The organism is Sutcliffiella horikoshii, assembly GCF_020524325.1.
Taxonomy (GTDB): Bacteria; Bacillota; Bacilli; order Bacillales; family Bacillaceae_I; genus Sutcliffiella_A; species Sutcliffiella_A horikoshii_D.
On the sequence record NZ_JAIVKY010000007.1, the window covers coordinates 692056 to 749311 of the forward strand.

Consider the following 57256-nt stretch of genomic DNA (forward strand, 5'->3'; position numbering starts at 1 on the left):
GGGCTGTCACAACTTGTGTTAACGGTAATAGAGTTATTGCGTCAACTCATCGAGAGACATGCTCTAAGAAGAGTGGATAGTGGCAATTTGACTGATGAGGAAATTGAAAAGCTTGGAACAGCATTGATGAACCTGGAATTAAAAATGGAAGACCTTAAAGAGATTTTCGACTTAGATGATGAGGATTTGAACATTAATTTGGGACCGCTAGGGAATCTTCTATAATTTTTTTAGCGTGTGAAGGAGCTGTTATATATGTCAATGCAAACACCGTCAAACTCCAGTAACCTAGTGGAGGTACTTGAAAAAATACTCGATAAAGGTGTAGTAATTGCTGGAGATATCAAGATTGGGCTTGCTGATGTAGAATTATTGACTATCAAAATTCGATTGCTTGTGGCGTCGGTTGATAAGGCTAAGGAGATTGGGATGGATTGGTGGGAAACAGATCCTTATTTTTCTTCTAGAGGGGTTAATCAAGAATTGCAAGAGCAAAATCAAAAGCTACTAGAGCGTATTGACCAGTTGGAACAACGGTTAGAAGCACCGAAGGAATAATGATTTAGCAATTATACTTTTATACATTAGGTTGGACAGTGTTTTGGTGAGCACTGTTTTTTCTTTGAAAAGAAAAACACCTCATCTAATTAAAGATGAGATGTTTTTACTAGTTAAACATAAATTTCTTCGTTCTGAATTTGACACTCATGACAATTCCCATGGCTATCATATTTGTTAACAAAGCACTTCCTCCGTAACTCATAAACGGAAGGGCAAGGCCGGTAATCGGCATCAAACCGATGGTCATGGCAATGTTTTGGAATATCTGAAATGATAATAGACCGATGACACCGGTCACCAAGTAGGTACCGAACGGATTATCACAGCTAATGGCAATGATAATTAAGCGATAGATCATGATAAAGTAAATGGAGATTACAAGAGTTGCTCCGATAAATCCGAATTCCTCTCCAATAAGGGCGAATATGAAATCCGTCTGAACCTCTGGTATCCGGCCGCTTTGAGATTGAACACCTTCCAATAAGCCTCGACCGGATACTTGCCCCGAACCTATTCCTTTTAAAGCTTCCGTAAGCTGAAACCCATAGGAGGAGGCATATTCTTCTCGACTTAACCATCCATAAATTCGTTCAAGCTGGTGAGGCTTGATGAATTTTGAGAACAACTCCATATGGCTGTTATGCAAATAAACAAGTGTCGTCAAGCCTGCGATGATGGTTCCTGCTAGTAAAGTAAGTATTCTCCAAGAAGTCCCGCTTATAAATATCATGGTTACCATGATGGCTCCAATAACAAGTGCCGTTCCTAAATCAGGCTGTAAAAGTATCAAGCCAAATGGAGGAAGAGAATAGATCATAATTTTGATTACGACACTGATAGGAGTCTTAGTATCTAATTCATGCTTTTCTTTCACCCATTTGTAGATGACGCCTGCAAGCACAATTAGCAGGAATATCTTCATAAACTCGGAAGGTTGTAACATAAATCCACCAAGATTAATCCAACGTTGTGATCCATTTCTGACAGTACCGAATAAATGTACGGCAACTAAAAGACTCAGACCGAGAAAATAAAAGGGTAAGGCTAGGTTTTCCAATAGTTCATAGTCAAAGAACATGATGGAAAACATAATTCCTACCCCAATTATGTACCAAATAATCTGCCGTTTTACAAAATAATACGGGTCATTGACGAAGTATTGACCCGATGCACTATAAACAGCTACTAAACTGATAATGAATAGCAAAAACAGCAGAAATAACAAAGTATAATCTATTCGATTATACTCTAGCTTGTTATTTTCTGTCCCCATGTAGTTTCTGTCTCCTCTCTAGCTTCTCTCGCGATGGTTGCATGTTTCGATAGGTGAACTAGAATGCCTGCTGCAAAAATAGTGATAAGCAGGGAAGACCCTCCATAACTGATGAAAGGAAGTGTGATACCTGTAATTGGAACTAACCCACTTACAGCACCGGCATTAATGAACACCTGGCTGCTTATTTGAAAAGTAATACCGAAAGCAAGAAGTTTTCCAAAAGGATCCTTTAGGGAAACCCCGACCCTAACTCCTCTTACAAGCACAATTCCGTAAAGTAAGAACAAAGTCAATATTCCAAAGATCCCAAGCTCCTCCGAAATAACTGCGAGAATAAAATCTGTGTGGGCTTCTGGCAAATAGCCAAGTTTATGTACTCCTTGCGCCAAGCCTCTTCCTAAAAGCCCGCCATTTCCAATGGCAATGAACGATTCAACAAGCTGAAAGCCTGAACCAGAGGCATCTCCGAAAGGGTCAACGAATGATGTAATCCTTGCCCAACGATAACTGGCAGTTTTGGCAAGAATGAAAATTCCTAAAGCTGCAACAGAGCCAAGTAATAGGATATGCTTCCATCTAGCTCCAGAACAAATAAGGATAGCTCCGCAGGCAATGGTAATCATGGAGCCTGTTCCAACATCAGGCTGAAGTATTATTAAAAATAATATTAAAATAAGTACAGCTAGTGGAGGAGCAACTCCTTTACTAAATTGATGGATATACGGCTGTTTTCTTGCATAGACCCTTGCAAAATATATAATCATGACCAATTTTGCAATTTCAGCGGGTTGTACACTGATACTCCCTATTTGAAACCAACTCCGTGCTCCATTCACTTCATTTCCAATAAACGGTACTAATACAAGTATTAATGAGAGAACTGATAATCCTACCAATAGAGGAGTCAACCTGTCGTATAGCTTATAAGGAGTGATGATAGCAGCTATAAAAACGGGTATTCCTAAATAAAGCCAAGTTTTCTGGCGATTAAAGAAATAAGCGTAGTCCTCATGAAGTTCATAGCCTAGCAACATCCCGGCACTGTAAATCATTATTAAACCGTATATACATAACAACACGATAGCTGTTAACAGTAACCAATCAAGTTTTTTGAAAAAATTTATCATTCTTTAATACTCCTTTAAAAAGGCTGGTTTCACGAAGAAAATAATTCCCCAATATTATTATACAATACCACACTGTTACAAAGATATTGGGAATATGTGAAACTTGTGTAACAGCGTTTATCAGTGCTTAAAGAAAAAAGAAGCTATTTTTCCCTAGCTTCTTTTGTGTATTTTCTAATAAAGAAAGCATCTTCCATGGTTGGTTGTGCTTCTACAAAACCTAATATAGGTTTAACGTTGCTAGCACATCTGACGGCCAGCTGATCTTTAACTCTACCTGCATAAACGATAAGGTGTTGGGATGAAAAGTTTTCGTATAAGCTATCTTGCAGTTCACCGGTCCAAACTTTTAAGGGAAGTTGCTGTGTCCACATTAATTTGCTCCCAGAATAGACAACTCTACCTTGATACATCCATAAAACACTATTGCACACCGGCCCCCATTCATTCAATTCATGTGTGGCTACAAGTATGACACAATGTGGAGCGAGTTTCGCTACATAGTTTAATAAACTTTTCCTCTCATGGATATCGAGAAAGTTTAGAGGTTCATCCAAAAAAATGTAGCTGGGTTTTCCGAGAAATGCCTGTGCAAGCGCCAATCTTTGCTGCATACCTTGTGATAGTCTTTTGATTTTCTTTTTTTTAACGTCTTGGAGATGAAACACACTGATTAGTTCCTCAATTTGGCGCATGGAATAGTCTTTGCTAAGACCTTTAAGCTGGGCCATATACATTAATAATTTCACAGGAGTGAAATCCGGATATAGTTCCACTCCTGTCGGCACAAATCCAATTTTACTTCTAACTAAAGGAAGGTCTGTATCCATCGTATCATCCTGGTAATAAATTGTCCCCCGTGGTGCGCGAGTAGCGGTTGCCAAGAGGTGCAGAAGTGTAGACTTTCCAGACCCGTTATTACCTACTAGGATCGTTATTCCAGGATGAAGGGTTAATTCATCGATTTCTAAGGAAAAGTGTTTGTATTTCCAAAAAATATGATTTAGTCTTATCATTTAATATCGCCTCAATTAACGAAACATCGTTTGCAGTTTCAAGCTTTTTTTGTAAGCTAGAAATAGAAGGAACAGGCCAAGAGTGACAAAAAGGGTTTGTATACCTGCTACCTGACTGTGTGAAAACTGGATTATTGCATAGCCATGTGTCTGATAAATAGCGCCAGCAACCATAAGAACAATCCATGCTATGATACCAAATGCAAGACCAAACTTTACTCCTTTTCGCATCATCAAATATGCAATCATTCCATAAATCAACATAGCGGGGGCGATCCAATCTAACAAAAAGGGAAGTAGTTCGAAATGTTGAACTTTAAAGCTTAGGTAAAAGGAGCCTATTACACCTAGAATGATGTTCATTGCTAAGATTATTACCATACGACTTAGCAATAATAAAGCTGGTGGAAAAGGTGTAATGCTCTCAATGGTGCGCATTTGTTTATTCCATGTTTGGTACGTATAGAACACACCAACCAGCATCGATAATGGAATCGCAAATTGATAAAATTGTGTTGCTTCTCTCACATAAACGTTTGAAGAGAATAAGGTCAGCATAACGAAAATGAGCGTACTCATCACCCAGAAGTGCCATTGATAAAATGAGATTTGTGCTTTTAATTGAGAGAAAAAGCTTGGTGGTTGAATTGTTTCTTGCCCAAGTTCTTCTGCAGATGCAGTGCCTATTTCATTGAATGTTGGTTGCAAGGCTGCCAATAATGCTTTTGTATCCTGACTGGATGGCGATTTGACGACATATGAAGAAAGCATCTCTTTCATTTCATCTTCTAGTTGATACAGCTCTTGGTCTTGATTGTGTTGTTCCTTCATTATTCTCCGCCTCCTTTTCCGCTTCTTTTGATAATACCCCTTTAAGTTTCTTTAAAGCATGAAACAAATTGGATTTAACCGTTCCTAATGGTAAATCTAGAATGTCTGCAATTTCTTTCAATTTCATATCCTGATAAAATCTCAAGGTAACAATTTGTTGTTGTGACTCTGACAAACTCTTTAAGGAAGCTAACATCTCTTTTCTAGTTTCCTGCCGTTCGTAGATTTCTATAACAGAAGCTTGTTGGTCAACAGTGACCGGCATTTCTTCTTTTGCCGTATCCTCTGAACGATATTGAGCACTGCGCCAGTAGTCCTTGCAGATGTTAGAAGCCACCCGGTAGAGCCAGGCTTTCGGATATGTTGGGATTTGTTTCGACTTCAGCTGTTTTAATAAGCGGATGAATGTTTCTTGAACAACATCCTCTGCTTTTTTAGAATCTTTTAACAGCCTTTCCGTATATTGATGTATTGGTACATGATACCTATGAACAAAGGCTTCAAATGCCGCCTGGTCACCTTCAGCCATCTGTTCAAGGAGCCTTTCATCGCTTATCATCGCATTCCCCCACTTTCAAACGTACGATTCCAATAAGTCATCCATTCTTCATAGGAGAAGGAATCTTTATTATTGGTCTTTAAATCTTGATAGATGTCCTTAAGTAATTGTTTTACTTTTTCGTTATTGCCTTTCTCCAATTCTTTAGCTATCATCAAAACAACCTGATTATTATATTGTAGCTTGTATGATTTCATTAGCTCATCGAACTTTTCTAAAGTAGTCATCTCAGCAGATGAACTCATCCAGTTTATATGAGAGACAGTAGAAAGGTAGTAGAAATCTGTGCCATTAAATTGCTCAAAATCATTCCAATCAAAGTCATAATAATCTTTATATAAGACAAGCAGGTATGTGTCCATAAGCCCCTTTAACACGGAATCCGCTGAAACCTCGTAATACTGGTTTAGATAATCGTGTCCGAATAGCCCAAACGATATTAATCTGGATTTTAAATCTATCATCGTATTATTTATGACTTTACCATCATCAACCTGTACGTATGTTTGAACATTATCATCAAAGAAAAGTGCTTCGTCAAAATGGTTGATATTATATGTTTCAGTCCCGACATAGTTAAGAGAAGGGACATAGACAAGTTTCATGTCTTGTTGAAATTCTTCATCTAGCCAATTCTCAAAAAAATCTTCTATAGAAGCCATATCGCCAAGTTTCTGTTGTATTAACTGATAGTTTTCCTTATGAGCAATAACGGAAAAAGGTAAATTCCCCTTATATTTGACTAGTCCCTTATTTGAAAAAAGTGTTAAACCTTTAGCATCCTCACTGGTGAAAATTAGCGCTCCATCAGCAGATTTTTCACTAAAATGGGCAGTACTGAAAACGTGATGATTAAAGTTAGTCAATTCTACCTGAAAATCAGACGCGGGAAGTGCCTGGTTCAATTCTAAGTGGCGATTAAATCCTATCGTATGAATGTAATCCTCCGTATCTGCATGAAAAAGAGTATAAATAGAATAATCTCCCGGTAAAGGGTACCACCCTATATAGGAAGGGATGTACATATCTTCCCCTTTAAAGAAAGCAAAATTTCTTTCACTTCCGTAAAGATGTCCCCATTCATTTAGGTTGCCGGTATACTCTACCTCTAACCGGTTTAGTTCTTGTTGATCTATGTTGGATAACGTTACAAGATGCTGCTTCTTATTAAAGTCAGTTTTCACCCCGTTCCAAGATACCGATTCCACTTCAAAAGAGGGATACAAGCTAAAATTTAATGTGGTGTTTTTCTGTAAATTAGGAATAAGCAACTCTGCCTTAATGTGAAAGGAATTTTTTCTGGTCCGCTCCATTTTAATGGAGTAACTATCAACATTATAAAACTCTCCTACTGTGTCTAAAACAGTCCCATCGTCAGAATCATACTGCTTAACAGCGCCTGCTTTTAAATAGTTAAAATGCTCTAAGCGGTCTGACCATAAATAACTGTATGGAAAAATGGAAGCAACGGTAAGGGCCGTTACTATTCCAAACAAAGTCCATTTTCTCTTTTCAAAGGATGAAATTCGATTAGTGGAAGATTTCATGATTGTAATAGCCAATAAAAAAAGACTGAAAAACGTGACAAAAAGCTGCGAATATAAGGTTTCTTTTCTAGATAAACGAAATCCCCAATCTTCAGAGTGAGAGATATCCATGAAAAACTGATTTAAATGAAATGTTTTCAAAAAATGCAATTGATATCGTTGTATAATATAACCTTCCATAAAGAAAGTGCCAAACATCCACGCGCAAAACACAATGATATATACAATCCTGTTAGTGATAAGAACGGCAAGTACCATTCCTAATGAAATAGTGACAGCGTAAGACAATTGGCTTTGAACAGAGAATGACAAGCCGTGTTCTAGCAAATAGGAGAGGTCTTTGCCGAAGGAAGAACCTTGCCATACAAAGATCAGGAAATAAACTAAAGTAAAGAGACTGCTATAAATAAAAAGCGATAGAAACTTTGCTAGAATAATGGTTAAAAAGGAATTCGGTAAGGAATTCGTCCAATCTAATAACACGGTCTGTTTTTCTCTACGAATGGATAGCACACTTGCTAAAAATAACACGCCAAGGGAAAGGGTGTGGCCGATAGCAAGAAACTCATTATTGGCTTTAAAAAAGCCGGATGAATATTGTCCGATAATGTTTGCAACGTCTTGGTTATGATTGGACAACCATAAACTCATACTGACTCCATACACTAGTGGAGCCAAAAGGAAGAACCAATTCTTAAGAAGGAAACGGTTCTCTAGTTGTAATTGTTTTAAAAATCTCATGAGGAAGTCCCCTCTAACAAGGCGAGATAACCGTCCTCTAAATTCGGCTCAAGCATCTTTGCTCCGTAAAATGGCTTCTCATCTGCAAGGACCCGTGCATGAACAGTGCTGCCACGGTGTTCTGAACAAAGAATGGTGTCTTCTGCCATATTTTCTAAATAACCTGATGGAACCGTTCCTTCCCACACTTTTCCGCAAGCTAACTCTTTCAGCTCTTCAACCGTTGCATCTAATAAAAGCTCGCCTTTCTTCAATACCGCTATCTCATAGCAACTGCTTTCAATATCTGTGACAACATGTGTAGAGAGAAGGATGCTTTTGTTAAGGCCTTCTTTGGATAAAAGGTTTCGAAAACGGAGCTTCTCTTCTGGATCTAATCCTACTGTAGGCTCATCTAAAATAACTAGTTTCGGGTTTCCCATAAATGCTTGCGCGATGCCTACACGTTGCTTCATTCCATGGGAAAATGTTTTGATTTTTTCATTGGCTTTGGAAGTGAGGTTCACCTCGTGCAGCCAGTGTTCTATTTGTTCCCTGCGTTCTTTCTTGTTCGGAACGCCTTTCATGACTCCTACAAAATCTAAAATTTCCATTGGTGTCATTTGTGGGTAGACATGGAAGTGCTGAGGCAGATATCCAATCAGTCTCCGGACTTTTTCTGGATGTGACAGGATCGAAATGGAGTCAATGTGAATGTCTCCTGCTGATGGTTTCATTAAAGTGGCCATGATTCGCATCAGAGTTGATTTACCTGCGCCGTTTGGGCCTAACAGACCGAATATTCCTGTTGAAATTCGTAGGTTTATGGAAGAGAGCACTTTTTGTTGTTTATATGATTTTGATAGATTGCGAATTTCGATCATGGTGAATCCTTCTTTCTGTTTGACTGCATGAAAAGTTTGTTAAACATCTTGAGATTTACGTTCCAGGTGTTCGCTTATCCAGAGGACGGTGCTTGAGCCTCCTCGGATTCGTCCGTGGGGTCTCAACCTACCATTACTCCCCCGCTGGACCAGGAAGGCTTCGGCAGCGATTCATCGCACGAAGAAAATGCTTTAGCATTTTCGAGGAGTCTCACACCTTGCACTCCAATCTCAAGGTGGACTACATTAATTATTGAACCCTTCAATAATTATAACGAAATAGATGGGAAAAGGTTTAAGATAGAGGAGGAAATTTGGAGAAGGGGAAATTTACCTGCAACATTCTGCAATATTTCTGAAATTTCTTTGTAAAAAGCCATTGACGACGTTTACATTCTATTTTATAATTACTTTCGAAAGCGCTTTCGGTTCGAGAGAGGGAAGACAATGACAACCATTTATGATATTGCGAAAAAGACCGGTTTTTCCATTACAACTGTATCAAAAGTATTAAACAATTATACAGATGTAAGTGAAAAGACCAAAAAGAAAATACTAGAAGCTGTAGAAGAAATGGGGTACTACCCCAATTCCCATGCTCGCTCATTGATGACCAAGAAATCTTGGACAATTGGTGTAGTTTTCATGGAAAACTTAGGTGTTGGTATTAAACATCCCTTTTTCAATGCCGTGATTGAAAGTTTTAAGCAAAGAGCAGAGCAGTTTGGCTATGATATGCTTTTTGTATCAAGAAACATCATCAATGAGAAAAAAAGCTATTTGGACCACTTTCGACATAGAGGGGTGGACGGAGTAGTGGTGGTTTGCTCCATATCAGATGATCCTGAAGTAAAAAAACTGATGGAGTCTCCTTTACCTACCGTAATCATTGATATGCATAGCTCCAAGTCAAGTGTAGTTTATAGTGATAATAGTTATGGAAGTGTACTGGCTGTTGACTATCTTTACTCACTTGGGCATAGAAAGATTGCACACATATACGGACATCAGGAGACATACGCAGGAACAGAAAGATTAAAGGGTTTTATTAAAGCGCTTAAAAAGCATAACTTGGATATTCCCAAATCTTACATTGTAAATGGTGGATTCTTCTCCATGGAAAGTGGAGAGCAAGCGATGCAAGAATTGCTATCACTAGAAGATCCTCCAACAGCTGTTTATGCTGCAGGAGATAATATGGCATTTGGAGCAATCAAAGCAATCAAGAAAAAAGGATTATCTGTACCAGATGATATTTCTGTTATAGGTTATGATGATATAGATATTGCCCAGCATATAGCACCGCCATTAACCACTGTCAAACAGAATATGAATCAACTTGGTTCCACAGCAGCCGATCTGTTATTAGATCAGATCAATGACAAAACAAAGCTCAACAAAGCCGTTACCATTCCAGTAGAACTTATCATCAGGGAATCGTGTAAGGCAATTAAAATTGATGAGTGAAGAGGGGACTAATAAGTTCTCTTTTTATCCATAAAACGAAAGCGCTTTAGTTAAAAATAAGCATTTTCGAAAGCGCTTTAGTATTTTTTACAACAAAACAGGGGGGTATTTTTGTGAAAAAGAAGCTTTTAATTCTTATTACTGCAGTAATGACGCTAAGTTTATTATCTGCTTGCAGTAACTCGTCTTCTTCTAAGAAGGCAGATTTAACTGTATGGTCCTTCACGGATGAACTACAAGAACCAATCAATGTATTTAAAGAGGAAAACGGAGTAACGGTTGATTTGACAATCATTCCGATTGAAGATTATCCAACTCGTTTACGTCCAGTATTAGAAAGTGGTCAAGGAGCTCCTGACGTATTTACTGGCGAACTTGCATTCATAAAAGATTGGGTAGAGCAAGATTATTGGGAAGACCTTTCTCAAGAGCCTTACAATGTACAAGAATGGGAAGATGACTATATCCCTTATGTATTTGATCTAGGAAAAGATTCAGAAGGTAAAATCAAAGCTGTATCTTGGCAAACAACTCCAGGTGGTATCTTCTATAGAAGAAGTATCGCTAAAGAAGTATTAGGTACGGATGACCCTACTGAGATCGGCGAAAGAATGAGCACTATGGACGGTTTGTTTGAAGTTGGAGAAGAATTAAAATCCGCTGGTTACCGTCTATTCCCTGATGAAGGAGCTGTTCGTTGGTTTGCACAAGGTCAAGATCCACAACCTTGGGTTAACGAAAATAACGAGCTAGTTATGACAGAAGGAAGAACCAACTATTTCGACTATGCCAAAGAATTACGTGATAAAGATTTAACAGCATTTGCACCAGAATGGTCTCCTGCATGGTTTGCAGCAATGGATGAGCCAATCAACTACAATGCAGGTTGGGAAGAAGTAAACGAGAACAGTTCTGATCAAACAGAAGTGTTTGCATATGCATTACCAACTTGGGGTCTTCACAGTGTTCTAAAAACAAACACAGAAGAAACTGTTGGAGACTGGGCAGTAACAAATGGTCCGAACCCATACTTCTGGGGCGGAACTTGGTTAGGAATCTACAAAGGTTCTGAAAATAAAGATCTTGCATGGAAATTCGTTCAAATGATGACACATGATGAAGAGTTCTTAACTGATTGGGCAAAAGAAACAGGAGATGTTCTTTCCTACTTACCGGTTACAGAAAAAATCAAAGGTGATATTCAAGAGCCATTCTTAGGCGGGCAAAATAACTATACGTTCTTCTTAGAAGAAGCTGCAAACATCAACCCAGGAACTGTAACAAAATATGACCAACAGATTGATGGATTCTTTGGATCTATGGTTGGGGAGTATGTAGAAGGAACTAAGACGAAAGAAGAAGCAATTGAAGAGTTCTATCGTTTAGTGAAAAATGCATACCCGGATATTAAGACACCTGAATAATGCAACAAAGGATGTGGTGGGAGCTGAAACTTGGCTCCCACCCATCATTTAAAGAGTAAGCTCTGTTAACTGCCGCTGTGGATTTACGCACTTGGCTTCGCTTATCCAAAGGGCGTGTGCTTGAGCCTCCTCACAACGCTTCAGGGGTCTCAACCTACCGCTATCTCCCGCCGGAGTCTACGCCATGTGCTCCAATCCACAGCTAGGTTATTTATTTAATACATTATCAATTTTATTAACAGAGTTACAAGAAAGAAGGCGATTGATTTGAAGAAAAAAGATCATTATGGCTATCTGTTCATCCTACCATTTTTCATCGTCTTTGGGATATTTAGCATCTATCCAATACTATTAACCTTCTATTATAGTTTTACAAACTACTCCGGTATGGGAGTTCCTGAAGTTATTGGATTGGCTAACTATACAAGACTACTTACTGACAGCTACTTTTTACAAGCATTCTTTAACACTTGGTACATTTGGGGAGTTAACTTCTTTTTCCAAATGCTTATAGCATTGGGGCTTGCGATATTGTTCTCTGATATTCGCCTAAAAATGAAAGGGCTTGGTTTCTTCCGGGCTGTACTTTATCTTCCAAACTTAATAACTATCGCTTCTGTAGCGTTATTGTTTGGTATTTTACTAGGATGGCACCATGGAACATTGAATCATTTATTAATGGATTTAGGCATCATCTCTCAGCCAATCAACTGGCTTAACGACCCTACTACAGCAAAATGGTCTGTTGCTCTTATCGGAGCATGGATGTGGTTTGGTCATACATTTATCGTATTGATGGCAGGTATTTCAGGTATTTCAAAGGATTATTATGAAGCGGCACTTATTGATGGAGCGAACCGTTGGAAAACATTGTTCCACATTACATTGCCATTATTAAAACCAATTATGTTATATATCATGATCACTTCTTTAATTGGCGGATTGCAGATTTTCGAATTGCCGATGTTATTAACAGACGGTATGGGTGCACCGCAAGGATCTCTAAACACAATGGTTTTATATATGTACAATCAGGCATTTAAATTTAACAACTATGGATACGCCGCAGCGGTCGCATACGGATTATTCTTGATTACGTTAATATTCTCGTTTGTAACATTTAAAGCTATGTACCGCAAAAGCATGGATTAGGAGTGAGTTAGTGTGAATAAAAGTACTTTTGTAAAGAGCATCCTCTACGGGCTTTTAATATTGCTTGCGATTATTAGCTTTATCCCATTTTATATGATGATTATCAATGCTACGAGATCCAATTCAGAAATTCTGCAAAAAGGGTTCACCCTTTTACCAGGTAGCGCAATCGCGGAAAACTATGAAAGATTGATAAGTTTCGTTAATATTTGGCAAGGATTTGGAAACAGTGTATTTATAGCAATTTGTGTAACTGTATTAAGCTCATACTTCTCCGCACTGACGGCATATGGGTTTGCGATTTATAACTTTAAAGGTAAAAATTTTCTATTCGTTTCCGTATTAATTTTGATGATGGTCCCGGGCCAATTAGGTCTAATTGGATTCTATGACTTAAATAAGACATTAGGTACATTGGACAGTTATATCCCATTAATCATTCCGGCTATAGCAAGTCCATTCGTTGTTTTCTTCCTACGACAATTTCTTGTCTCCACCCTGCATCCAACATTATTGGAAGCTGCCAGAATGGATGGAGCAAGTGAAATAAGAATTTTCCATACGATAGGCTTACCTATCATGATGCCGGCAGTAGCTACAATGGGTATCTTCACCTTTATTGGATCTTGGAATAACTACATTGTTCCACTTGTAGTTCTTTTCAGTCCGGAAAAGTACACGTTACCTGTCATGATGGGCTTCTTGAGAGGATCAAAGGTAGCAGAAAATCTAGGTTCTATGTATTTAGGTATCGCGATATCTGTTGTACCAATCATGATTACCTTCTTGTTCCTATCCAAATACATCATTAGCAGTATTTCCGCAGGTGGAGTAAAAGAATAAATAAAAAGCAACTAGATTAATAGAAGAGGTGAACGGCATGTTAAATTTTTCAAAGGATTTCATTTTTGGAACAGCAACATCCTCCTACCAAATAGAAGGAGCACACGATGAAGGAGGTCGTACTCCATCCATCTGGGATACTTTTTCAAGAACACCAGGTAAGGTGTGGAATGGAGACACAGGAGATGTTGCTTGTGACCACTACCACCGTTATGAAGAAGACATCAACATTATCAAAAGCCTTGGTGTAGATTCTTATCGCCTATCTATCGCTTGGCCAAGGATTTTCCCACAACAAGGTGTTTATAACCAAGAAGGTATGGACTTTTATAAAAAGTTAATTAACGGCTTATTGGAAGCTGGTATCAAGCCAATGGTTACGTTATACCACTGGGATCTTCCAATGTGGGCACATGAACAAGGCGGATGGGTAAATCGCGAGTCCGTTTCATGGTTCTTGGAGTTTGCAGACAAGTGCTATGAAGAGTTAGACGAATTGGTTTATTCATGGATTACGCACAATGAACCATGGTGTGCAAGTTTCTTGAGCTATCACCTTGGCCATCATGCACCTGGACATACAAATCTTGAGGAAGGCGTAAAAGCAGCACATCATATTCTACTTTCTCATGGTGAAGCGGTTAAATTGTTAAAAGGTAAATTCGGATCTTCTACACCGATTGGAATTACACTTAACCTGGCACCTTCTTATGCTCCAACAGATTCAATCAATGACCAAATTGCAAGAAACAATTCTGATGGCTATGCAAACAGATGGTTCCTAGATCCTATTTTCAAAGGTTCTTATCCAATGGACATGATTAACCTGTTTTCCAAGTTGATTCATAACTTTGATTTCATTCAAGAAGGAGACTTGGAATCGATTTCAACTCCATGTGATTTCTTCGGAATCAACTATTACGCAAGATCATTGGTGGAATTTGATCCAAGTTCCCCAATGCTAAATAAAGGTGCTTACTCTGATTATCCGAAAACGGGTATGGGCTGGGATATCTCTCCACAGGAGTTCAAGGAATTGATTAGAGGACTTCGTGAGAACTATACTGATCTACCAATCTACATTACCGAAAATGGTGCGGCTTATGACGATGTAGTGGTAGATGGTTGTGTACATGACAATGAGCGTAAAGATTATGTGGAAAAGCATATTACAGCTGTTGCTGAATTGAATGAAGAAGGCATGAATATCGCAGGTTACTTCTTGTGGTCTTTATTTGATAACTTTGAATGGGCGTTTGGTTATGACAAGCGATTCGGCATGGTATATGTAGACTTTGAAACGCAAGAAAGAATTTTGAAAGATAGTGCGAAGCGATTTAAAGAGATTATTAGTTCAAGAAGTATATAACCACTCAGGATTGAGTGGTTTTTTTTGAAAAGGGAAATTGGTTTTGGCACGAACTCAGGGGATTTTGGCATCAACTCGTGTGGTTTTGGCACGAACTCGGGCTGATTTGGCATCAACTTCCCCCATTTTGGCACGAACTCAATAAATGGAGGTCATTTTATGAAGAATATTACGGTTATTCAAACAAAAAAAGAGACAGGAAGACCTTGGGAACAAGTAAAAAACATCGAATGGAAACAAAAGAGTGACAAAGCGGTCTCTTTAAAGCTTTTTCCTGAAAAACAACATCAAGAGTGGCTAGGTTTCGGCGGAGCTTTTACGGAAGCGGCTGCCTATAACTGGTCTCAGCTATCAGAAGGTAACAAAGATGCCATTATTAACGCCTATTTTAATAAAGAAACAGGTCTCGGATATAACCTAGGTCGCACGGCAATTCACAGTAGTGATTTTGCGCTTGGGAACTATACCTACGTGGAAGAAGGAGATGTGAGCCTCGAGTCCTTTAACATAGAGCGGGAGCAAAAGTACGTACTTCCATTTATTAAGGCAGCAGAGTCGGAAGCGGCTGAAACATTGACTATACTAGCTTCGCCTTGGAGTCCGCCTGCATGGATGAAAACAAATGGTGAAATGAATCACGGTGGCAAGTTAATAGAAAAGTACAGAGAAGCATGGGCTAATTACTATGTAAAATATATCAAAGCAATGGAAGCGGAAGGTGTACCGATTTGGGGGATTTCGATTCAAAACGAGCCGGAAGCGACACAGGTGTGGGATTCTTGCATTTATACAGCAGAAGAAGAAAGAGATTTTGTGAAGAACTTCTTAGGGCCAATCATGGAAAAAAACGGACTTGGCGATAAAAAAATCATCATTTGGGATCACAACCGTGATGTAATCGTGGAGCGGGCGACTACCGTGTTATCCGATCCGGAAGCAGCTAAATATGTATGGGGAACAGGGAACCACTGGTATGTATCAGAGGAGTTTGAGAATCTATCAAAAGTACATGAGGCATTCCCAGACAAACATTTATTGTTCACTGAAGGCTGTATTGAAGGTGGAGTGAAACTTGGTGCATGGCATACAGGAGAACGCTATGCAAGAAACATCATCGGAGATATGAATAACTGGTTAGAAGGATTCATTGATTGGAACTTGTTACTTGATATGCAAGGTGGACCGAATCATGTAGGAAATTATTGCGATGCGCCAATCATAGCAGACACAGAAAAAGACGAGGTGCATTTCAATAGTTCTTACTATTATATTGGTCATTTTAGTAAGTTTATCAAGCCGGGTGCGAAAAGAATCGCTCATGAAACAGCGCTTGAAGATGTTTCACTTGTTGCGTTCAAAAATGAAAATGAGAGCATTGTTGTCGTTCTATTAAATGAAACAGATGCCAATAAAGAAACGTCGATAGAGCTTGAAGGGGAAGTAATGGACCTGGCTATTCCTGCAAGATCTATTACAACGGTGGTATTCAACAACTAAAGGAGAGAGCATTAAAACAATGACAGATAGAAAAAAAGACTGGCAGTTAGTTTGGGAAGACAACTTTGATGGGCGTGAATTGGATCAATCCAAATGGTCTTATGATACAGGAAATGGTTTTATGAAGCCTGATGGCAACTATGAACCCGGTTGGGGCAATGAAGAGCTTCAATATTACTCCAAAAACAATGTGACAGTAGAAGATGGAAAGCTTGTCATAACTGGAAAAATGGAAACAGCTTCAGATGACCATGGTAAGTATGAATATACTTCAGGGAAAGTCCATACGAAAGGGAAATTCAGCCAGCTGTATGGGAGATTTGAAGCAAAAATTAAATTACCAGGTGGACAAGGTTACTGGCCCGCATTTTGGATGATGCCAGAGGAAGACAAGTATGGCGGATGGGCAGCATCTGGAGAAATTGACATCATGGAAGCTAAAGGAGCAAGAGTGAATACAGTCGGTGGTGCCATTCATTATGGTAGCCAATGGCCAAATAATACGTATACTGCAAAAGATCATCTCTTAGGTGAAAACTCAAGCATCACCGATTATAATGTCTATGCAGTTGAGTGGGAACCTGGAGAAATTAGATGGTCTGTAAATGGGGAAGTATTCCAAACTTTGAATAAGTGGTCAAGTATGGATTCAGATAATGAGAAAAAGCATGCTTATCCTGCTCCATTTGATCAGAAATTCTATATAATCCTTAACCTAGCCATTGGCGGCTGGTATGGAGGTGCCCCTGACGAATCCACTAAGTTTCCAGGAAAAATGGAAGTGGATTATGTGAGGGTATATAGCGCACAAAAATAAAGTAGTAATCATAAATCAAAAAGGATTACAGGCCACCCTGTAATCCTTTTTGTCATCCCCATCTCAAACTGATGGTAAGATGGCAGCAATCTTTTCCTTCAATTTCCGATGTCATATTTAAATTAATGCCATCCGGATTAAAATCTACTTTCACACCGGAATGCATACCAGTTGAAAGTAATAACTGAGACACTTTCTCTTTATTGCCTTCCTGTGCTGCCGCCATTACTTCCGAAGCGAACGCTTTAGAATCAGATAGTTTCTGCAAAATGATGCTGGCCTCTTTCATCAATTGTTGCATGGATTCTGCGGATTCAGTAAAGACGGTCGGATCCACTTCGGGATAAACTCGGAAATATGTTCTTGGCAGTGGAAGCGCATAAACCGGAAAATAGACATTTCGTGGATAATAAACAGTGCGGTGGAAATGGGGTTGATAAAAATACATGACAAACCCTCCATTTTTCATCAGTACAGTACTATATGTAATTTAAATAGGAATGGAGAGTTGTCACCCTTCTATTTAGTCTTTATTCCTTAATTGGCTTAACACAATTTTTTCCCATACTCTCCAAGGCAATAGACGTTTGGCAAGTAGAGAGAGCCTTACACCCTTTCCGACGGTATACCGGAGGGTGGGAGTTTTCTTCATCTCGGCTATCATCAACACCAGGTTAGCAACATCAACTGGATCTCCATACGACTCTCGATCTTTTTGAAGTCTTTTATTCATCCCCGTAAACAACTCAAGGTAAGGAGAATCGGCGTTGCCAGCTTTTGATGACATATGGGTGCCGGAGGACCATATATTCGTTTGAAACGAACCTGGTTCAACAAGGACTACGTCTATGCCGAACTTCTTTACTTCCAGCCTGAGACTCTCACTGTACCCTTCTAAGGCGTATTTTGATGACACATAAGGGGAAAGGCCGGGGAAGCCAATTAAGCCGCTGATGGAGCTTATATTGATAATTCTGCCGTTTCCCTGTTTTCGCATTTTTGGAAGCACTTGATTCGATACCCTCATTACTCCCAAAAGGTTGGTTTCCAACTGGAACTGATATTCCTCCATGCTCAATTCTTCTGCAAAACCAGCCACAGCAAATCCAGCGTTATTGATGAGCACATCCACACGATCTAATCCTTGAACAATGCTACCGAAATTATTCACGGATTCTTCATCTGTTACATCTAATAATGCAAAAGTCAGATTTCCCGCATCCTTTGGAGTCAATCCTTCCAATACGACGGACTTCTTTGTTTCATCCCTGATCGTTGCAACAACATGATATCCCCCTTCTAGAAAAACTTTGGTAAATGTTCTTCCGAAACCTCCCGAAGCGCCTGTAATGATGACAGTCTTTTTTTTCATGGAAATAGTCCCCTTTTCATATGCATTTATTGGTAAAGAGTTTGCTAGTTTATTTAATAAATATAAAAGGAATAAATATATACAGCGAGAAGGTAATGAACGTGTTTGTTTGACCAATAGAAGCAATAACAAATTCTTGCTTCGTGCAGAGAGAAGGGATCACTTGGATCTGACCTTTATCATAGAAATTATTAAGGACTATGGATATATAGGATTATTTTTATGGCTTTGGTTAGGTATGTTCGGTATCCCGGTGCCTAATGAAGTGTTTGTGAGCTCTATAGGGATTGTCGCACAACGGGGAGTCCTTGAGACAACGCCTGCATTATTCACAGTTTATATTGGAGTGATTGCTAGTCTTACCACCTGTTACCTTTTAGGACGTTGCTTGGGGAAAGGTGTATATTCAAAGCTTGAGAAACACGATAGGATCGAAGCTTCCTTTGCAAAAGGAGAAGAACTTTTGAATAAGTACCATGTATTTGCATTATGTATTTCGTATTTCCTGCCTGGATTGAGAAATGTCGTTCCTTTTTTGGCTGGATTTATGAGACTGCCATACTATCAGTTTGCCATAGCTGCCTATAGCTCTGCAATTGTATGGGTAACGACATTCTTTTTTATGGGAAGACTTGTGTGGAGTCATGCACAGCTATTCGTGGTGTATAGATTGGAACTGATGATTGCCGCTTCTGTCTTTATCGTCCTCTATTTTGTTTATGACTGGTACAAAAAACAGAGTGATCCCACTTTCATCTTCCAGAAGTATCGTTAAAGTATATATGTGCACGTCCCCTCATAGAATAGGAGTAAAAGAGTAGGGGATGGTGGTCATTTTGCAACGAACGATGCTTGTTCAGGGAAACGCGAAAAAGGAAGTGCAACCGGATATAGCGTATCTTCAATTGGGAGTGCTAACCACCAATTCTGATGTACAGCGTGCACAAGAAGAAAATAGATTGATAGCAAACCGAATGATTCGGGGCCTAATTGCAGCAGGCATTCCTCAGGAAGACATTGAAACATCTTCTTATACTTCCTTTCCTCGATATGAAACAGATTCGTCAGGTAAGTCTGTCCTTTCTACGTATGAGGTACGCCATATTTTCCGTATAAAAGTGAGAGATATTACAAAAACAGGTACCGTTGTAGATGTAGCTTTTGAGAATGGAGCGAATATTTCGGAGAGTGTATCCTTTGAAGTCTCCAATTATAAAGAAATCTATCGTCATGTCCTGCAGCTGGCAGTTGTGGATGGGGCGAAAAAAGCACAGGCAATGGCTATAACTCTACAAGTTTGCCTTTCTCCAGTTCCAATCAAGGTGGAAGAAGTTACTCAGCAGGTCTTTGCTGGGCCGCGTTATGCCTCTTTTGCAGTTCAGGAAAAGGAGAGCACACCAATTGAACCACAAGAAATCACCATAAGTGCGTCCGTTAATCTAGAATATATATATTAAAAAACAGACCGTTTCATCCTCCATTTTGGAGGGTGGCGGTCTGTTTTTAACACCTTAGCGGAAAATGCAACATAATTCCTCGGACAGCAAATTGTCTACTTCCTTTTGGTTCAATGAGTAGTAACTCCACGTTCCCCTTGTTTCTTTAACGATGATTTCCGCATCCAACAAAATCTTCAAATGGTAGGAAAGTTTGGATTGGGGCATTCCGATCAGCGGGACCATATCGCATACACACATAGCTCCATGTTGACATAGGATGTTCATAATGTGCAGTCGCTTTTTATCAGCAACGGCTTTGTACTTTGCTTCATATTTTTCAAACATTTTTTCCAAGGACACATCTTGTAGAGGGATTTCTTTTTTCAACTAATTTCACCTCTAGTACTCTCAAATTTTAAGTTTATTATATGCGATAGATAGCTAGGACTCAACATAACTGCAGTCAAGGTTTTATAAAAGGAGGGGAGACACATGTTGGATTGGTCGGCACTTATTCCTATTTTTGTATTATTCTCTGTGTATTTTCTTTTTGCAGTAGTATTATTAAGAGATAAGCGGTAACAAAAGGAGGAAACAGGAGTGGAACTAGAAAATACACTAATAGACTTACTAGGAATTGAAATTGTGGAACTGTCAGAAGAAAGAGCAGTGGCAACCATGCCTGTAGACAGTCGCACACACCAACCATTCGGACTGTTGCATGGTGGGGCGTCCGTGGCCTTGGCTGAGACGATTGCAAGCATCGGGACATTTAATCTTATCGACAAGGAAACAGAAATCTGTGTAGGGCTGGAGATAAACGCCAACCACCTGAAAGGGAAAAAGGATGGGGTGGTTACGGCAATCGGAACTCCGTTGCACAGAGGGAAAACCACGATGGTATGGGATATAAAAATTGTAGACGAAAACGACGCGTTGATTTGCATTTCACGTTGTACAATGGCCATTTTGAAGAAAAGGTAATGAAAGACCAAGGGACTGGAGGTTTTTTCAAACCGCCAGTCCCCTTCTCGCTAAATGTTTCAAGCCCTCACGCCTACTAAGCGGTGCCAAATCCGTAGACTTAATAAACGTCAATACCTCATCCGGGGCAGTCTTGGAATATTCTCTTAACGCCCAGCCGATAGCCTTCTGAATAAAAAACTCCTTAGCCCCTTTGGTGGCCTCTATATAAGAAAACAACTTCTGAGAATCTGTCTTTTCCTTATACTTCAACTGAAAAAGAATGGCTGATCTTTGCAGCCAGAAATTATCCGATTCAATCCACCTATCTGGAAAGTCAACAATACTGGACTTCTCCCTTAACAAAATTGCCCCAACATGATGCGGTGCAATATGATCCACTGTATCCCACCAAGAATTTGTAGTAACCAATTTTTCCAAAAAGGAGAGCCACTCCGCATCAAGCTTTTTAATATGAACATCAATCACCGCAAGGGCGGCATAATGGAATTCCCGCTCAGGTTGCGCATATAAAAACGTAACAAGCGGTTTGACCCACTCCCGTTCTGGTTTCCCATGTTCCACGAAAAATCCTTTTACTAACTCTTTTCGTTCAGGTGACTTTATCCCCAAAAATGAAAAGTGGTTGCGCATATAATCTTCCATCGGCTTTCTGTTCGATTCATTTGCGTTTGACCGAAACAAATCGATTAACCCATTCTGATATATTTCCAAAGTAGTGGCTTCCATAAAAAAACCTCCCATATCCATGACTTCTACTTGTAGAATACAGGAAAAAGGGAGGCAATGAAACAAAGCCTTATTAGGATTCTGCTGTTTTCTTCGCACTTTCAGAATGAAGAATGCTATAGAGTAACATTACTCCTGAGCATAAAAAGATAAAGCTTGTGATGTAAAATACGGTAGAAATCTCGTAAAAACCGGCAATCATCCCACCCATCACCGGCCCAATCACATTCCCTAAGAAACGGAAACTGACGTTGTATCCAAGCACTTCTCCCTGCATGGACAAAGGGGCTACATTGCGGATATATGCAGTCATACATGGAATCAAGCCACCAACTACCATACCAAATAAGAAGCGGAATAGGACAAGCTGCCAAAGCGACGTGGCAAGCGCTTGAGGAATAAAGAGTATCGAACTTGCGAGCATAAGAATGACGATGACTTTGTCATGCCCGATGTTATCCCCAAGTTTTCCCCAATTCCGTGACGCTAACAAATTGCCGAAACCTGTAGCAGAGAATGCAAACCCTGCAAGTAAGGCGATATTTGTTGCGGTCCCACCTGTCAACTCATTCACATAAAGTGCAAGTAAGGGCTGAATGCTGAAATTAGCCGCTTGGATGAACATGGATAAGAACATAATCTTAAGCAACAGCGGTTTTTGTATGATGTATTGCAGTACTTCTTTCCGTGAATATTTCTTTTCTTTCTGATTTGCAGAACTTTTTTTCTTTTCCTTAATGCCGAACGCCACTAGAATAACAGCCAAATAGATTAGAGCTGATGTAAGGAAAAACGTGTAGGCAAAGCCGAAGGAATCCGCAAGCATACCGCCAATCAATGGACCGAGGAGTCCCCCGGAAACCGTACCTGTCTGCAGGGTACCGAGTGTTTTTCCTGCAATCTCTTTTGGTGCTTGAGAGGAGATTAAAGCCATGGAAGTCGGAATGAATCCAGTTGCCAATCCCATGAACATCCTAAGAATGAATAGTCCATGTACCGAATCCACTACACTCATCAACAGGATGCTTGTAGCAATACCTGTACCTGTTAACAACAAGATCGGCTTAAAGCCATATTTATCCCCAATTCGCCCCCAAATCGGTGAAACGAAAAACGCTGTGAGAAAGGTAATGCCAAAAATAAATCCTGACCAGCGCTGTACATAGGAATCAGAGTAATTCCCAAACGTTTCAATGAATAAGGATAAGAAAGGGAGAATCATAGTAGCACTAGCAGCAACGAAAAAGTTCGCAATCCACATAATGAACAAGTTTCGTCCTGATATGGAAATGATTGTCACCTTCTTCTAAAGTTTCGGATTATAAATATTTCGTATAACTAAATAATAACGCATCCACAGAAAAAATCAACAAAACGAACTTTATTTTTGGAAAAATGAGTGAATTACGTGCTAAAAATGTTATTCACCATGATATAATATAGTAATAAAATTCTGAAAATTAAAGAGGGAGGGGAACCATGAAGTCAACACCGATACATCTATTCATTGATTTTGAATTTACCATGCCGGAAAATAGAAATTATCCAAAAAATTTTTTCCCCGAAATCATTGAAGCTGGAATTGTAGCAGTAGAGAAAGATAAAATAATCCAACAATACTCGAAACATATTCGTCCATCCGCATTTCCAACCTTAACAAACAGATGCAAATCATTCTTGAATATTTCTCAAAGGGATGTTCATAACGGTGCGAGTTTTGAGGAATTGATCGATGTTTTGAACTCCTACAACGTCCAAGAGAGGGGAACGGTCGTAACATGGGGGAATATGGACATGAAGGTTTTAAGAAACAACTGTGAGTATCACGGAGTAACATTTCCATTGACGTGCAAGCATGTTGATCTTTCCATGGAATACAAAAAGTTCTTTGGTGACCAAAATCAAACAGGATTATGGAAGGCAGTGCAAGAATACGGAAAAGAAGGTACGGGAAAACACCACCGGGCCCTTGATGATGCACTGACGACATTTAATATCTTTCGACTCGTTGAAAAGGACAAAAGTTATCTTGCAAAACCGGAACCTACTACTATTGGAGATCGAATCGACCTTTCCAAGCTAATAAACAAATATGCCTTATAAAAAGCCAAATCCCTTATATAGGTGATTTGGCTTTTAATTAGTTAAGTTAGTTTATAATCCTTTTTTAGTATTGAAAAATTCTCAACGCTTCTTTTCGCCCAAAGGCTGTCGTCATTTTCTAGTGCTTGAGTGGCTGCAAGAAGCGCTATTTTCAAAGACTCTTTGTATTCAAGGACTTCTCCGTCGTAAAGCTTGACCATGTTTTTTGGAATGTTGGTTTGTTCATGGAAGGCCAGTGCCCGGCGCTCATGGAAGAGTGGAACGTCTGTTTCCTTAGGTGCATGCAAATCTCCCTGCTGTGGATGCTTCAATACGGCTTTTACTTTAACTAAATAGTGCATGGGGCGAATTTCCGTAACTTCCCCAATATATTTTCCAGTTTTATAAATCCCGGTTACGATGTTGCCAACCTCTATTTTCTCCATCATAAGTCCCCTTTCGTATTCAAATGATGATTTTTTTTGTTATATTTAGTAATATCTTGTTAAGTAAATAAAATATGGGGTGTGAAACACGTGAAAAAATGGATGATGATAACGGTGCTTGCTCTAGTTCTTATTGTATCAGGTTGTGGGACAAGTACAAATGAAGAAAATGCAACTAGCAATAAATCAACAAACGAACAGCAATCTGAAGAAAACGCAGGGCAAGAGACGCAAGATGAAGGAGCCGGAGAGGAAGTGGAAGTCGGTGAATTTCAACAGTTTACAAATACTAGTGAAACAATTCGTACTGTAGAAATAGAAACAACAAAAGGTAAAATGGTCGTAAATCTTTATCCGGATGCAGCACCAAAAGCGGTAGAAAACTTTGTTACACATGCAGAAAACGGCTATTACGATGGATTGACTTTTCATCGTGTCATTGAAGATTTCATGATTCAAGGTGGAGATCCACAAGGCACAGGCATGGGGGGAGAAAGCATCTGGGGAGAACCGTTTGAAGATGAGTTCAGCCGTGAAATGCTGCACTTCAGAGGAGCTCTTTCTATGGCGAACTCTGGACCGAGTACTAATGGAAGTCAGTTCTTCATTGTGCATGCAAAAGAGGTGGATGAGGCAACATTGGAGTCCATGATAAAAGCAGAATACCCTCAAGAAGTAGTTAATCTTTATGAAGAAAAAGGTGGAACACCTGGACTTGACTTTAGACATACCGTATTTGGACAAGTAGTGGAAGGCATGGAAGTGCTGGATGCTATCGCAACAGTAGAAACTGGAGAAGGGGATAAACCTGTGGAAGATGTCGTTATTGAAAAAATGACCGTAGTAAAATAAGGAAGTGTGTGTCAAGATTGTTTCCTTGCAGTAACTTTTGGTATAATGAGTAGGTTCATAACCTGTGAAAGGTCGTGTGGTAACGGTGTTTAATTCCTTTATGTTACAACTATTCTTATATTTTCCAGAAGATAAATCAGAATACATTCCTGCAGGGATAACCTTTACGGTTTTCTTTATTGCTGCTATTTTCGTTTTTCGCTATATCATTAAAGTATCTAAAAGAGAAAGTCAGAAGGCGGAAGCATTAGAGGAACAGTTACGAAGGGAAAAAGTGATTAAAGATTAATCATACCTACCAAAAGGCTCATTCACCGTTATAGGTGAGTGAGCCTTTTTTTGTTATAGAAAACATATTCCCCCACATTTTCGGGGAAACTTTGGTAAACGACTGATTGGAGGTCAGCTAGTTTATGCGAGTAAAAATATTTACCCTGACTACTCTAGTATGCTTAATACTGACAGGTTGCATGGAGAACAAGATAACGGCGCTTGATGTAGAGATATTTAATGGTACTGGAGACTCTCTTGGGGTTGCAAAGGTATCGGAAGATCCAAATGGCGTCAAGATTGAATTGAATCTAGAGGGGCTTCCTCCTGGAGAGCATGCCGTACATATTCATGAGAAAGGCTTATGTGATGCACCGGATTTCAAAACAGCAGGCAATCACTTCAATCCTGACGATAAACAGCATGGTCTAATGCATCCTGAAGGAGCACATGTAGGAGATTTACCAAATATCATTGTGGAAGATGACGGGACGGTCATTGCAGAATTAATGGCACCACAAGCGACGTTAGAAGAAGGAAAGACCTCTTTGTTTGGCAAGGATGGAACAGCTATTATCATTACAGAAAACATTGATGATGGCATGACTCAGCCTGCAGGTGACTCCGGAGAGAGAATAGCATGCGGTGTCATTACAAAAGAAGTTGCAGAAAAAAATGAAGCGGTAGAAGAACCAGTCGACGAAGCTGAGAAAAAATAAATTCCATCAAAGACACACTCAACAGGGTGTGTCTTTGTTATTGTTTAGGAAAAAATAATCGATTGTGGATAGTCTTGTCACCAGAGTAATTCTTGACGCCCGTATGAAGACCTCAGTGACAAGAAATCAGGAAGAGAGAGTCAGCTCGATTTACTTATCCTTTTCTTTTTGTATTATTAAAGAAATATTCGTAATCATATTGACATAGTTCATAGTTTTGAGATAATTTTAAATTTATAGATAAAGGGGGTTGCATCTTTGGAGATACTTTTAATTAGGCATGGGCAATCAGAAGCGGATATTCTGCAGGTTCATGAGGGGAGAGCCGACTATCCCTTAACAGAACTTGGCAGGATGCAGGCAAAGAGGTTGGCTTGCCGCTTAAACGAACATTGTCCTCCAGATATCATATGGACGAGTACATTAAAAAGGGCGGCTGAAACCGCCACGATATTGGCAGAAGAAGTGGGCTGCATGTTAATTAAAGAACCAAATCTTATGGAATTTAACAATGGAGTGTTGGCGGGCTTACCTAGAGAACTCGCAGCTACAAAATATCCATTGCCGCCGGGAGGAAGAAAACCTCATGAGAGAATTCAAAACGGGGAGTCTGAAATTGAATTTCGCATGAGAGTCGAAACAGCATTATCCAAAATCCTAGCGGAAAGTTCAGCTGTTGTGCGGATTGCTATTGTTTCGCATGGGGGGACCATATCAAATTTATTAAAAGCATTACTGCAATTACCTGTTCATACGAACATCAGGTTCCCGACAGGAGATACAGGAATGCATACTATTAGAAAAAATGATGAGGGATTGTCTGTTGTTTCGTTGAATTGTTCAGAGCACTTATATAATATGTAATCGGGTTATGCGAGCTAAGTGCTGCATAACCCTTATTTTTTAACACCGCTAATAATTTTACGCTAGAGCGGTTTTTAGCCTTAGGAGGCCTTCTTGCAGGGTGGCGTTTGTGCAGGCGACATTCATCCGGATAAAGCCGGTGCCTTCTTTTCCAAACTTGCTTCCGGACTCAACGGCAAGCTTTCCTTTATGAAGAAGAAGTCGCTTTAATTCTTCTTCTCCTAATCCCAGCTTCCTGCAATCAATCCAAAGCAGATACGTCCCTTCCGGCTTGCTTGCGTTAACACCAGGAATCTCTTTTTGAATATATTCCACGGCATAATCCATATTGTTTTCTATATGTTGCAACACTCCGTCAAGCCACAACTTTCCATGCCTGTATGCTGCTTCCATTGCGGAAACACCTAACATGTTCAACAAAAAATGGCCCTGCTTTTTCATGAAAAAGTCCAACTTCTCACGGAAAGAATCATTAGAAGTAACCATTGCGGCAGCCTGTAATCCAGCTATGTTAAAGGTCTTGGTCGGGGCGATACAAGTAACGGTCTGCATGGCAATGTCCTCAGAAAGGGAAGCGATAGGGTAATAGGTGTGCTTCTTGAATACTAGATCAGCATGTATGTCATCGGATACGATGATGACATGGTGTTTTACACAGATTTCACCAAGTTGCTTCAATTCCTCTTTAGTCCATACTGTTCCACCTGGGTTATGTGGGTTGCATAATAAAAGGAGTTTCACATCACCGTCTAATTTCGCTTCAAAATCTTGAAGGTTCATATGATAACGGCCTTTCCTATAATCCAGAGGACTAGTAACAAGTTTTCGGTCATTATATGTAACCATGTCATAAAAAGGATAATAGACAGGGGAGAAAACAATGACCTTGTCCCTTGGATTAGAAAAGGTTTGGATGGTTGCGCTAAGAGCTGGAACTACACCAGAAATATAGGTGAGCCACTCATGTTTAAGCTCCCATCCGTGTTGTTTGTAAAACCAGCTTGTAACGGCATCGTGAACGGATGGGGAAATGGCGGTATAGCCGTATATTCCATGCTGTGCTTTGTTCATAATTGCATCGGTTACTTCCTGTGGTGCCTTGAAGTCCATATCTGCCACCCACATCGGCAATACATCATTACTTCCAAATACACGGGCAGTTTCATCCCATTTGACACTGGAAGTATTTTTTCTATTGATGTTCTCATTGAAGTCATAGGATTTCATAACTGTTTGTCGCCTCCAATCAGTTTGACTCAAGTCTGCTAAACAATTTGTTAAAAACAAGGTATAATATGCAGTAAATGTTCTTGAAAGTAAGGTGAAAGTATTGTGATAAAAGCCACTGTAAATGTTAGATTGATGGAAAACCTATTGCAATGGGATCCGCTTGGATATGGTGTGGATGCCTATGATACAGAGTGTGTGGATGTAGTCCAAGCAGTGCATGAACTTGATGATATAAATCAATTGGCCAAAAAAATTCAAGATATTTATGAATTCTCTTTTGAACAATTCATTCCCTTGTCTCAATGTGTGGACAAGGCGAAAGAGCTAATGGTAATAAAAAATGAAGAGGATTCTTGTTCTTTATAATAAGGCTTGGAATCCAAATTGTCATGAAAGTAAGCTTCCACATAAAAAGGAGAAAAGCCAATTAGAGCTTTTCTCTTTTGTTTATGGTGAAGTTTGCAAAAAGTCGAGAATGTTATCATGCACATCTTGCGGCTTTTCTTCCGGAAGAAGGTGACCGGTTTTTTTGTAGGTGATCAACCGGGAATTTGGCAAGTCTCTATTAAGTCTTTTTCCAACCTCTAAAGGAACAACTTTGTCCTCTTCCCCCCAAATCAACAGGCTTGGTGTTTCAATCTTTCTTAATATCTCCGCAGCAAGATCGCCTTCCCGGTCGCGAATCATTCTAGTCAAGGCCACAAAAATTTGATCGTCATAAAAAGGCTCCGTATAACCAGCGATCATCTCGTCATCAATTAAAGAATGATCATATACCACGTTCAATAAATTTTTGATCGGCCCTTGTCTCGCCAGCCAATACTTCAACCAGATATAGAAATATGGGATTCGCGAAGAGTAGATGACAGAGCGTCGCATTCTTTTTAAGTAGCCTGAGCTACACAGCAGGACCACCTTTTCAACGAGTTCAGGTTTCTGATTGCTGATGTTTAAGGATATCTGTCCACCCATTGAATGCCCAATTAAAACTGTACGGTTAATCCCTAGTTTTTCAAGAAGGGAAATCACCACTTTCGCCATATTTTCATAAGAATAAACAAATTTTTTTGATTTCTCACTTTTGCCAAATGGGGGCAAATCTATCGCAAGAACAGTATATTCTTTCGTCAACAATGGAATCAAACGGCGAAAACTGAAAGAGGAAGAAAGAAATCCATGGATAAGAACAAGTGTCGGTTTATTGATAAAGGGAGAGTTAGAGTCATGGTGAAATTCATAAAACACATTGATTCCTGCAATATTGGCTGTAAATTGATTGGTGTGCATCTCTTTCCCTCCTGCGTTTGAATAGTTATAGGTATTTTAACCTCTCTTTGCTATTTCAAACCTGTGTATTTTTTTGAATGTGTTCTGTAAAATAATCGTAATACATTAAGGCGGAATATTTGCTATAATGAGTCAATGTTTAGTTGAAGGAGATGGGATGAGCGTATGAAATTAACGGAAAAAGAATTGGACTTGCTCCAAATAATTGAAGAAAACGGAAGAATGAATATAGATGTACTTTCCAAAATGGTGGAACTCACGGAAACTGAAACAGAAAATATGCTGCAGAGGTTGGAAGATCAGCGAATCATCGTTGAATATGGGGCGGTAATTGATTGGCGTAAGGTTGACAACTTTGAAGGTGTGACCGCGATGATTGACGTGAAAGTGACACCAAAGCGTGAGGTAGGTTTTGATGAGATAGCTAAAAATATATATCGGTTCCCTGAAGTGAAGTCTGTGTATTTAATGTCGGGGGCGTATGACTTATCTGTTGTAATAGAAGGGAGATCCCTTTCACAGGTGGCAAATTTCGTTTCTGAAAAGCTTTCCACCCTGGACTCGGTCATCTCGACGACCACCCATTTTATCTTAAAAAAATATAAACATGATGGTACCATCTTTGATCAGGGAGAAGATGATCGCCGAATTGTGGTGTCCCCATGAAAAACAGAGTAGCAAAACATGTACAAAAACTTCAGCCTTCTGGAATTCGTCGTTTCTTCGATTTGGCTGCGAATATGGAAGGTGTTATCTCCTTAGGGGTTGGCGAACCGGACTTCGTCACATCATGGGGTGTTAGGGAAGCTTGCATTACTTCTTTACATAATGGTCATACGTCATATACTGCAAATGCAGGATTGCTGGAATTAAGAAAAGAAATCAGCCGTTACTTGGTCGAACAATTCGAAGTAGAGTATAGACCTGAAAGCGACGTGATCGTCACCGTGGGGGCAAGTCAGGCGTTGGATCTCTCTATCCGTGCGATTGTTGACCCAGGAGATGAAGTGATTGTCATTGAACCTTGTTTCGTTTCCTATGCTCCGCTTATTGAACTGGTTGGTGGTACTGCTGTTAAAGTGGGAGCAGATGCGGAGAGAGGATTCAGCATAAACTTTGATGTTTTGGAAAGTGCAATTACCGACAGGACAAAGGCAATACTTCTGTGTTTTCCAAACAACCCTACAGGTACCATGCTTACAAAAGACGAACTAATCCGAGTGAGTCGTCTTGTAGAAAAGCATGATTTGCTGGTTTTATCGGATGAAATTTATGCAGAACTCAGCTTTGACGAAAAGTATACCAGCTTTGCCACTCTTCCTGGTATGAAGGAAAGAACGATCTTGATTTCTGGTTTTTCAAAAGGCTTTGCCATGACAGGGTGGCGATTGGGCTTTGTAGCCGGCCCGACAGACATTATAGAAGCAATGTTGAAAATACATCAGTATGCTATGATGTGCGCTTCAACCATGGCACAGTATGGTGCGATTGAAGCCTTAAAAAATGGTCGACAAGATATCGAGGCAATGAAAAAAAGCTATCGCAGAAGACGGAATTATTTTGTGGCTTCCCTTAACGAGGTGGGGCTGCACTGTCATAACCCTGGTGGAGCGTTTTATGCTTTTCCTTCTGTAAAAGGAACTGGACTTAGCTCACAAGAATTTGCAGAGAGATTATTGTTAGAGGAAAAGGTAGCGGTCGTACCTGGTAATGTATTCGGGGAAAGTGGAGAAGGGTATGTAAGATGTTCTTACGCTTCCTCTTTGGAACAGTTACAGGAAGCAATAAAAAGGATGGAGCGTTTTGTGAAACAATTTCTCTAGGACAAAAAAAGGGACCAAATCCAGCGCTTGGATTAGGTCCTAACAAAAGGGGGAATACTAGAAAGCCTTGATGGTATAAGTATTCCCATGAAATTTATTTTTAAAACCTGATTTTTAGAAAATTCTTTATTGAGTGCTATATTTTTTTTCGTACAATATTTGCATTACATGTAAGAAGTCTTCATCTGTATAATCTTTAGCTTTTCTAAGAATTAACTTGGCTCTTTTAATCCCTACTTCTTTTATCAATTCCTCCAGTTCCTGTAGAATTCTTGGAAGTAAAGGACTCTAATAGTTCGGAAGCAGGTACATCTAAAACCGTTGAAATTTTTAAAATGGTCTGCATGTCCGGAGTTTGTTGTCCTGCTTCATATTTTTCAATGGTGCCGGTTCCAACTCGGATTTTCAAGGCAAGCTCAGCAGCGGTCATTTTTGCACGTTCTCGATAAAAGCGGATGTTTTCCCCAATATTTCTCATTCCCGATTACCTCCAATGTAAGCAATTTCTTACTTTTATCATACCATGATTAATCTAGATAAAGTTTGAACATATTTTTACTCTTTCTTGATAAGTTTATTTTATTTAAAATAATTCATGAACATACGGTTATTTTCTTCATTCAAGGATATTAGTGACAAAATGCACAAATAATAAAAAGGACTCCAAGTAAGCAAAAAAGTATTTTTGATTAAATATCGGATTTGTGGTATAATCTTTTATTGCGTTCAATGTGTATAAAAATTAAATTATTTAGGAGTGTTTTCATGTCTGATAAATTCGAAATTGGAAGTGTATTAACTGGTAAAGTAACAGGTATTCAACCTTACGGAGCGTTCGTTGCGCTGGACGAAGAAACTCAAGGTCTTGTTCATATTTCTGAAATTACGCACGGTTATGTGAAAGATGTAAACGAACATTTAAAAATGGGCGATGAGGTTCAAGTAAAAGTTCTTTCTGTTGACGAAAAGTCCAACAAAATCAGCTTGTCCATCAAAGCTACTCAAGAAGCTCCTGCTGAAGCACCAGCAGCTGCTCCAAGAAAACCTAAGAAACGTCAAGCTACTGTAGTGAAAAACCACACAGAAGCAGCTCCTGGCGGCTTCAACACGCTTAAAGACAAATTAGAAGAGTGGATTGAGCAATCCAACCGTAACGACCTAATCAAGAAGTAATCTTGATTAAGTGCGAGAGACATCCTGTGAGGGGTGTCTTTTTTATATTATTAAAAATCTATAAACCCGTTAATTTCCGTTCCAGGCGCTTCGCTTGCCTGCGGGCGGTCCGTGAGCCTCCTCAGGCTTCGCCTTCCGGGGTCTCACCTGTCCCTCCCTCCCGCGGGCGTCTGCGCGCCTTCCACTACAATCAACAAGGCGACTTCATTTACTTAAGTGATAGTGAGAATTCATCAAACTGAGTTATCTGTAAAAGCACTAACACTTCGTTTTCTCTTAATTTCTAGCTGTGGATTGGAGCAAATGGCGGAGACACCAGCGGGGGAGTAACGGTAGGTTGAGACCCCGCAGGCGAAAAGCCGAGGAGGCTCAAGCACCGTCCCGCGGAAAGCGAAGCCATTTGCGGAAAGGAACAGCGATGTTTAACCAATACCCGAGGTACTTACATCATATAAAAAATGAAAACCGCCACAGAAGAGGCGGTTTTTTGTGGTTTATCGAGTTGTTCTTGGTTCGATTTCTCTTTCGTGCTGTTCTGATGGGACGAAAAGAAGTCCTAGGTTGATGAGTCCAGCAATTCCAACTAGACCGTATATGATACGGGACAAGGCTGCGCTTTGACCGCCAAAAATAGCTGCTACAAGATCGAACTGGAAGAACCCAATCAATCCCCAGTTAATAGCTCCGACAATAGTCAGTACTAGTGCGATACGTTGAATAGTACTCATAACATTCCCTCCTTGAGAATATAAGTGCTTTCCTCCATATATTTTGTAACTGAACAGAAATTATTCATTTATAAATTTTTTTTGAGGAAGCATCATAAAAGTGGATAGTTGTATCCTTGAAGCTAATTCTTTGCAAGCAAGGAAAAAATGATCCATAATCATGGCAAAAGGGAGGTAATAGTAATGGATAATTTTACTTTTTATAATCCAACAAAGCTAATATTCGGGAAAGGGCAACTAGAAACGTTGCCACAGGAAATTGGAGCTTACGGTAAGAACGTTCTTCTTGTTTATGGAGGAGGAAGTATTAAGAGAAGTGGTCTTTATGATGATGTAATCAATACTTTAAATAAAGCAGGTGCAAAGGTAACGGAGCTAGCTGGGGTGGAACCTAACCCGAGATTATCCACAGTTAGAAAAGGTGTCGAGCTTTGCAAAGAAAATCAAATTGACTTTCTTTTGGCAGTTGGTGGAGGAAGTGTAATTGATTGTACGAAAGCAATCGCTGCAGGTGCCAAATATGATGGAGACGTTTGGGATATTGTACTTAAAAAACAAATTGCAACAGAAGCATTGCCGTTTGGAACAGTATTGACGCTTGCTGCAACAGGCTCTGAAATGAATGCAGGATCTGTTATCACAAATTGGGAAACGAATGAAAAATACGGATGGGGCAGTCCTGTGACGTTTCCTAAGTTCTCCATTCTAGACCCTGTGAATACCTTTACTGTGCCAAAAGATCACACTGTATACGGTATTGTGGATATGATGTCACATGTATTAGAGCAGTACTTCCATCAGACAACCAACACACCGCTTCAAGATCGTATGTGTGAAGCGGTTCTAACTACTGTAATGGAAACAGCTCCGAAGCTTTTAGATAATCTGGAGAGTTATGAGCACCGCGAAACGATTCTTTACAATGGAACCATTGCGCTTAATGGTATGCTGCAGATGGGTTATCGTGGCGATTGGGCTACACATGGCATTGAGCATGCTGTTTCTGCCATCTATGATATTCCGCATGCAGGTGGATTGGCTATCCTATTCCCTAATTGGATGGAGCATGTCATGGATGCTAACCTAGGCCGATTTAAACAATTGGCTGTTAGGGTGTTTGGCGTGCAAGACAGTGGCTCAACAGACCAAGAAATTGCTTTAGAGGGTATTCGCAGACTTCGTGAATTCTGGTCAAGCCTTGGCGCTCCTACACGTTTAGCTGATTATGACATTGATGATAAAAATATCAATAAAATGGCTGAACATGTGATGTCACAAGGAACAGTAGGAAACTTCAAATCACTTTCACATGACGATGTCACTTCTATTTTGAAAGCATCACTATAAAATAAAAAAACTGGCAGAACCTGATACGGTTGTCTGCCAGTTTTTTTGTTTTATGCTTCAGTATGGACCTTTTGTCTTTTTTCTACTTCCTTTTTGGTTTTAGGGTGTTCTTTTGTCTTTAAATCATCCTGAACTGTCTTCTCCCAAAGAGGAACGTCTGTAAAGTAGGCTGCTCTTGATATGAGATGACCTGCAACAGGGGCTGTAATAAAGACAAACACAATTCCAAGTACCAATCGTGCACTAAAGTAATTATCTGCAAACCAGAAATATAGTAAAGCACCAACTAGAATCAACAAGACACCAAGTGTGGCGCTCTTAGAGGCTGCATGACTGCGGGTATATACATCCGGTAGTCTTATCAAGCCAATGGTCGTTACCAAGCTAAGAAGAGAGCCTAGCAGTACGACAATGCCAATAAATATGTTAATTGTCTCTGTCATACTCAATTATCTCTCCTTTTTGAAGGAATTTAGAAAACGCGACGGTACCTACAAAAGCAATGACCCCAATTAATAGTATTACTTCTAAAAAGGCATCTGTTCTTAACATGATAGAGGTGATAGCTGTGATGGCAATTAGGTTGATCCCAATAGAATCCAATGCCATTACACGGTCCGGTACGGAAGGACCTTTGATGACCCGATATACCAGTCCTAAAGTAGCGATGGAAATGATTATCAAACTGATGGATAGCAGTAAATCAAATGTACTTCCTACCATTTAACGGGTCACCTCCATGATAGCTTTTTCAAAGGTGTTTTTTATTTCTGCTACTGCCTGATCTGTATCTGGAATATTCATGGCATGGATATAAAGAATCTTGTTGTCATCAGATATATCCATTACCAATGTACCTGGAGTTAAAGTAATTAATAGGGAAAGCAAGGTTATTTCCCAATCACTTTTTAACTCTGTTGGCATTGCGAAGATCCCAGGTTCAATTTTTAGCTTAGGTCGCAAGATATCACGAATTACTTGTACGTTTGCAAGAACGAGTTCTCGTAGAAACAGGAAAAATAGTCTTCCGGCTGCTAGCACTCGTTCAAAATAAAACCTTCCGGGAAGAAACCTTCTCATTAAAAATAAGATAACAAGACCCCAGAAGTATCCAATGATGAAGTCCGGGAAGGCCCATTGGTTTTTAAGAAACATCCAACTGAATGCAATTACAACATTTATTAAAATTTGAAAAGCCATGCGAAACTACTCCTTTAAAACTGCTTGGATATAGATGGATGGATCCATCAATGTTTCTGCCGCCTCAAAAACGTATGGATATACGAATTCCGCTCCTAGACCAAGGAAAGCAGAGAGCGCGATTAAAATGACTGATGGATAGACAAGGCCCTTGGTTGTACCTTTTTCTTCTTTTGGACTTAATACTTCTTCCCTAAAGAAACAGTTCATGAAAATTTTCATAACAGAATACAATACCAGCAAACTACTGAAAAGCATGACTCCTACGAATAAATAATGTTCCTGTCCTAAACCGCCTTGAGCTAGAAGGATTTTTCCAACGAACCCGCTTAGAGGAGGAATTCCGGCAAGCGCAAGGCATGCTGTAAAGAACATCCATCCTAATAGGGGATGACGTTTAATCAAACCACCCATTTTCTTAATATTATCAGTTCCAGTAATGGTAAACATCGCTCCTGCTAATAAAAACAAAGCCCCTTTTATGACCATATCATGAACAAGATAATAAATCCCACCTGCATAACCTGTTTCTGTAGCAATGGGGACTCCGTAAATAATCACACCAACTGCTGTAACAATGTTATAAATCAATATCTTCTTAACGTCCCAGTATGCGATTGCTCCGATAGCACCAATAAGAATGGTGATAATGGCCAAAACAGCAATAATTTGATGAGTGATTTGCTGCTCGTGATAGAAAATTAAAGTAAAGATTCGATAGATGGAATACACACCGACTTTTGTTAACAAAGCTCCGAAAAGGGCCGTAATAGCGTATGGTGGCGCTTGATAGGAACCAGGCAACCAAAAGTATAATGGAAAAATTCCACCTTTTAATCCAAATACGATTAAGAAAAGAATAGCCACTACTGTCACAATGTCCGTTTGACCGGATTGTGCAATCTTACTCGAGACATCTGCCATATTCAGTGTTCCTACCAATCCGTACAAATACGCTAATGCTATGACGAATAAAGCAGAGGAAATAATGTTAACTAATAGGTACTTGATAGACTCTCTAAGCTGAATTCTAGTTCCTCCAAGTACTATCAATGCATAGGAGGACATTAGCATAACCTCGAAGAAAACGAACAGGTTGAACAGGTCGCCTGTAAGAAATGCTCCCATAACCCCTGTGATTAAAAATTGTGTAAATGCATAGAAGAAGAAGTTTTCTCTCCCACTGCCGATGTTACGAAAGGAAAAGAGGACGCAAGTGAAACTAACAATCACTCCTGTTAGTACAAGGAGTGATGCAAACATGTCTGCTACGAGCACGATGCCAAAGGGTGGTCTCCAATTTCCTATTTCCAATGTTTGAATGCCATTAAGATATACAGTATGCACAAGAACCATTGCAGCAATGGTTGTAGCCGATAATGAAATGACGCTGATCACTTTTTGAAGCTTCACCTTTTTAGGTATCAGCAATAATAATGTTGCTGTGATTAAAGGGATCAGTATCGGTAATATAACTAAGTTATTCATGATTTTCATTTCCCCTTAATTGATCCATATCATCTGTTTTTAGTTCTTGATAAGCCCTATAGGCAAGAACTAATAGAAAGGAAGTGACACCAAATGCAATTACGATTGCCGTTAAGATTAAAGCTTGTGGTAACGGGTCGGTATAAGCATCTGCTTCTTGGCCAAGTAAAGGTGCAGCCCCTCTTTTTAATCCTCCCATGGTCAATAACAATAAATGGGCTCCGTGGGATAATAGTGCTGTTCCGATAATAATTCGAAGAATGCTTCTAGATAACATTAGGTAAGTGGCGGTGGCAATCAGCACACCCGCTACAATTGTCATAATAATCTCCATTATTCACTCTCTCCAATCGTTTGAATAATGGTCATTGCAACTCCTACTACTACTAAATAAACACCCAAATCAAAAGGTAAAGTAGAAGTTAATGCAGTCTCCCCAAGTAGGGGTAACTCTACATATCCAAAGGTATGTGTTAGAAAAGGCACATCAAAGAAAAGAGCAATGACCCCTGTAATGATGGATATCATTAATCCCACCGCTGCAATCGATAGATAGTTAAATGGGAGTGCTGTTTGTATCGTTTTTTTATCAAAAGCAAGTAAAAGCAACACCAATGCAGCAGATGTCATCAATCCTCCAATAAATCCTCCGCCTGGAGTGTAGTGTCCGGCAAAGAAAAGGTAGACAGAGAAGATGAAAATGATAAACGTTAAAAGGGTAGTGGTGGTTTGTAAAATCAAATCATTTACTTTCACCCTTAACTCCTCCCTTCTTATCAGCAAGTCTTAGCTTTATCATGGCGTAAATGCCGAAAGCTGCTATGGTAAGTACAGCAATTTCAAATAAAGTATCAAAGCCACGGAAGTCAACCAGTATTACGTTTACCATGTTTTTTCCGCCAGCCTCTTTATAGGAAGCTGCTTCAAAATAACTAGAAATTGATTCGAAGAGCTTTGAGCTGTTAACGGAAAGACCGATAAAGATGACAACAAGACCAACACCGATGGAAATGATGAAATTGGTCACTTTAAAGCGAATTCTGTCCATCTTTTTTGATAGCTCTGGTAGATGGTAGAAACACAATAAGAACAGCGCGACCGAAACAGTTTCAACAATAAGTTGAGTTAATGCCAAATCCGGTGCCCTAAACAATACGAAGAACAGGGAAATGGAATAACCAACTGCACCAAGTGCAATAATGGCTGCTAATCTTGATTTTACAAATAGAATAGTCACCGCTGAAATGACCATCACAAGAGCTAGAATTACTTCATAAACTCCTGCTGGTGCTACATTAGTCAGATTCACGTTGAATGCATCCGTGGAAAATAGCAGGACTCCAAGCAATATGATCATGAATCCAAAAATCATAACAAGGTAATCACGGATAAAGCCTGTCATGTGTGATTTGGTAAAGGCAGAAGAACCTCTATCCAATGCCACTAATCCACCATCATACAATTTGTTAAGTGTGAGCCTCTGTGGGAACCAGTTGTAGATTTTTCCCCATTTTGCAACAGTGAGATAGAGAAGAACACCTACAAGAATTACTCCAATCGTCATAAATAACTCAGTATTAAAGCCGTGCCAATGATAAATTTTCACTTCCACAGACAAAACATTTGATGGAAGAATAGAATATAGAGCAGGTTCGATTACCCCTTTTAACAACATTGGGAAGAAACCGAAGATTACAACTAATGAAGCCAGTATGATTGGTGGAATAAGCATGCCAATTGGTGCTTCATGCGGCTTTTTATCCAGCTTCTCTGGCTGGTATTTCCCTGTAAAGGTTTTGAACACTAAAACCATGCTATAAATAAATGTGAATACACTTGCAATCCAGGCTAGCACTGGGAAAACCATACCGAGCGTTTCCATATTCCATGCGCCTATCTCAGTTGCTTGCAACATTCCGGTAAAGAACATCTCTTTACTTAAGAATCCGTTAAAAGGAGGCAAGCCAGCCATCGAAAAAGTACCGATGATCGCCAGAGTAAAAGTAATAGGCATTAAGTTCATCAACCCGCCAAGCTTTCGAATATCACGAGTTCCGGTTTCGTGATCGACAATTCCCACAACCATGAACAAGCTTCCTTTAAAGGTTGCATGGTTGATTAAATGGAACACCGCCGCAAGGGTTGCAATCGTATAAGCATTTTCCCCAATGTAGTCATAATGTGCTGCTGCACTCCCGATACCCAGCAAGGACATAATCAATCCCAGTTGACTGACAGTTGAGAAAGCCAATATTGCTTTCAAATCTGTTTGTTTAACGGCAGAGAATGATCCCCAGAACAATGTGACAATACCGAATCCTGATACAAGCCAGAACCATTCCGGAGCACCTGCGAAGACAGGACTCATACGAGCTACTAAATATATACCCGCCTTTACCATGGTTGCGGAGTGAAGATATGCACTGACAGGTGTCGGTGCTTCCATAGCGTCCGGCAACCAAATATGAAATGGGAATTGAGCTGATTTAGTGAAGGCACCAAGCAAAAATAAAAGAAGTGCCGGTACAAATAGTTCGTGACTAGTGATAACATCCACATTCGCGATGTTTTCTCGAATGCTGAACGATCCAGTCATCAAATATAAGAGGATGATTCCAGCGAGCATTGCGAGTCCACCAAACACTGTAATCAGCATGGACTTCTGTGCACCATAGCGTGATTTTTCGCGATGATACCAGTAACTGATCAACAGGAAGGAAGATATACTAGTCAACTCCCAGAAGGAATACATGACAAGTAGGTTGTCCGAAAGAACGACACCTAGCATTGCACCCATAAACATGAGTAGGTAAACATAAAACGTATTTAACGCTTCTTTTTCTTTAGATAGATAATAAATGGAGTAAAGAACGACCAAGGCACCAATCCCTGTTATTAAAAGGGCAAAGAGTAATCCAAGTCCATCCAGGTAAACAACAAAATCTATCCCGATAGAAGGAATCCATTTCATAGTGCTTGTGTAAGTTTCCCCATTCATAGTGGTGCTTAAGAATTGGAGAAAGTAAATGAACAAAACGAGTGGCAATACGAACGCAAACCACCCAGTATGTATGCTTTTGAAATACTTATGCGCAAAAGGCACAAGAATCGCCAACAAGAAAGGCGATAGAATCACTAAATGAATCAGTGACAAGACACAAACCTCCTCTGTTTCTTCTATAAATAATAGTATTCCCTTATAAACATAAGAAAACAACGTCAAATACCATTTTTTACTAAGATAGTGTCGCGCTATCTATTTGGTATCTGCCTCGTTGCATGTTAAAAGGAATAATTATTTGTAAAGAAAAATTACTAAATCAAATTATATACTAAATCATAAGCGCTTGCATCCTTACTGTTTGTTAGTATAGACCGATTTTGTCCTGCATATTAAATATGATAGAAACTAGTCAAAAAAGGCTGAAAAAAATTTTTTCCAATTGCATAAAATGTCGATCTTTTAGCCATCCTAGTCGTAGGTGGTGGTAGATATGGTGAAAAGAAAAGCAGCTGTTGCACTATCCATATTTTCTACTTTATTTGCTGGTGCATGGTGGTTGAGTGTTGAGCAAAAAAGAGATTATGTGGACCATTATTACAATGGAGATTCATCCATTGTGCTTATTGGATCTAATCAACAGGGAAGCTCGAATGTCATCCAACCATTTAAGCCACGGGAATACATCCGAATTGTCGTGGCGAAAAAGGAAACGGAAGAAGTCGAGGTAGAACCGACTTAATCATGAAGACAAAGTAAAAATTGAGAGCGGTTATACACTATGTATAGCCGTTTTCTTGTGAGAGTAAGTAAGAGGAAATGAAATATTTTAATTGTATCCGCTTACAGGACAGGGGATTCCTTGAATTATCGGACAGTATTATGTAAAGTGAAAATTGGCATGCAAATATGTTTTTTGGAGGTTATGATATATGACACATATTCGCTTTGATTATAAAAAGGCTTTATCTTTTTTTGGCGAACATGAAATTACATACTTACGTGATGCGGTAAAGGTTGCCCATCATTCATTACATGAAAAAACAGGGGCTGGTAATGATTACCTTGGTTGGATTGACCTGCCTACAGATTATGACAAAGAAGAATTTGCACGAATTGTAAAAAGTGCAGAGAAAATCAAAAACGATTCAGACATTTTGTTAGTAGTAGGTATCGGCGGATCATACCTTGGTGCCAGAGCAGCTCTGGAAATGCTAAATCATTCTTTCTACAACGTATTAACAAAAGAGCAAAGAAAAACTCCTCAAGTAGTGTTTGTTGGTAATAATATCAGTTCTACTTATATGAGAGATCTAATGGACTTGATTGAAGGGAAAGACTTCTCTATCAACGTGATTTCCAAATCTGGTACGACAACAGAACCAGCATTGGCTTTCCGTATCTTCCGCAAAATTTTAGAAGAAAAATACGGAAAAGAAGAAGCTCGCAAGCGTATCTACGCTACAACAGACAAAGCGCGTGGAGCTCTTAAAACATTAGCTACTGAAGAAGGTTATGAGTCCTTTATCATTCCTGATGATGTAGGAGGCCGCTATTCTGTACTTACGGCAGTAGGGTTATTGCCGATTGCGGTATCAGGAGCCGATATTGAAGCCATGATGAAAGGTGCAGCAGATGCAAGCCGTGACTTCTCTAAGTCAGAGTTGGAAGAAAACCCGGCTTATCAATATGCAGCTGTTCGTAATGTCCTCTACAATAAAGGAAAAACAATTGAAATGCTGATCAACTATGAACCAGGTCTTCAGTACTTCTCTGAATGGTGGAAGCAATTATTCGGAGAGAGTGAAGGGAAAGACCAAAAAGGTATTTTCCCAGCGTCTGCCAACTTCTCAACAGACCTTCATTCAATGGGTCAATATGTACAAGAAGGGCGTCGAGATCTTTTCGAAACGATTATTAAAGTGGACACTCCTCGTCATGAGTTGACAGTAGAAGAAGAAGCGGCTGATTTGGATGGCTTAAACTACCTTGCCGGAGAAACAGTTGACTTTGTTAACACGAAAGCATACGAAGGAACGCTACTTGCTCATACAGATGGTGGAGTACCGAATCTTGTGGTTAACATTCCAGCAATGGACGCATACACATTCGGCTATCTTGTTTACTTCTTTGAAAAAGCATGCGCAATGAGCGGATATCTTCTTGGAGTAAATCCATTTGACCAGCCTGGAGTAGAGGCATACAAAGTAAACATGTTCGCACTACTAGGCAAACCAGGATTCGAAGAAGTCAAAGCAGAACTAGAAAAACGCTTAAAATAAGCTAATATATATTGAATTATGAACTCTATAGCTGTTGCTTGGAGCAAAAGGCGAAGACTCCTGAGGGAGATAGCGCTAGGTGGAGACCCCGCAGGCGAAGCCGAGGAGGCTCCAGCAGCGCCCCTAGTAAAGCGAAGCCATTTGCGGAAAGCAACAGCGGCGTCTTTCCAAACTATTTAAAAAAGGGATAGTTCCTACGACCGAACATCAGGTTGTAAGGAACTATCCCTTTTTTCAATATGCATGAAAACCCCTCCACAGGGAAAACTACCCTTATAAAAAGGAGGGATTGCTATGATTCCTATTCCTTCAAAAATCGAAGGTGCGGAGTTTCAACTGTATAAATTAGAGCAAGAACTAAAAGCAATCGGATATTCCATCGGAGGAAACTGGGACTACGACCACGGCTATTTCGACTACAAAATAGATGATGAAGTCGGCTATCAATTCTTGAGAGTCCCATTTCAGTCAGTGGACGGTCAATTGGATTCACAAGGAACCACAGTGGAGCTTGGCAGACCGTTCTTGCTCTCACACAAATACCAAATTGGAATAGATGACAACGTACACGTATGGAACAGAACGGCATCATTTGACCAGTTCTCAGAACCGGAAGATCCAGATGCCACTTTTCCAAAAGAGTTTATTGAACTTGGTCATACACTAGTACATGAATTAGAAGCAGTGCTTGGCAGAGATTAATCTTTAATGACAAGCAGAGAGTCATCAGCTTGTATGAGCGTGTAAAGAGGAGGGTTGACCATTGTGTCGCCTCTTCTTTTTATTCCGATAATAAGTATTTTCTTTTGGAGCATCTGGTTGCTTAGTTTTTCGAATGTTGTTCCTACCATATCACTCTCCACTTCAAGGTACTTCAGTTTGCTTCCTTTCAGTTGATCTAACATGCTTAACAGTGTATTAGACATTCCATTTGACATCATGCTGTTCGTCATTACATAACTTGTAAACATATTTGTTTGAATCACTTCGTCCGCCCCTGCACGGAGAGCATTTTTTACTTGTGTAGACGTCAAGATCTCCGCGATTGTATACACATCTGGATTTAACCCTTTTACAGCCAGCAGCGTTAACACAGAGTTCATATCCGCTTGAATTTCATCCTTGCTTTGATCCGCTGAAATGACAACAAAACCGGCCCTTTTTACATTGGCCGAAAGCAATGTTTGGTCATTACAGGGGTTTCCTTTAATAAAATGTACGTTTTGATTGTGTAGAGGGTTTTTCTCAAGCGTTGAATCAATTAAAACGATAGATAATGGTTTATTGCTCATAGAATTGATTTGCCGTAAAGTTTCTCTTACCCGCTCATTCCAACCAATAACAATAATATGTTCAGATCCTCGATAATCCACTTTGCCCTCCAAGTAATCATTTTGTGTTGCGATGGCGCTTGCAGCCAGTGATACAAAATAGGTTGTGACGAAACCTGTACCAAATAATATGAGAATAATAGCTAATGATCTTCCTGTGACAGTAACCGGAACATAATCTCCATAACCTAAAGTGGCTGTAGTGACAATTGCCCACCAGATTCCATCGAAAATAGAGGGGAATTCAGCTGGTTCAATGAAATGAATGAGAAATCCAAAAGTAATATTTATGACAAATATAATAACTAGTATCCTTGCTATTAAAGGCCAATGGACAAACCTGAAAATAAGGGAAGTCTGTTCCTTGATTCTATCCATCTACCGTTCATCCTCAGCGGAAATAAAAGAGAGCACTTCTTTCACAATGGAATTTATTTTTTGTGTTAATGCCTCTTCTCCGTATTTTTGTTTCCCAGCTTCAATCAACTGTATTACCTCATCATTGAATGAAATGATAGGTTTGTCGTCTTCTGACTCATTATAAAATTCAATGAACCTGTCCAGACTTTCATTCATCTGATCTATGGCATCACTCAATTGTTCTTTTTCTTCCTTCCTTAACTTCATCTCATTCACCTCTTCTCTCATTGTTGACAAAATACCTCGAAACTTAAACTTCTAAGGGATAAAATGACCTGTTTTTGGAAGAATAAGCTTGAATCATGTGATAATTGAAATGGATTAGGGAGTGACGAGAATGGATGAAACACGTGCAAGACAAATACTATCCTCTTCCGCAACAATAGAGGTGACCTTTGAAGGAACAAAGGTGTGGATCGATTCAGTAAGTGAAGATGGAAAGACTGCGACAGTTCATCTCCGCGGGCCGGGAGAAGAACGTACACAAGTGGCTGTTTCCGACCTAGTGGAATTAGGAGAATAATGAAAATGGGACTCAATTTTGAGTCTCTTTTTTGTTTAGAAACTTTATAATACCGTTGATTTCCGTTCCAGGCGCTTCGCTTGCCTACGGGCGGTCCGTGAACCTCCTCTGCTTCGCCTTCCAGGGTCTCACCTGTCCCTTCCTCCTGCGGGCGTCTGCGCGCCTTCCACTACAATCAACAAGATGGTGGCTACATTCACCCTAAGGTAAAAAATTTCTAATAGAGTTACTGCAAAACCAATAGCTATTCTTTTACCGAATTTCTAGCTGTGGATTGGAGCAAATGGCGGAGACTCCAGCGGGGGAGTAACGGTAGCTTGAGACCCCTGAAGCGTTGCGAGGAGGCTCAAGCACCGTCCCGCGGAAAGCGAAGTCATTTGCGGAAAGGAACAGCGGCTTTTACCCAACAACTACTTGTTTATATTAATGAATGTGCTTGCTCTTGTTTGTTGTATTTAGAAGAGGGGTATTTATCTACTATCAATTAGTGAGGTGATAGGAAATGACTTCTTTTAATGAAACAGCGATTATTTCTTATGTGAAATCAAGGATTGAGGAGTATTGCAAGGAGATGGAAGCAACTACTCCAGGTGAATTAGAACACGACATCATCCTTGGTAAAATAGAAGCGTATAACGAATTCTTAGAACAATTTGGCTATGATAGAGTAGCTTGTGCGCTTTAATAAACTACTTACACAAAAAAGATGGCGCCATAGTGAAGATGGGCGCCACCTTTTTCTTTGTTATTTAGGAACAGTAAGCCTGTCAACGGCATTTGCAATGGCACCATCACCAGTCACATTACATGCTGTACCAAAACTATCTTGAGCAAGATAAAGAGCGATCATCAAAGATACCATGGTTGCATCAAATCCAAGCATGGTCTGTAACAACCCAATGGCAGCCATAACAGCGCCGCCTGGCACGCCAGGTGCTGCGATCATCGTAACACCAAGCATCATAATGAATGGAAGTACAATGAATAAGGAATAATCCATTCCATTGATAAACATAATTGCCATCGCGCACGAAACAATCGTTATCGTACTTCCTGACAGATGGATGTTTGCGAGTAACGGGACGGTAAAATCTGCTGTCTTTTCTCTTACCCCCATCTTCTTAGTGCGCTCGAGTGTAACTGGAATGGTCGAAGCGGAAGACTGAGTTCCAAGAGCTGTAAAATAGGCTGCCATCATAGACTTAAGCATGGCAAATGGATTTTTTCTAGACATAGCACCGCTTACGGAATATTGAATGATTAACATGGTCACATGTAATAAAATAATCAATACAAATACTTTTGCAAATACATTGATAATCGTTTGAACTTGTCCACCGTAAGTCATGTTTGCAAATATACCAAGAATATGGAAAGGTAAGAGCGGAATGATCACTTTGGAAATAACAAGTTCAATAATGGTTCTAAACTCAATCATTGCGGTCTTTAATGCTTCCCCTTTGATTGCTGACATTCCAAGGCCAAGTGTAAATGCAATAAACAGTGCAGTCATCACTTGAAAGGGTGCTGGAATTTCAAGTTCTAAGAAAGGTTTTAATAATGCTTCCTCCGGATTTTCCATCTCTCCCGTTAGGCTAGCGTTCTTTAAAATAGTCGGATACAACGTACTTGTAGCGAAATAGGCTAAGACGCCTGCTGCAATAGTAGACAGATAGGCGATGGAAGCAGTCAAACCAAGAAACTTCCCTGCCCCTTTTCCAATCTCTCCTATGCCAGGCGCAATAAAAGCAATAATGATTAATGGAATCGCAAATCCTAAAAAGTTTCCAAAAATCTCGTTAAACGTCACAAATATTTTAACGAACCATTCAGGTGCAAAACTTCCAACAGTTACACCTAGTATAATGGCAAGGATAATTCTAGGTAAAAGTCCGAATTTTCTCATGGTGTCTATTGTCCTCCCTAAAAATACATTTGTCTATTCTTATTGAATATTGTACTATCTTACAAAAACAATATAAAAAAGGAAAGTACTAAATCGTTTATTTTTGAAAAAGTATTTTCCAATGAACGCATACTTACACCAGGAAGCAGTAGAATATAGAAATTTTTTTAGAAATTTATGTTTATTATGTTTATAAAAAGTTGATAAATGGGCACACTACTACAGAAAATCACCATCGTTGCAGCAAATCTTGTATGTCTTCACCCGTAACAAAGTACACTTTTCTAATGGAAGTTACTAGCAAAACCAAATAAAACTTGATTTTTTGATACATAACCTCTATGATTAAGTTAATTGTTTTTGTTCGGTAAGGCTGATAGAAGGAATTTACTTCAATGTTTTTCGTCTTGAAAGATTATGCAGAGCAAGAATGGTAATACAATTGTGGAATTGTTCCACTGTAGGAGGAAACATAATGTTAGAAGGTAAAGTAAAATGGTTCAACGCTGAAAAAGGTTTCGGTTTCATCGAAGTAGACGGACAAGACGATGTATTCGTACACTTCTCCGCTATTCAAGGCGAAGGTTTCAAATCTTTAGAAGAAGGTCAAACAGTAACTTTCGAAATCGAGCAAGGCGCTCGTGGACCTCAAGCAACTAACGTTCAAAAGTAATTTTGACATAAAGTTGAGAAAAAAGGCTCTCCATCTGGAGGGTCTTTTTTTTGCTTTTTTAACGAAAAAAAGAGGGAAAACTGGTTGATTTCCGTTCCAGGCGCTTCGCTTGCCTGCGGGCGGTCCGTGAGCCTCCTCGTCTGAGCCGAAGCCACTGAAAAAGGCTTCGCTTTCCTAGGGGCGCTGCTGGAGCCTCCTCGGCTACGCCTGCGGGGTCTCCACCTAGCGCTATCTCCCTCAGGAGTCTCCGCCTTTTTCTCCAATCACCAGCTAGAAATCATTTAAGTACATGAGATTTCAGTTTTTCATTGGCTTCTCTGAGTAGCTTGTGGGGGCTTCACCTACCTCCCCCGGGCGTCTGCGCGCCTTCCACTCCAATCAACCAAGTGACTTCATTTACCTAAGGGTTTATGAAGAGTTTTACCATGTTAACTGAAAAAGCACTAACGTTTCGGTCTCGTAATCTATAGCTGTTGATTGGAGCAAAGGGCGAAGACTCCAGCGGGGGAGAAACGGTAGTTTGAGACCCCACAGCGCAGCGAGGAGGCTCAAACACCGTCCCGCGGAAAGCGAAGCCATTTGTGGAAATCAACAGCGGAGCTAAACCAAGCAACTAAAAAAGTCTTAGGGGATGATATTTTTTTAACCTCTAACAGTAATAGTATTTTCCGCCTCCACAAATTCATCATTTTACACACATATTGAGTGCTTTCCTACTATACTATATGGAATCTATTAAATGTTACTAGACTGAAAAAGGAAACTATAAGCACAGAGGGGGACACATTATGGAAGTAAAAGAATTGTTCAATCTAAAGAACAAAACGGCGATAGTGACTGGAGGAGGAAAGGGGCTTGGGGCACAAATGGCAATTGCTCTTGCTGAAGCAGGAGCGAACGTTGTTGTGTGTTCACGTGATCTAATATCTTGCCAAAAAGTAAGCGAGGAACTGAAACAAAAAGGTGTAAAATCATTGGCTTATGCATGTGATGTAACAAAAGAGGAAGAGATTAAACATGTCATTGAGGAAACGGTGAAGAACTTTGGAACCTTAGATATCCTTGTAAACAACAGTGGAACCTCTTGGATGGCGCCAACATTAGATTTACCAGCTGATAAATGGGATAAAGTAATGGATGTGAATTTGAAGGGATTGTTTTTATTTAGTCAAAAAGCAGCAAGAGTCATGCAGAAGCAAGGTAACGGAAAAATAATCAATATCGCTTCTGTCTCTGGAATGGGTGGGACAGATCCCAAACTAATGGATACCATTGCTTATAATACGAGCAAAGGAGGGGTCATTACGTTTACAAAAGACCTTGCTGTAAAACTCGCTCCATATAACATACAAGTAAATGCTATCGCACCTGGAATGTTTCCTACTAAAATTACCGAAAAAATAATAGAACACTCCGCCCCAATGTTAAAAGAACAGATACCATCAAAGCGGTTTGGTGGTGAACATGATTTAAAGGGAGCGGCTGTATTTTTGTCCTCTCATGCATCCGATTACTGTGTGGGACACATTTTAGTGGTAGATGGAGGAATGACCTCCTTAATATGAGATTGAATTGGAAGGAAAGGGTGACCCATCAATGTTGCATTCAGGCAATAATAAAGATGAAAGGAACAAAAAATTAAAAGTTAAAGCAATAAAAATAGAAAACGCGTGGAATGACGCAATAAAGTCTAGTCTGAACAAGGAGTCGGTATTTCGTATGGCGGGGCTTGAAAGCGAATTTGAAGCTGAAAAGCTACGCAAGCTGCGAGAACAAGTAGAAGTGCTATCATTAAAATATAACTTCCCTACTAAAAACGATGTTGCTAATATTGCTAAGCTGCTTATTCAAATAGAAGAAAAAATTGATCGTTTTGAAGGTCAGTTACAGAGAGAAATTACTTCCTCGGGACAAAACCACGAAAAAAATTTGGTGAAAATAATTTTGGAGGACATGGCCGACCGTCAAGCAATTGTATCTTCGTTGCCTGGACATGATGAAAAGATTGTCCGTCCTAAAGGTAGTGATTCATGATGAATGATTATAAACTGGATGCATGGAAAAAGAAAATGACCCATTATAATGAAACACCATTCAAGGATGGAGTAACGGCCAGAAAATCGATTTGGAGGAAAAACAAAGCAACCCTTTGGTATTACCAAGCACCTGTCAGAAAATATAATGTGCCGATTTTTATCATCTATTCTCTGATTAATCAGCCATTCATCCTAGACATGATATCTGGCGGTAGTACTATTGAAGCGCTTGTGAAAAAGGGTTTTGATGTTTATATGATTGATTTTGGAAAGCCGGGGCTAGAAGACAGGGACATGAAACTAGATGACTTTATACAAAAGTATATTGAAAATGGGGTTAAAGAGGCAATCAAGCATTCCGGTGCGAAAGAAATGACCATCTTGGGCTATTGTCTAGGGGGTACACTCGCGGCTATGTATGCGTCTATAGCAAAGGAACCGATAAAAAATCTAGTCCTGTTTGTCACGCCTGTTGATTTCAGCACTCCTAGTTATTTTGATAAATGGGTAAAAGCTTTAAGAGAAGGTGAAGTGGACAGCTCTCGTTATATGGAGAAGACTGGAATTATTCCAGCCTCTCATGTGGAAGCCGGTATACGTATGATTACATCACCTATTTATTTTACTCCATATTTATCTCTTCTATTAAACCTGGAAAATAAAGCATATATAGACAAATGGCACCGGTTTAATACTTGGACAAAAGGACATATTCCTTTGACAAGTGGTGTAGCCAAGCAAATCATTCAGGATTTTACAAAGGACAACAAGCTAATTAAAAATGAGAGTGAAATAAATGGCCAAACAGTCAAGCTATCTAATATTAATGCGAATTTACTTGTGGTAGGAACAGAGGGTGATCGACTTGTACCGCTTGATTACATTTTACCATTGATGGATGAGGTGGGAAGTGTCGATAAGACAGCACACATATTAACAGGCGGACATACAGGTACCTCTGTTAAAAATGGAAGACTGCCGAGCTATCTGGATAACTGGTTGCATGTAAGGTCAGAACCAGCAGACTTGTAGAGTGGGAGGGATGGATATGAATGTCTTACATGAGAACCTGAAATGGGGAATGAACCCTTATATAGAATATATGGGGATAGGAGCAACCGTTTTTATGCAATTTCTTATAGGTCTTAAAGACAACCAGTAGGGGGGCTTTTGCTTCTCTATTTTTTTGTATGTAAATCTCGGTAAATATTGTTAAGTTTTCGTAGGGTAACATTATTTCAATAAAGGGTAATGTCATTTTTTATTTTTATCAAAAAGTAGAAAAAAGCTTGTGAAATAAGGGTATTTTGGTTTGAATGGAGGGGAAAAGCTACATGAAAAGTGTTGTTTTGAGTGGTTGTTCAATAGTGTTTAGTTGTAAAATAGCAAAGCATACATATGGAATATAAGAAACATTAGGTTCAAATAATTGATTATAAAAGATATAATGCATATAGTACAAGTTTTAATGTGCTAATTCCTTGCAAAAAGGAGGTTGGAAATAATCGGGGTTAATAGTTTAATACAACGTGAAAGTGAATCTCTTCATGTATCTAAAGGATTTATCCTGTTTCATTCTGACCTCACAGTCAGTTCCATTGATGCTGGAGCGCTGGATATACTTGGACACACGAATCAATCGGTGACGGGGAAACTACTCACAGACCTTTTAAAAAAAGATGCATCAAATATATTGCTTAAATATACATACAGTGTAATACAAGAAGGCATTTCCGTGCAACACGAAATGAAACTTTCTGAAAATCCAATTCAGTGGTTTAAAGTGGTTATTTACCCTATTGATTCAAATCACTTTTCTATGCTTTTTCTTGATATTAATAAGCAGAAAGAGATGGAAGCAGCTCTTTTAAAGCAAACAGCGAAGCTTAATGTCCTAAATGAATCTGCGGCCATGTTGACCTCTATCAAAAATCCAAAAGAACTGCTAGATTCTCTATTTCATAAACTTTCACAAGTGTTAGACCTTGATATCTATATTAATTATAGTTGGGACAAGGAGCAGAATCGACTAGTGTTAGCAAACCATCATGGGCTTTGCAAAGAAGAGTTGGAGACCTGTATGTATATAGAAAAGGGATCAGCTGTGTGTGGTACTGTTGCACATAGTAAAGAAAGAATGGTTTTCGAGCATGTGGATGACAGAGGGGATAATATATTAGATCTGATCCGTCCACTTGGCGTCAAAGCATATGTTTGTGAACCCTTATTATCGTTTGGGGAACTTGTCGGCACCATTTCCTTCGGTTCCAAAAAACGTTCCACTTTTACATCAGAAGAACTTGATTTAATTCATTCTATTTGTCATCAAGTAACTATTGTGCTGGATCGAATGACAAAAGTGGATGAGTTGACCCAAAACACAGAAACATTAGAAGTAGCAAATCTGCATTTGAAGGAAAATGAGAGAAAGTTACGGCTTATCATCGAGAAAAATGAAGTAGAGAGAGAAAGTAAAACCAAAACGAATTTCCTGGCAATGATCAGCCATGAGTTGAGGACGCCGTTAAATTCTATTATAGGATACAGTCAAGTTTTAGAAAGTGATCAAAAAGATCCACTCACAGACAAGCAGAAATCAAGACTTGCCAAAATACTCACGTCAAGCAGGCATCTTTTGCAACTAATTAACAACATTTTAGAGCTAATTCGTATTGATACATATCCAGAAACAATGAAAACAAATGTAAAATCAATTCGAATAAAAGAGGCTGTATGGGAAAGCTTACATTCGATGAGCAATAATGCTAAGGAAAAAGGGATATCTCTTTACATTGAAAAAGATGTAGAGGATATTACGATTGAAATTGATCCCATACGTTTTCAACAAGTGATGGTCAATCTATTAAATAATGCCATTAAATACAATAAAAAGAATGGAACTGTCACGCTCTATTGGAGGGTGGATGGCAGGTACTTGGCTATTTTTGTAAAAGATACGGGGATTGGCATCCCCCAGAGTCACCATGATAACATCTTTGAGCCATTCTACAGGGTAAACCATATCATTCCAGGAGTTGAAGGGACAGGCATAGGCTTGACTCTTGTTAAACAAAATGTCCTAGAAATGAAAGGTACCGTTGGCGTTTCAAGTATAGAAGGAACAGGAAGTACCTTCTGGGTTAAGGTACCGATATAATACATCGAAAGAAAGGGGTTTTCTTCGATTGAAACCAATAAATGTGGTACTTGTTGATGACAATCAGAATTCTCTTGAAATATTGGAATTTTTTATTGGAGAACTGAAAGAGTTTCGAATTGTAGATATTTGTAATAGTGGGGAAAAATTGATTGATAGTGTGATGAAAAACAAGGTGGATCTTGTGATTGCAGACATAAATATGCCAAAGAAAAGTGGTTTAGATGCAATAAAAGAATGCCTTGAGTTCTCTCCTGATTTAAAGTTTATATTTGTAACAGGATATAATGAATTTGCTGTGGAGGCATTTGCTATTTCTGCAGTGGACTATATTGTAAAACCGATTGAAAAAATCAGGTTATACAAAGCTTTGGAGCGTGCAAAAGGCCAATTGCATTCTGAGATGGCAGACACGGATCAGAAAAACCATAATAAAAGGTTATCTGTTCGTTCCAATAGTTCTTTCTACTATATACCTTTCGAGGATATTATATTTATTGAAAAATCAGGGAAGAAATGCATAATATATACAAACAATCAGTCAATTGAAACCTATGAAAACATTAGCGATATCTATAAGCAATTGGACCAAAATTTTTACCGGACACACCGATCCTATATTGTTAACCTAAGAATGTTATCTCATATCACACCTAAAAATGAAACGTATTTTGCTTACTTTACTAATCACGAGAAGTATGCACACATATCCAAATTGAAAATAAATGAAGTACAAGAGTTGTTGGCTCAAATCACGAAATCTTAATCTTAAGTATTTTGTGATTTGAGTTTTCTTTTTTACAAACCTTCATTTTTCATAAAAATTCCAATAATGGTCCTTAAATGTTGAATCTATACGGTTGAAATGGCAAAGTAGTGCATCGAAAAGCAATAATGAACTGCTCAAAGGTATAGGAGAAATTGGACAAAAGGGAATGTAGTTCGATAGAATGCTAGATAAAGGTATCTATTTAATAGATAATATTGACGAATCTTTTTACTTCACATATAAAAGATGGAAATTTTAAAGAGATGATGAACTGCTATCTTATTTAAAATAATCACAAACATGCCTTGTAAGGTTAATCGAATCGTTTTGAAAGTTAAATAAGTAGCAAACATCCGATATTTAGAATATCCGTTATATGGGAGGGGTTTTATATGGATTTGTTAAGTGATGAATCTTTGATAGAAGTTTATGAAGCAGCGATAACGAATGAATTAAACGAAGAGTTTTTAAAGCTTATTCTTGATGAAATGAAGCGGAGAAAAATTGAAATTCCAGTATCCATTAGATAATAACTAAAGAATTGATAAAACAAAAGAACATGTAAAGAGATGTGATGTAAGTAGTCAGCATCTTTTTTCTTTATGAATACAATTTATGAATACAATCAAAAGGAGAAACATAGCATGTACATCGTTCACTCGACTTTCATCGTACCGTCTGAAAAAGCAGATGAAGTAATTTCGATATATCATAACAGATCAAGAATGGTAGAGAAAGCAAAAGGCTTCCAGCGTTTTCTACTTTTACAAAACGAAAATAAAGCTGGAGAGCTTACTGTATTCATGGAGTGGGATTCTAAAGAAGATTTTATTTCATGGGTTCGAAGTGAAGACTATAAAAAGATTCACGAACTTGAAAAGAAATATCCAGACCAAGAACTTGCCTCTATTATCCCAACTATAACGAAATTCAAAGTGGTGGCAACATGAGTAATCCCATTCAATCCTCAACCGTACAAAAAATAAAAGCAGATATAGGTGAATTGGATGTAGGGCCTATTGTGGAAAAAGTCGTAGTAACCATGTACAATGATTTTCCTTTCCTAGAAGAAAAGTTCGGGGAAAAGGGAAAAGAGAGAACCATTGAAGACAATTTTTATCACTTTTTGTACCTTCACACTGCTTATAAGCTCAATGATACCCAAACTTTTGTGGACTATGTGATGTGGCTTAATAGTGTCCTTGTAAGTAGAGGGTTAAAAACCGATATGATCATCTATAACTTTGAAAAAATACAGGAAAATATGTTGGGAATGTTGGACAAGAAAGTGGAAGTAAGCTTCTTATCCTATTTGAATGAAGGCATTCTGGCCCTTAAGGAATATAAGCAAGAAAACGAAGGTGAATAAGGAGCCATAAGACAGTATTGATTTCTTTTCTGATAGTCACATTATTGTCATGGGTATGTGGCGGAGGAACTTTAGAAGTGATTTATAATAGAAGAAATCCTGTTTGATTAAGAAAGGCTGATTGATAATGACAAACACTACTATGGGAAGATTCCGAATGATGGGGTTGATCGAAGGCGGATCATTACTTGTTCTTCTTTTTATTGCAATGCCCTTAAAATATGGGTTTGACATTCCGCAAGCGGTAAGTGTTGTTGGAGCTTTACACGGCTTTTTGTTCATCACTTATTGTTTATTCATTGCATATATCACGTTAAAAATAAGATGGTCCCTTATGTGGGCAGCAGGGGCTGTTATTGTTGCCTTTATACCATTCGGGAATATTGTATTTGATAACTACTTGAAAAAATCTTCTTTTGTGAACTGACTCTATGATTGGAGTCAGTTTTTTTAAATGAAAAGAAAGATGAGAAAGTATAAAATCCTGTTGATTTCCGTTTCAGGCGTTTCGCTTGCCTCCGGGCGGTCCTTGAGCCTCCTCAGGCTTCGTCTTCCGGGGTCTCACCTGTCCCTTCCTCCCGTGGGTGTTTGCGCGCCTTCCACTCCAATCAACAAGGTGGCTTAACTTAACTGAGGTTCTTTTATAAAAGAATCTGACCGAGTTAACTGAATAAGCATTACGTATGGTCTACGTATTTTTTAGCTGTGGATAGCAAATGGCGTAGACTCCAGCGGGGGAATAATGGTAGGTTGAGACCACTGAAGCGTTGTGAGGAGGCTCAAGCACCTTCCCGCGGAAAGCAAAGCCATTTGCGGATAGGAACAGCGGCGTTTACCAAATCCAATAAAGGTACTAAGCAATTTTTCTTAGGGTTTGCACGGTGTTCTGATTTCCCATGGGCAAGCTTTATTCGCTATAATGAGTAGAATATATTTATATGTATTAAAGGAGTAGTTGCTTTCGTGAAATTTGGTCGGGTGTTATCGATCGTTGCATTTTTCTCACTATATAATATCTTAATGTTTTATCTGGGATGGAACGGCTTGGTTTGGTTAAAATCGATATTTTCGTTCCATCAAGAATCTTTATACTGGATATTCATAACTATTTTATCGTATGCCTATATACTAGGCAGAATGGTTAAACCGCTCTCCTGGTTATCTATTATTGGTTCGATATGGTTTGGATTTATTCAATACGGACTGCTTTTGTTTCCGCTAGCAAATCTTGCTGTCTTGATACTTAGTTTGTTAGATATTCAAGAACGGACTTCCATTGTTGTGGTTGGGACCGTTACTGCAATCATTCTTGCGGGTATTTTCATCTCCGGGCTTTACAATGCGTATAGCCCAATAATTAGAAAGTATGAAGTGACCATACCGAAAAAAGCCGAAATGAAAAAACTTCGCATAGCCGTGGCTTCTGATATGCATTTCGGCAAGTTATCGGGCATAGCCCATTCCAAAAGGCTTGTGAAAATGATGAATCGCATCAAACCCGATATCATTTTGCTGCCTGGCGATATTATTGATGACGAGCCAGAACATTTCCAAAAGAAGAATATGGGGGCCATCATGAAACAACTTCATGCTCCACTCGGTATTTATGGCGTTCTTGGAAACCATGAATACTACGGAAGAGAGATTCCAGAGTTTCTAAAAGAAATGGAGAAGGCAGATATCCGCATATTGATGGATGAAGTGATTCAGATAGGACACGGCTTTTATCTGTTAGGCAGAAAAGATAAAACAGATTCAAGAAGAAAGTCGCTTGATCAATTAGTAAACGAATTAGATGGATCTCTGCCTCTAATAGCTATGGATCACCAGCCTGCTGAATTGAAAGAAGCGCAGGAAAGTGGGGTGGATCTAATCGTATCGGGTCATACCCACAGAGGACAGATGGCGCCAAACCACCTTATTACCAGAAGGTTGTTTGAATTGGATTGGGGTTATATGAAAAAAGGCCAGTTGCATGCATTTGTTTCCTCCGGATTCGGGTTCTGGGGTCCGCCACTTAGAATTGGCAGCAGGTCAGAGGTATTAGAGATTGTTGTAGAATTTGAAGATAAAGAAGGGTAATAAAATTATGAATAGATCTTTTCAGCAATTTAATTTAGGGGAAGACATAGTCAAGGCTTTAAAAAGCCTGAATTATGCAAAGCCCACTAATGTACAAGCAGAAGTGATTCCCAAAGCTCTAGTCAAAAATGATATCATTGTAAAATCACAAACAGGCAGCGGGAAAACAGCTTCTTTTGCCGTCCCTCTCTGTGAGCTTGTCCAATGGGAAGAGAATAAGCCACAGGCCTTGGTGCTGACACCAACTAGGGAGCTTGCTGCCCAGGTGAAAGACGATATGACTAATATCGGCCGCTACAAGAGGATTAAGGCAACTGCCATTTATGGCAAACAATCTTTTCAGAAGCAAAAACTTGAGCTTAAACAAAAGTCTCATATAGTCGTAGGTACACCTGGTCGGGTGTTAGATCATCTTGAAAAAGGTACGCTTGAAGTGGATAAACTGGAGTATCTTGTCATTGATGAAGCCGACGAGATGTTAAACATGGGATTTATTGAACAAGTGGAGGCGATCATACAAAGGCTTCCCAAGAGCAGAGTAACCATGATGTTTTCTGCCACCATGCCAGAAGACATTAAACAAC

Annotated in this window: 65 protein-coding genes and 1 pseudogene (2 of these 66 running past the window's edge); 39 read left to right on the forward strand and 27 right to left on the reverse strand. The window is 39.3% G+C overall.

What is annotated here, in order from left to right; all coding sequences use genetic code 11:
• Both LC091_RS12220 and LC091_RS12225 read left to right on the forward strand, forming a co-directional pair.
• Window positions 1-225, forward strand: the 3' portion of a protein-coding gene (locus tag LC091_RS12220) for a gas vesicle protein K (RefSeq protein ID WP_060665532.1). Its footprint begins 60 nt before the window's first position; only the last 225 of its 285 coding nucleotides appear in the window; the start codon falls outside the window, past its left edge; it ends in the stop codon at window positions 223-225.
• A gap of 30 nt (window positions 226-255) precedes the next feature.
• Window positions 256-558 (forward strand): gas vesicle protein, encoded by a 303-nt coding sequence (locus LC091_RS12225; RefSeq protein WP_226682314.1) that lies wholly within the window; start codon window positions 256-258, stop codon window positions 556-558.
• Window positions 559-667: 109 nt separating this feature from the next.
• Here LC091_RS12225 and rodA read toward each other — a convergent pair whose 3' ends face one another.
• The 7 genes from rodA to LC091_RS12260 form a co-directional block, all read right to left on the reverse strand.
• Window positions 668-1834, reverse strand: coding sequence for a rod shape-determining protein RodA (rodA, locus tag LC091_RS12230; protein WP_226682315.1), 1167 nt, complete (start codon window positions 1832-1834; stop codon window positions 668-670).
• A complete protein-coding gene (gene ftsW / locus LC091_RS12235) occupies window positions 1810-2964 on the reverse strand; it encodes a putative lipid II flippase FtsW (protein WP_226682316.1) in 1155 nt (384 codons plus the stop codon). Before ftsW ends, rodA begins: the two co-directional genes overlap by 25 nt.
• Window positions 2965-3107: 143 nt before the next feature.
• A complete protein-coding gene (locus tag LC091_RS12240; protein WP_226682317.1) occupies window positions 3108-3980 on the reverse strand; it encodes an ABC transporter ATP-binding protein in 873 nt (290 codons plus the stop codon).
• A 15-nt stretch (window positions 3981-3995) separates the two neighbouring features.
• Window positions 3996-4811, reverse strand: a complete 816-nt coding sequence (locus tag LC091_RS12245) for a hypothetical protein (protein ID WP_226682318.1) — start codon at window positions 4809-4811, stop codon at window positions 3996-3998.
• Entirely contained in the window at window positions 4762-5370 is a 609-nt protein-coding gene (locus tag LC091_RS12250; RefSeq protein WP_226682319.1) for an RNA polymerase sigma factor, read from the reverse strand. Before LC091_RS12250 ends, LC091_RS12245 begins: the two co-directional genes overlap by 50 nt.
• Window positions 5367-7658 (reverse strand): ABC transporter permease, encoded by a 2292-nt coding sequence (locus tag LC091_RS12255; RefSeq protein ID WP_226682320.1) that lies wholly within the window; start codon window positions 7656-7658, stop codon window positions 5367-5369. The genes LC091_RS12250 and LC091_RS12255 overlap by 4 nt, the downstream gene beginning before the upstream one ends.
• Window positions 7655-8521 (reverse strand): ABC transporter ATP-binding protein, encoded by an 867-nt coding sequence (locus LC091_RS12260; protein WP_226682321.1) that lies wholly within the window; start codon window positions 8519-8521, stop codon window positions 7655-7657. The genes LC091_RS12255 and LC091_RS12260 overlap by 4 nt, the downstream gene beginning before the upstream one ends.
• A 447-nt stretch (window positions 8522-8968) precedes the next feature.
• Here LC091_RS12260 and LC091_RS12265 point away from each other — a divergent pair, with 447 nt between their 5' ends.
• The 7 genes from LC091_RS12265 (at window position 8969) to LC091_RS12295 (ending at window position 17090) form a co-directional block, all read left to right on the forward strand.
• Window positions 8969-9988 carry a LacI family DNA-binding transcriptional regulator gene (locus LC091_RS12265; protein WP_226682322.1) on the forward strand — a complete coding sequence of 340 codons (1020 nt, stop codon included), beginning with the start codon at window positions 8969-8971 and terminating at the stop codon, window positions 9986-9988.
• A gap of 113 nt (window positions 9989-10101) precedes the next feature.
• A complete protein-coding gene (locus tag LC091_RS12270) occupies window positions 10102-11412 on the forward strand; it encodes an ABC transporter substrate-binding protein (protein WP_226682323.1) in 1311 nt (436 codons plus the stop codon).
• Between the two features lie 267 nt (window positions 11413-11679).
• The gene (locus tag LC091_RS12275; RefSeq protein ID WP_226682324.1) at window positions 11680-12564 is read left to right on the forward strand and encodes a carbohydrate ABC transporter permease; all 885 of its coding nucleotides are present in this window, start codon (window positions 11680-11682) and stop codon (window positions 12562-12564) included.
• A gap of 12 nt (window positions 12565-12576) precedes the next feature.
• On the forward strand, window positions 12577-13407 hold the full coding sequence (locus LC091_RS12280; RefSeq protein WP_226682325.1) for a carbohydrate ABC transporter permease: 831 nt from the start codon (window positions 12577-12579) through the stop codon (window positions 13405-13407).
• A 37-nt stretch (window positions 13408-13444) separates the two neighbouring features.
• Window positions 13445-14776, forward strand: coding sequence for a GH1 family beta-glucosidase (locus LC091_RS12285; protein ID WP_226682326.1), 1332 nt, complete (start codon window positions 13445-13447; stop codon window positions 14774-14776).
• Between the two features lie 159 nt (window positions 14777-14935).
• Window positions 14936-16273: a glycoside hydrolase family 30 protein gene (locus tag LC091_RS12290; RefSeq protein WP_226682327.1), complete on the forward strand. Its 1338-nt coding sequence runs from the start codon at window positions 14936-14938 to the stop codon at window positions 16271-16273.
• Window positions 16274-16292: 19 nt separating this feature from the next.
• A complete protein-coding gene (locus tag LC091_RS12295; RefSeq protein WP_226682328.1) occupies window positions 16293-17090 on the forward strand; it encodes a glycoside hydrolase family 16 protein in 798 nt (265 codons plus the stop codon).
• Between the two features lie 52 nt (window positions 17091-17142).
• Here the strand turns inward: LC091_RS12295 and LC091_RS12300 are convergent, their stop codons facing one another.
• Window positions 17143-17538 (reverse strand): hypothetical protein, encoded by a 396-nt coding sequence (locus tag LC091_RS12300; RefSeq protein ID WP_226682329.1) that lies wholly within the window; start codon window positions 17536-17538, stop codon window positions 17143-17145.
• A 75-nt stretch (window positions 17539-17613) separates the two neighbouring features.
• Window positions 17614-18462, reverse strand: a complete 849-nt coding sequence (locus LC091_RS12305) for an SDR family oxidoreductase (RefSeq protein WP_226682330.1) — start codon at window positions 18460-18462, stop codon at window positions 17614-17616.
• Between LC091_RS12305 and LC091_RS12310 the strand changes: the two genes are divergently transcribed.
• Both LC091_RS12310 and LC091_RS12315 read left to right on the forward strand, forming a co-directional pair.
• Entirely contained in the window at window positions 18440-19237 is a 798-nt protein-coding gene (locus LC091_RS12310; protein ID WP_226682331.1) for a DedA family protein, read from the forward strand. The genes LC091_RS12305 and LC091_RS12310 overlap by 23 nt on opposite strands.
• A 49-nt stretch (window positions 19238-19286) precedes the next feature.
• Window positions 19287-19919 (forward strand): SIMPL domain-containing protein, encoded by a 633-nt coding sequence (locus LC091_RS12315; RefSeq protein ID WP_226682332.1) that lies wholly within the window; start codon window positions 19287-19289, stop codon window positions 19917-19919.
• Window positions 19920-19973: 54 nt separating this feature from the next.
• Here the strand turns inward: LC091_RS12315 and LC091_RS12320 are convergent, their stop codons facing one another.
• Window positions 19974-20246, reverse strand: coding sequence for an ArsR/SmtB family transcription factor (locus tag LC091_RS12320; RefSeq protein WP_319003660.1), 273 nt, complete (start codon window positions 20244-20246; stop codon window positions 19974-19976).
• Between the two features lie 255 nt (window positions 20247-20501).
• Here LC091_RS12320 and LC091_RS12325 point away from each other — a divergent pair, with 255 nt between their 5' ends.
• Complete coding sequence (locus LC091_RS12325; protein ID WP_226682333.1) at window positions 20502-20885, forward strand: hotdog fold thioesterase; 384 nt, start codon at window positions 20502-20504, stop codon at window positions 20883-20885.
• Between the two features lie 27 nt (window positions 20886-20912).
• Here LC091_RS12325 and LC091_RS12330 read toward each other — a convergent pair whose 3' ends face one another.
• The gene (locus LC091_RS12330; protein ID WP_226682334.1) at window positions 20913-21614 is read right to left on the reverse strand and encodes a DNA alkylation repair protein; all 702 of its coding nucleotides are present in this window, start codon (window positions 21612-21614) and stop codon (window positions 20913-20915) included.
• 73 nt (window positions 21615-21687) lie between these two features.
• Complete coding sequence (locus LC091_RS12335; RefSeq protein ID WP_264179318.1) at window positions 21688-22875, reverse strand: MFS transporter; 1188 nt, start codon at window positions 22873-22875, stop codon at window positions 21688-21690.
• Window positions 22876-23093: 218 nt separating this feature from the next.
• Here LC091_RS12335 and kapD point away from each other — a divergent pair, with 218 nt between their 5' ends.
• Complete coding sequence (gene kapD, locus LC091_RS12340) at window positions 23094-23717, forward strand: 3'-5' exonuclease KapD (protein WP_226682335.1); 624 nt, start codon at window positions 23094-23096, stop codon at window positions 23715-23717.
• Between the two features lie 41 nt (window positions 23718-23758).
• Here the strand turns inward: kapD and LC091_RS12345 are convergent, their stop codons facing one another.
• On the reverse strand, window positions 23759-24145 hold the full coding sequence (locus LC091_RS12345; RefSeq protein ID WP_319003661.1) for a kinase-associated lipoprotein B: 387 nt from the start codon (window positions 24143-24145) through the stop codon (window positions 23759-23761).
• A gap of 87 nt (window positions 24146-24232) precedes the next feature.
• Between LC091_RS12345 and LC091_RS12350 the strand changes: the two genes are divergently transcribed.
• From LC091_RS12350 to LC091_RS12365, 4 genes are all read left to right on the forward strand, one after another.
• The gene (locus tag LC091_RS12350) at window positions 24233-24994 is read left to right on the forward strand and encodes a peptidylprolyl isomerase (RefSeq protein ID WP_404819682.1); all 762 of its coding nucleotides are present in this window, start codon (window positions 24233-24235) and stop codon (window positions 24992-24994) included.
• A 100-nt stretch (window positions 24995-25094) separates the two neighbouring features.
• On the forward strand, window positions 25095-25283 hold the full coding sequence (locus tag LC091_RS12355; RefSeq protein WP_226682417.1) for a hypothetical protein: 189 nt from the start codon (window positions 25095-25097) through the stop codon (window positions 25281-25283).
• A gap of 124 nt (window positions 25284-25407) precedes the next feature.
• Window positions 25408-25983 carry a superoxide dismutase family protein gene (locus tag LC091_RS12360; RefSeq protein WP_226682337.1) on the forward strand — a complete coding sequence of 192 codons (576 nt, stop codon included), beginning with the start codon at window positions 25408-25410 and terminating at the stop codon, window positions 25981-25983.
• 258 nt (window positions 25984-26241) lie between these two features.
• Window positions 26242-26847: a histidine phosphatase family protein gene (locus LC091_RS12365; RefSeq protein ID WP_226682338.1), complete on the forward strand. Its 606-nt coding sequence runs from the start codon at window positions 26242-26244 to the stop codon at window positions 26845-26847.
• Between the two features lie 57 nt (window positions 26848-26904).
• On the opposite strand, the gene LC091_RS12370 is transcribed toward LC091_RS12365, so the two are convergent.
• The gene (locus tag LC091_RS12370) at window positions 26905-28074 is read right to left on the reverse strand and encodes a MalY/PatB family protein (protein WP_226682339.1); all 1170 of its coding nucleotides are present in this window, start codon (window positions 28072-28074) and stop codon (window positions 26905-26907) included.
• 105 nt (window positions 28075-28179) lie between these two features.
• Between LC091_RS12370 and LC091_RS12375 the strand changes: the two genes are divergently transcribed.
• Window positions 28180-28443, forward strand: coding sequence for a DUF1871 family protein (locus LC091_RS12375; RefSeq protein ID WP_226682340.1), 264 nt, complete (start codon window positions 28180-28182; stop codon window positions 28441-28443).
• Between the two features lie 81 nt (window positions 28444-28524).
• On the opposite strand, the gene LC091_RS12380 is transcribed toward LC091_RS12375, so the two are convergent.
• Window positions 28525-29364: an alpha/beta fold hydrolase gene (locus LC091_RS12380; protein ID WP_226682341.1), complete on the reverse strand. Its 840-nt coding sequence runs from the start codon at window positions 29362-29364 to the stop codon at window positions 28525-28527.
• Between the two features lie 165 nt (window positions 29365-29529).
• Between LC091_RS12380 and LC091_RS12385 the strand changes: the two genes are divergently transcribed.
• Window positions 29530-30030 carry an Lrp/AsnC family transcriptional regulator gene (locus LC091_RS12385; protein WP_226682342.1) on the forward strand — a complete coding sequence of 167 codons (501 nt, stop codon included), beginning with the start codon at window positions 29530-29532 and terminating at the stop codon, window positions 30028-30030.
• Window positions 30027-31187: an aminotransferase gene (locus LC091_RS12390; protein ID WP_226682343.1), complete on the forward strand. Its 1161-nt coding sequence runs from the start codon at window positions 30027-30029 to the stop codon at window positions 31185-31187. Before LC091_RS12385 ends, LC091_RS12390 begins: the two co-directional genes overlap by 4 nt.
• A 126-nt stretch (window positions 31188-31313) precedes the next feature.
• On the opposite strand, the pseudogene LC091_RS12395 reads toward LC091_RS12390, so the two are convergent.
• A pseudogene (locus LC091_RS12395) lies at window positions 31314-31665 on the reverse strand (helix-turn-helix domain-containing protein).
• A 287-nt stretch (window positions 31666-31952) separates the two neighbouring features.
• Between LC091_RS12395 and yugI the strand changes: the two are divergent.
• Window positions 31953-32360 carry a S1 domain-containing post-transcriptional regulator GSP13 gene (gene yugI, locus LC091_RS12400; protein ID WP_010196422.1) on the forward strand — a complete coding sequence of 136 codons (408 nt, stop codon included), beginning with the start codon at window positions 31953-31955 and terminating at the stop codon, window positions 32358-32360.
• Between the two features lie 494 nt (window positions 32361-32854).
• Here the strand turns inward: yugI and LC091_RS12405 are convergent, their stop codons facing one another.
• Entirely contained in the window at window positions 32855-33088 is a 234-nt protein-coding gene (locus LC091_RS12405; protein WP_010196416.1) for a DUF378 domain-containing protein, read from the reverse strand.
• Window positions 33089-33271: 183 nt separating this feature from the next.
• On the opposite strand from LC091_RS12405, the gene LC091_RS12410 reads away from it, so the two are divergent.
• The gene (locus LC091_RS12410) at window positions 33272-34435 is read left to right on the forward strand and encodes an iron-containing alcohol dehydrogenase (protein WP_226682344.1); all 1164 of its coding nucleotides are present in this window, start codon (window positions 33272-33274) and stop codon (window positions 34433-34435) included.
• 50 nt (window positions 34436-34485) lie between these two features.
• Here LC091_RS12410 and mnhG read toward each other — a convergent pair whose 3' ends face one another.
• From mnhG to LC091_RS12445, 7 genes are read right to left on the reverse strand one after another with little or no spacing between them, the layout of a single operon-like run.
• Window positions 34486-34878: a monovalent cation/H(+) antiporter subunit G gene (gene mnhG / locus LC091_RS12415; protein WP_226682345.1), complete on the reverse strand. Its 393-nt coding sequence runs from the start codon at window positions 34876-34878 to the stop codon at window positions 34486-34488.
• Complete coding sequence (locus tag LC091_RS12420; RefSeq protein ID WP_226682346.1) at window positions 34862-35158, reverse strand: Na(+)/H(+) antiporter subunit F1; 297 nt, start codon at window positions 35156-35158, stop codon at window positions 34862-34864. The genes mnhG and LC091_RS12420 overlap by 17 nt, the downstream gene beginning before the upstream one ends.
• Window positions 35159-35635 (reverse strand): Na+/H+ antiporter subunit E, encoded by a 477-nt coding sequence (locus tag LC091_RS12425; RefSeq protein WP_226682347.1) that lies wholly within the window; start codon window positions 35633-35635, stop codon window positions 35159-35161.
• Window positions 35636-35641: 6 nt separating this feature from the next.
• Window positions 35642-37123 carry a Na+/H+ antiporter subunit D gene (locus LC091_RS12430; RefSeq protein WP_226682348.1) on the reverse strand — a complete coding sequence of 494 codons (1482 nt, stop codon included), beginning with the start codon at window positions 37121-37123 and terminating at the stop codon, window positions 35642-35644.
• Complete coding sequence (locus tag LC091_RS12435; protein WP_060665572.1) at window positions 37116-37457, reverse strand: Na(+)/H(+) antiporter subunit C; 342 nt, start codon at window positions 37455-37457, stop codon at window positions 37116-37118. The genes LC091_RS12430 and LC091_RS12435 overlap by 8 nt, the downstream gene beginning before the upstream one ends.
• Window positions 37457-37879, reverse strand: a complete 423-nt coding sequence (locus LC091_RS12440) for a Na(+)/H(+) antiporter subunit B (protein ID WP_226682349.1) — start codon at window positions 37877-37879, stop codon at window positions 37457-37459. Before LC091_RS12440 ends, LC091_RS12435 begins: the two co-directional genes overlap by 1 nt.
• Window positions 37866-40277 (reverse strand): Na+/H+ antiporter subunit A, encoded by a 2412-nt coding sequence (locus LC091_RS12445; protein ID WP_226682350.1) that lies wholly within the window; start codon window positions 40275-40277, stop codon window positions 37866-37868. Before LC091_RS12445 ends, LC091_RS12440 begins: the two co-directional genes overlap by 14 nt.
• A 340-nt stretch (window positions 40278-40617) precedes the next feature.
• Here LC091_RS12445 and LC091_RS12450 point away from each other — a divergent pair, with 340 nt between their 5' ends.
• The 3 genes from LC091_RS12450 (at window position 40618) to LC091_RS12460 (ending at window position 43108) form a co-directional block, all read left to right on the forward strand.
• Window positions 40618-40866, forward strand: coding sequence for a hypothetical protein (locus LC091_RS12450; protein WP_226682351.1), 249 nt, complete (start codon window positions 40618-40620; stop codon window positions 40864-40866).
• A 190-nt stretch (window positions 40867-41056) separates the two neighbouring features.
• Window positions 41057-42406 (forward strand): glucose-6-phosphate isomerase, encoded by a 1350-nt coding sequence (locus LC091_RS12455; protein ID WP_226682352.1) that lies wholly within the window; start codon window positions 41057-41059, stop codon window positions 42404-42406.
• 294 nt (window positions 42407-42700) lie between these two features.
• Window positions 42701-43108, forward strand: coding sequence for a YugN-like family protein (locus tag LC091_RS12460; RefSeq protein ID WP_088019340.1), 408 nt, complete (start codon window positions 42701-42703; stop codon window positions 43106-43108).
• Here LC091_RS12460 and LC091_RS12465 read toward each other — a convergent pair.
• Together LC091_RS12465 and LC091_RS12470 are read right to left on the reverse strand one after the other, a co-directional pair.
• Complete coding sequence (locus LC091_RS12465) at window positions 43105-44115, reverse strand: potassium channel family protein (protein ID WP_226682353.1); 1011 nt, start codon at window positions 44113-44115, stop codon at window positions 43105-43107. The two genes, LC091_RS12460 and LC091_RS12465, sit on opposite strands and share 4 nt — an antisense overlap.
• Window positions 44116-44364: an atypical membrane-integrating protein (Mistic protein) gene (locus LC091_RS12470; RefSeq protein WP_226682354.1), complete on the reverse strand. Its 249-nt coding sequence runs from the start codon at window positions 44362-44364 to the stop codon at window positions 44116-44118. It abuts the gene before it with no gap.
• A 130-nt stretch (window positions 44365-44494) separates the two neighbouring features.
• Between LC091_RS12470 and LC091_RS12475 the strand changes: the two genes are divergently transcribed.
• Window positions 44495-44680, forward strand: a complete 186-nt coding sequence (locus tag LC091_RS12475; protein ID WP_226682355.1) for an H-type small acid-soluble spore protein — start codon at window positions 44495-44497, stop codon at window positions 44678-44680.
• A gap of 502 nt (window positions 44681-45182) precedes the next feature.
• Window positions 45183-45365: a hypothetical protein gene (locus LC091_RS12480; protein WP_226682356.1), complete on the forward strand. Its 183-nt coding sequence runs from the start codon at window positions 45183-45185 to the stop codon at window positions 45363-45365.
• Between the two features lie 60 nt (window positions 45366-45425).
• Here LC091_RS12480 and LC091_RS12485 read toward each other — a convergent pair whose 3' ends face one another.
• Complete coding sequence (locus LC091_RS12485; protein ID WP_226682357.1) at window positions 45426-46586, reverse strand: dicarboxylate/amino acid:cation symporter; 1161 nt, start codon at window positions 46584-46586, stop codon at window positions 45426-45428.
• Window positions 46587-47061: 475 nt separating this feature from the next.
• Here LC091_RS12485 and LC091_RS12490 point away from each other — a divergent pair, with 475 nt between their 5' ends.
• The 12 genes from LC091_RS12490 to LC091_RS12545 form a co-directional block, all read left to right on the forward strand.
• Window positions 47062-47259: a cold-shock protein gene (locus LC091_RS12490; protein ID WP_010196375.1), complete on the forward strand. Its 198-nt coding sequence runs from the start codon at window positions 47062-47064 to the stop codon at window positions 47257-47259.
• Window positions 47260-48047: 788 nt separating this feature from the next.
• Window positions 48048-48824, forward strand: coding sequence for an SDR family oxidoreductase (locus LC091_RS12495; protein ID WP_226682358.1), 777 nt, complete (start codon window positions 48048-48050; stop codon window positions 48822-48824).
• Between the two features lie 31 nt (window positions 48825-48855).
• The gene (locus LC091_RS12500; protein ID WP_226682359.1) at window positions 48856-49293 is read left to right on the forward strand and encodes a hypothetical protein; all 438 of its coding nucleotides are present in this window, start codon (window positions 48856-48858) and stop codon (window positions 49291-49293) included.
• Window positions 49290-50327, forward strand: coding sequence for an alpha/beta fold hydrolase (locus LC091_RS12505; RefSeq protein WP_226682360.1), 1038 nt, complete (start codon window positions 49290-49292; stop codon window positions 50325-50327). The genes LC091_RS12500 and LC091_RS12505 overlap by 4 nt, the downstream gene beginning before the upstream one ends.
• Window positions 50328-50790: 463 nt before the next feature.
• Entirely contained in the window at window positions 50791-52452 is a 1662-nt protein-coding gene (locus LC091_RS12510; protein ID WP_226682361.1) for a sensor histidine kinase, read from the forward strand.
• Between the two features lie 28 nt (window positions 52453-52480).
• Window positions 52481-53218, forward strand: a complete 738-nt coding sequence (locus LC091_RS12515; RefSeq protein WP_226682362.1) for a LytR/AlgR family response regulator transcription factor — start codon at window positions 52481-52483, stop codon at window positions 53216-53218.
• A gap of 395 nt (window positions 53219-53613) precedes the next feature.
• Entirely contained in the window at window positions 53614-53751 is a 138-nt protein-coding gene (gene sda, locus LC091_RS12520; protein ID WP_226682363.1) for a sporulation histidine kinase inhibitor Sda, read from the forward strand.
• A 114-nt stretch (window positions 53752-53865) separates the two neighbouring features.
• A complete protein-coding gene (locus LC091_RS12525; RefSeq protein ID WP_226682418.1) occupies window positions 53866-54171 on the forward strand; it encodes an antibiotic biosynthesis monooxygenase family protein in 306 nt (101 codons plus the stop codon).
• Window positions 54168-54590 carry a hypothetical protein gene (locus LC091_RS12530; RefSeq protein WP_226682364.1) on the forward strand — a complete coding sequence of 141 codons (423 nt, stop codon included), beginning with the start codon at window positions 54168-54170 and terminating at the stop codon, window positions 54588-54590. The genes LC091_RS12525 and LC091_RS12530 overlap by 4 nt, the downstream gene beginning before the upstream one ends.
• 127 nt (window positions 54591-54717) lie before the next feature.
• Window positions 54718-55017: a DUF3817 domain-containing protein gene (locus tag LC091_RS12535; RefSeq protein ID WP_226682365.1), complete on the forward strand. Its 300-nt coding sequence runs from the start codon at window positions 54718-54720 to the stop codon at window positions 55015-55017.
• Window positions 55018-55553: 536 nt separating this feature from the next.
• Window positions 55554-56672 (forward strand): metallophosphoesterase, encoded by a 1119-nt coding sequence (locus LC091_RS12540; protein WP_404819683.1) that lies wholly within the window; start codon window positions 55554-55556, stop codon window positions 56670-56672.
• 4 nt (window positions 56673-56676) lie between these two features.
• Window positions 56677-57256 carry the beginning of a DEAD/DEAH box helicase gene (locus LC091_RS12545; RefSeq protein WP_226682420.1) on the forward strand. It continues 866 nt past the right edge of the window, so 580 of the gene's 1446 nt are visible here — the first part of the coding sequence; its start codon is at window positions 56677-56679; the stop codon falls past the right edge of the window.

Coding starts and splice junctions, on each gene's coding strand:
- ftsW (WP_226682316.1), bottom strand. CDS start 2,964: ATGATAAATTTTTTCAAAAAACTTGATTGGTTACTGTTAACAGCTATC.
- LC091_RS12495 (WP_226682358.1), top strand. CDS start 48,048: ATGGAAGTAAAAGAATTGTTCAATCTAAAGAACAAAACGGCGATAGTG.
- LC091_RS12405 (WP_010196416.1), bottom strand. CDS start 33,088: ATGAGTACTATTCAACGTATCGCACTAGTACTGACTATTGTCGGAGCT.
- LC091_RS12255 (WP_226682320.1), bottom strand. CDS start 7,658: ATGAGATTTTTAAAACAATTACAACTAGAGAACCGTTTCCTTCTTAAG.
- LC091_RS12455 (WP_226682352.1), top strand. CDS start 41,057: ATGACACATATTCGCTTTGATTATAAAAAGGCTTTATCTTTTTTTGGC.
- LC091_RS12245 (WP_226682318.1), bottom strand. CDS start 4,811: ATGAAGGAACAACACAATCAAGACCAAGAGCTGTATCAACTAGAAGAT.
- LC091_RS12450 (WP_226682351.1), top strand. CDS start 40,618: ATGGTGAAAAGAAAAGCAGCTGTTGCACTATCCATATTTTCTACTTTA.
- LC091_RS12360 (WP_226682337.1), top strand. CDS start 25,408: ATGCGAGTAAAAATATTTACCCTGACTACTCTAGTATGCTTAATACTG.
- LC091_RS12505 (WP_226682360.1), top strand. CDS start 49,290: ATGATGAATGATTATAAACTGGATGCATGGAAAAAGAAAATGACCCAT.
- LC091_RS12390 (WP_226682343.1), top strand. CDS start 30,027: ATGAAAAACAGAGTAGCAAAACATGTACAAAAACTTCAGCCTTCTGGA.
- LC091_RS12290 (WP_226682327.1), top strand. CDS start 14,936: ATGAAGAATATTACGGTTATTCAAACAAAAAAAGAGACAGGAAGACCT.
- LC091_RS12480 (WP_226682356.1), top strand. CDS start 45,183: ATGACTTCTTTTAATGAAACAGCGATTATTTCTTATGTGAAATCAAGG.
- LC091_RS12355 (WP_226682417.1), top strand. CDS start 25,095: ATGTTACAACTATTCTTATATTTTCCAGAAGATAAATCAGAATACATT.
- LC091_RS12260 (WP_226682321.1), bottom strand. CDS start 8,521: ATGATCGAAATTCGCAATCTATCAAAATCATATAAACAACAAAAAGTG.
- LC091_RS12475 (WP_226682355.1), top strand. CDS start 44,495: ATGGATGAAACACGTGCAAGACAAATACTATCCTCTTCCGCAACAATA.
- sda (WP_226682363.1), top strand. CDS start 53,614: ATGGATTTGTTAAGTGATGAATCTTTGATAGAAGTTTATGAAGCAGCG.
- LC091_RS12335 (WP_264179318.1), bottom strand. CDS start 22,875: ATGTGGATTGCGAACTTTTTCGTTGCTGCTAGTGCTACTATGATTCTC.
- LC091_RS12265 (WP_226682322.1), top strand. CDS start 8,969: ATGACAACCATTTATGATATTGCGAAAAAGACCGGTTTTTCCATTACA.
- LC091_RS12310 (WP_226682331.1), top strand. CDS start 18,440: ATGATGACAGTCTTTTTTTTCATGGAAATAGTCCCCTTTTCATATGCA.
- LC091_RS12430 (WP_226682348.1), bottom strand. CDS start 37,123: ATGAATAACTTAGTTATATTACCGATACTGATCCCTTTAATCACAGCA.
- LC091_RS12530 (WP_226682364.1), top strand. CDS start 54,168: ATGAGTAATCCCATTCAATCCTCAACCGTACAAAAAATAAAAGCAGAT.
- LC091_RS12500 (WP_226682359.1), top strand. CDS start 48,856: ATGTTGCATTCAGGCAATAATAAAGATGAAAGGAACAAAAAATTAAAA.
- LC091_RS12385 (WP_226682342.1), top strand. CDS start 29,530: ATGAAATTAACGGAAAAAGAATTGGACTTGCTCCAAATAATTGAAGAA.
- LC091_RS12345 (WP_319003661.1), bottom strand. CDS start 24,145: ATGATGGAGAAAATAGAGGTTGGCAACATCGTAACCGGGATTTATAAA.
- LC091_RS12420 (WP_226682346.1), bottom strand. CDS start 35,158: ATGGTAGGAAGTACATTTGATTTACTGCTATCCATCAGTTTGATAATC.
- LC091_RS12535 (WP_226682365.1), top strand. CDS start 54,718: ATGACAAACACTACTATGGGAAGATTCCGAATGATGGGGTTGATCGAA.
- LC091_RS12525 (WP_226682418.1), top strand. CDS start 53,866: ATGTACATCGTTCACTCGACTTTCATCGTACCGTCTGAAAAAGCAGAT.
- LC091_RS12470 (WP_226682354.1), bottom strand. CDS start 44,364: ATGAAGTTAAGGAAGGAAGAAAAAGAACAATTGAGTGATGCCATAGAT.
- LC091_RS12380 (WP_226682341.1), bottom strand. CDS start 29,364: ATGCACACCAATCAATTTACAGCCAATATTGCAGGAATCAATGTGTTT.
- LC091_RS12295 (WP_226682328.1), top strand. CDS start 16,293: ATGACAGATAGAAAAAAAGACTGGCAGTTAGTTTGGGAAGACAACTTT.
- LC091_RS12240 (WP_226682317.1), bottom strand. CDS start 3,980: ATGATAAGACTAAATCATATTTTTTGGAAATACAAACACTTTTCCTTA.
- LC091_RS12285 (WP_226682326.1), top strand. CDS start 13,445: ATGTTAAATTTTTCAAAGGATTTCATTTTTGGAACAGCAACATCCTCC.
- LC091_RS12305 (WP_226682330.1), bottom strand. CDS start 18,462: ATGAAAAAAAAGACTGTCATCATTACAGGCGCTTCGGGAGGTTTCGGA.
- LC091_RS12485 (WP_226682357.1), bottom strand. CDS start 46,586: ATGAGAAAATTCGGACTTTTACCTAGAATTATCCTTGCCATTATACTA.
- LC091_RS12425 (WP_226682347.1), bottom strand. CDS start 35,635: ATGGCTTTTCAAATTTTAATAAATGTTGTAATTGCATTCAGTTGGATG.
- LC091_RS12315 (WP_226682332.1), top strand. CDS start 19,287: ATGGTGGTCATTTTGCAACGAACGATGCTTGTTCAGGGAAACGCGAAA.
- LC091_RS12490 (WP_010196375.1), top strand. CDS start 47,062: ATGTTAGAAGGTAAAGTAAAATGGTTCAACGCTGAAAAAGGTTTCGGT.
- LC091_RS12465 (WP_226682353.1), bottom strand. CDS start 44,115: ATGGATAGAATCAAGGAACAGACTTCCCTTATTTTCAGGTTTGTCCAT.
- LC091_RS12330 (WP_226682334.1), bottom strand. CDS start 21,614: ATGGAAGCCACTACTTTGGAAATATATCAGAATGGGTTAATCGATTTG.
- kapD (WP_226682335.1), top strand. CDS start 23,094: ATGAAGTCAACACCGATACATCTATTCATTGATTTTGAATTTACCATG.
- LC091_RS12320 (WP_319003660.1), bottom strand. CDS start 20,246: ATGTTTGAAAAATATGAAGCAAAGTACAAAGCCGTTGCTGATAAAAAG.
- yugI (WP_010196422.1), top strand. CDS start 31,953: ATGTCTGATAAATTCGAAATTGGAAGTGTATTAACTGGTAAAGTAACA.
- LC091_RS12250 (WP_226682319.1), bottom strand. CDS start 5,370: ATGATAAGCGATGAAAGGCTCCTTGAACAGATGGCTGAAGGTGACCAG.
- LC091_RS12410 (WP_226682344.1), top strand. CDS start 33,272: ATGGATAATTTTACTTTTTATAATCCAACAAAGCTAATATTCGGGAAA.
- LC091_RS12460 (WP_088019340.1), top strand. CDS start 42,701: ATGATTCCTATTCCTTCAAAAATCGAAGGTGCGGAGTTTCAACTGTAT.
- LC091_RS12435 (WP_060665572.1), bottom strand. CDS start 37,457: ATGGAGATTATTATGACAATTGTAGCGGGTGTGCTGATTGCCACCGCC.
- LC091_RS12225 (WP_226682314.1), top strand. CDS start 256: ATGTCAATGCAAACACCGTCAAACTCCAGTAACCTAGTGGAGGTACTT.
- rodA (WP_226682315.1), bottom strand. CDS start 1,834: ATGGGGACAGAAAATAACAAGCTAGAGTATAATCGAATAGATTATACT.
- LC091_RS12370 (WP_226682339.1), bottom strand. CDS start 28,074: ATGAAATCCTATGACTTCAATGAGAACATCAATAGAAAAAATACTTCC.
- mnhG (WP_226682345.1), bottom strand. CDS start 34,878: ATGACAGAGACAATTAACATATTTATTGGCATTGTCGTACTGCTAGGC.
- LC091_RS12300 (WP_226682329.1), bottom strand. CDS start 17,538: ATGTATTTTTATCAACCCCATTTCCACCGCACTGTTTATTATCCACGA.